General features: G+C 68.0%; 53 protein-coding genes and 6 tRNA genes (2 of these 59 cut by a window edge). 43 read left to right on the plus strand and 16 right to left on the minus strand.

Translation table 11 applies throughout. The annotated features are described in order from the left end of the window. The 13 genes from ligA to ilvD all read left to right on the plus strand — a co-directional run. Positions 1–930, plus strand: the final stretch of a protein-coding gene (gene ligA / locus EVU97_RS01070; RefSeq protein ID WP_129662788.1) for an NAD-dependent DNA ligase LigA. It extends 1290 nt beyond the left edge of the window; only the last 930 of its 2220 coding nucleotides appear in the window; its start codon lies beyond the left edge, outside the window; its stop codon occupies positions 928–930. Next, positions 927–1163, plus strand: a complete 237-nt coding sequence (locus EVU97_RS01075; RefSeq protein WP_129662790.1) for a glutaredoxin domain-containing protein — start codon at positions 927–929, stop codon at positions 1161–1163. Before ligA ends, EVU97_RS01075 begins: the two co-directional genes overlap by 4 nt. Before the next feature lie 102 nt (positions 1164–1265). Next, on the plus strand, positions 1266–1562 hold the full coding sequence (gatC, locus tag EVU97_RS01080) for an Asp-tRNA(Asn)/Glu-tRNA(Gln) amidotransferase subunit GatC (RefSeq protein ID WP_047311323.1): 297 nt from the start codon (positions 1266–1268) through the stop codon (positions 1560–1562). A 22-nt stretch (positions 1563–1584) separates the two neighbouring features. Continuing rightward, a complete protein-coding gene (gene gatA, locus EVU97_RS01085; protein ID WP_129662793.1) occupies positions 1585–3093 on the plus strand; it encodes an Asp-tRNA(Asn)/Glu-tRNA(Gln) amidotransferase subunit GatA in 1509 nt (502 codons plus the stop codon). Next, positions 3093–4604 carry an Asp-tRNA(Asn)/Glu-tRNA(Gln) amidotransferase subunit GatB gene (gene gatB, locus EVU97_RS01090; RefSeq protein WP_129662795.1) on the plus strand — a complete coding sequence of 504 codons (1512 nt, stop codon included), beginning with the start codon at positions 3093–3095 and terminating at the stop codon, positions 4602–4604. The genes gatA and gatB overlap by 1 nt, the downstream gene beginning before the upstream one ends. A 2-nt stretch (positions 4605–4606) precedes the next feature. Then, positions 4607–5212, plus strand: a complete 606-nt coding sequence (locus EVU97_RS01095) for a class F sortase (RefSeq protein WP_129662797.1) — start codon at positions 4607–4609, stop codon at positions 5210–5212. Positions 5213–5366: 154 nt separating this feature from the next. Then, the gene (locus EVU97_RS14895; RefSeq protein WP_165357826.1) at positions 5367–6038 is read left to right on the plus strand and encodes a hypothetical protein; all 672 of its coding nucleotides are present in this window, start codon (positions 5367–5369) and stop codon (positions 6036–6038) included. A gap of 97 nt (positions 6039–6135) precedes the next feature. Then, positions 6136–6870: a class F sortase gene (locus EVU97_RS01105; RefSeq protein WP_129662799.1), complete on the plus strand. Its 735-nt coding sequence runs from the start codon at positions 6136–6138 to the stop codon at positions 6868–6870. An 81-nt stretch (positions 6871–6951) separates the two neighbouring features. Then, a complete protein-coding gene (locus tag EVU97_RS01110) occupies positions 6952–7479 on the plus strand; it encodes a histidine phosphatase family protein (protein ID WP_129662802.1) in 528 nt (175 codons plus the stop codon). Positions 7480–7718: 239 nt separating this feature from the next. Then, positions 7719–9572 carry an acetolactate synthase large subunit gene (locus EVU97_RS01115; protein ID WP_047311328.1) on the plus strand — a complete coding sequence of 618 codons (1854 nt, stop codon included), beginning with the start codon at positions 7719–7721 and terminating at the stop codon, positions 9570–9572. Beyond that, positions 9569–10081 (plus strand): acetolactate synthase small subunit, encoded by a 513-nt coding sequence (gene ilvN, locus EVU97_RS01120; protein WP_047311329.1) that lies wholly within the window; start codon positions 9569–9571, stop codon positions 10079–10081. Before EVU97_RS01115 ends, ilvN begins: the two co-directional genes overlap by 4 nt. A gap of 104 nt (positions 10082–10185) precedes the next feature. Further along, positions 10186–11220 (plus strand): ketol-acid reductoisomerase, encoded by a 1035-nt coding sequence (ilvC, locus tag EVU97_RS01125; protein ID WP_047311330.1) that lies wholly within the window; start codon positions 10186–10188, stop codon positions 11218–11220. A gap of 248 nt (positions 11221–11468) precedes the next feature. After that, positions 11469–13307: a dihydroxy-acid dehydratase gene (gene ilvD, locus EVU97_RS01130; protein ID WP_129662804.1), complete on the plus strand. Its 1839-nt coding sequence runs from the start codon at positions 11469–11471 to the stop codon at positions 13305–13307. 84 nt (positions 13308–13391) lie between these two features. On the opposite strand, the gene EVU97_RS01135 is transcribed toward ilvD, so the two are convergent. Together EVU97_RS01135 and EVU97_RS01140 are read right to left on the minus strand one after the other, a co-directional pair. Next, the gene (locus EVU97_RS01135) at positions 13392–13919 is read right to left on the minus strand and encodes an SGNH hydrolase domain-containing protein (protein ID WP_370448504.1); all 528 of its coding nucleotides are present in this window, start codon (positions 13917–13919) and stop codon (positions 13392–13394) included. After that, entirely contained in the window at positions 13856–15343 is a 1488-nt protein-coding gene (locus EVU97_RS01140; RefSeq protein WP_129662809.1) for an acyltransferase, read from the minus strand. Before EVU97_RS01140 ends, EVU97_RS01135 begins: the two co-directional genes overlap by 64 nt. 158 nt (positions 15344–15501) lie before the next feature. On the opposite strand from EVU97_RS01140, the gene EVU97_RS01145 reads away from it, so the two are divergent. The 3 genes from EVU97_RS01145 to EVU97_RS01155 all read left to right on the plus strand — a co-directional run bounded on the left by EVU97_RS01145 (position 15502) and on the right by EVU97_RS01155 (position 18630). Next, positions 15502–16536 carry a 3-isopropylmalate dehydrogenase gene (locus EVU97_RS01145; protein ID WP_129662811.1) on the plus strand — a complete coding sequence of 345 codons (1035 nt, stop codon included), beginning with the start codon at positions 15502–15504 and terminating at the stop codon, positions 16534–16536. A gap of 148 nt (positions 16537–16684) precedes the next feature. Continuing rightward, a complete protein-coding gene (locus tag EVU97_RS01150) occupies positions 16685–17779 on the plus strand; it encodes a branched-chain amino acid aminotransferase (protein WP_129662813.1) in 1095 nt (364 codons plus the stop codon). Positions 17780–17784: 5 nt separating this feature from the next. Continuing rightward, positions 17785–18630 (plus strand): HAD family hydrolase, encoded by an 846-nt coding sequence (locus tag EVU97_RS01155; RefSeq protein ID WP_129662815.1) that lies wholly within the window; start codon positions 17785–17787, stop codon positions 18628–18630. Positions 18631–18641: 11 nt separating this feature from the next. On the opposite strand, the gene EVU97_RS01160 is transcribed toward EVU97_RS01155, so the two are convergent. Continuing rightward, positions 18642–19532: a 3-methyladenine DNA glycosylase gene (locus EVU97_RS01160; protein ID WP_129662817.1), complete on the minus strand. Its 891-nt coding sequence runs from the start codon at positions 19530–19532 to the stop codon at positions 18642–18644. 126 nt (positions 19533–19658) lie between these two features. Here EVU97_RS01160 and EVU97_RS01165 point away from each other — a divergent pair, with 126 nt between their 5' ends. The 7 genes from EVU97_RS01165 (at position 19659) to rdgB (ending at position 25009) form a co-directional block, all read left to right on the plus strand. Beyond that, positions 19659–20447, plus strand: a complete 789-nt coding sequence (locus tag EVU97_RS01165) for a fumarylacetoacetate hydrolase family protein (RefSeq protein WP_129662819.1) — start codon at positions 19659–19661, stop codon at positions 20445–20447. A 127-nt stretch (positions 20448–20574) separates the two neighbouring features. Continuing rightward, complete coding sequence (murI, locus tag EVU97_RS01170) at positions 20575–21372, plus strand: glutamate racemase (protein ID WP_129662821.1); 798 nt, start codon at positions 20575–20577, stop codon at positions 21370–21372. Then, complete coding sequence (locus tag EVU97_RS01175) at positions 21369–22142, plus strand: MBL fold metallo-hydrolase (RefSeq protein WP_129662823.1); 774 nt, start codon at positions 21369–21371, stop codon at positions 22140–22142. The genes murI and EVU97_RS01175 overlap by 4 nt, the downstream gene beginning before the upstream one ends. Continuing rightward, positions 22139–22540 (plus strand): gamma-glutamylcyclotransferase, encoded by a 402-nt coding sequence (locus EVU97_RS01180; protein WP_205744833.1) that lies wholly within the window; start codon positions 22139–22141, stop codon positions 22538–22540. The genes EVU97_RS01175 and EVU97_RS01180 overlap by 4 nt, the downstream gene beginning before the upstream one ends. A gap of 12 nt (positions 22541–22552) precedes the next feature. After that, positions 22553–23584 (plus strand): S66 peptidase family protein, encoded by a 1032-nt coding sequence (locus EVU97_RS01185; protein WP_129662825.1) that lies wholly within the window; start codon positions 22553–22555, stop codon positions 23582–23584. Between the two features lie 58 nt (positions 23585–23642). Then, entirely contained in the window at positions 23643–24404 is a 762-nt protein-coding gene (rph, locus tag EVU97_RS01190; protein ID WP_047311340.1) for a ribonuclease PH, read from the plus strand. Next, a complete protein-coding gene (gene rdgB, locus EVU97_RS01195; protein WP_129662828.1) occupies positions 24401–25009 on the plus strand; it encodes an RdgB/HAM1 family non-canonical purine NTP pyrophosphatase in 609 nt (202 codons plus the stop codon). Before rph ends, rdgB begins: the two co-directional genes overlap by 4 nt. Before the next feature lie 6 nt (positions 25010–25015). Here the strand turns inward: rdgB and EVU97_RS01200 are convergent, their stop codons facing one another. The 4 genes from EVU97_RS01200 to bcp form a co-directional block, all read right to left on the minus strand. Continuing rightward, positions 25016–25921, minus strand: coding sequence for a hypothetical protein (locus EVU97_RS01200; RefSeq protein WP_129662830.1), 906 nt, complete (start codon positions 25919–25921; stop codon positions 25016–25018). 134 nt (positions 25922–26055) lie between these two features. Next, on the minus strand, positions 26056–26997 hold the full coding sequence (locus EVU97_RS01205; RefSeq protein WP_129662833.1) for a hypothetical protein: 942 nt from the start codon (positions 26995–26997) through the stop codon (positions 26056–26058). A 174-nt stretch (positions 26998–27171) separates the two neighbouring features. Next, positions 27172–27253, minus strand: a tRNA-Leu gene (locus tag EVU97_RS01210). A 64-nt stretch (positions 27254–27317) separates the two neighbouring features. Further along, positions 27318–27788, minus strand: a complete 471-nt coding sequence (bcp, locus tag EVU97_RS01215; RefSeq protein ID WP_129662835.1) for a thioredoxin-dependent thiol peroxidase — start codon at positions 27786–27788, stop codon at positions 27318–27320. Between the two features lie 87 nt (positions 27789–27875). On the opposite strand from bcp, the gene EVU97_RS01220 reads away from it, so the two are divergent. Further along, the gene (locus EVU97_RS01220) at positions 27876–28136 is read left to right on the plus strand and encodes a DUF3618 domain-containing protein (protein WP_047311345.1); all 261 of its coding nucleotides are present in this window, start codon (positions 27876–27878) and stop codon (positions 28134–28136) included. A 123-nt stretch (positions 28137–28259) separates the two neighbouring features. Here EVU97_RS01220 and EVU97_RS01225 read toward each other — a convergent pair. Beyond that, positions 28260–28332, minus strand: a tRNA-Lys gene (locus EVU97_RS01225). A 180-nt stretch (positions 28333–28512) separates the two neighbouring features. Then, positions 28513–28585: transfer RNA gene (locus tag EVU97_RS01230), tRNA-Lys, on the minus strand. A gap of 211 nt (positions 28586–28796) precedes the next feature. On the opposite strand from EVU97_RS01230, the gene EVU97_RS01235 reads away from it, so the two are divergent. From EVU97_RS01235 to EVU97_RS01290, 12 genes are all read left to right on the plus strand, one after another. After that, entirely contained in the window at positions 28797–30392 is a 1596-nt protein-coding gene (locus tag EVU97_RS01235) for a YihY/virulence factor BrkB family protein (protein ID WP_129662837.1), read from the plus strand. A gap of 81 nt (positions 30393–30473) precedes the next feature. Further along, the gene (gene orn / locus EVU97_RS01240; protein WP_129662840.1) at positions 30474–31097 is read left to right on the plus strand and encodes an oligoribonuclease; all 624 of its coding nucleotides are present in this window, start codon (positions 30474–30476) and stop codon (positions 31095–31097) included. A gap of 96 nt (positions 31098–31193) precedes the next feature. Continuing rightward, positions 31194–31269: transfer RNA gene (locus tag EVU97_RS01245), tRNA-His, on the plus strand. A gap of 79 nt (positions 31270–31348) precedes the next feature. Next, positions 31349–31422 (plus strand) — tRNA-Arg (locus EVU97_RS01250). Between the two features lie 285 nt (positions 31423–31707). Next, positions 31708–32577, plus strand: a complete 870-nt coding sequence (gene efeU, locus EVU97_RS01255; protein ID WP_129662842.1) for an iron uptake transporter permease EfeU — start codon at positions 31708–31710, stop codon at positions 32575–32577. Continuing rightward, positions 32574–33761, plus strand: a complete 1188-nt coding sequence (efeO, locus tag EVU97_RS01260) for an iron uptake system protein EfeO (RefSeq protein ID WP_047311347.1) — start codon at positions 32574–32576, stop codon at positions 33759–33761. The genes efeU and efeO overlap by 4 nt, the downstream gene beginning before the upstream one ends. Before the next feature lie 79 nt (positions 33762–33840). Further along, on the plus strand, positions 33841–35103 hold the full coding sequence (efeB, locus tag EVU97_RS01265) for an iron uptake transporter deferrochelatase/peroxidase subunit (RefSeq protein WP_129662845.1): 1263 nt from the start codon (positions 33841–33843) through the stop codon (positions 35101–35103). A 46-nt stretch (positions 35104–35149) separates the two neighbouring features. Continuing rightward, positions 35150–36865 (plus strand): dynamin family protein, encoded by a 1716-nt coding sequence (locus tag EVU97_RS01270; RefSeq protein WP_129662848.1) that lies wholly within the window; start codon positions 35150–35152, stop codon positions 36863–36865. Beyond that, a complete protein-coding gene (locus EVU97_RS01275; RefSeq protein ID WP_129662850.1) occupies positions 36862–38535 on the plus strand; it encodes a GTPase family protein in 1674 nt (557 codons plus the stop codon). Before EVU97_RS01270 ends, EVU97_RS01275 begins: the two co-directional genes overlap by 4 nt. A gap of 163 nt (positions 38536–38698) precedes the next feature. After that, complete coding sequence (gene ssb / locus EVU97_RS01280) at positions 38699–39271, plus strand: single-stranded DNA-binding protein (RefSeq protein WP_129662853.1); 573 nt, start codon at positions 38699–38701, stop codon at positions 39269–39271. A 122-nt stretch (positions 39272–39393) separates the two neighbouring features. Next, a complete protein-coding gene (ettA, locus tag EVU97_RS01285) occupies positions 39394–41076 on the plus strand; it encodes an energy-dependent translational throttle protein EttA (RefSeq protein WP_047311350.1) in 1683 nt (560 codons plus the stop codon). A 376-nt stretch (positions 41077–41452) separates the two neighbouring features. Further along, positions 41453–42175 carry a siderophore-interacting protein gene (locus EVU97_RS01290; RefSeq protein WP_047311351.1) on the plus strand — a complete coding sequence of 241 codons (723 nt, stop codon included), beginning with the start codon at positions 41453–41455 and terminating at the stop codon, positions 42173–42175. Between the two features lies 1 nt (position 42176). Here the strand turns inward: EVU97_RS01290 and EVU97_RS01295 are convergent, their stop codons facing one another. Next, positions 42177–42776, minus strand: coding sequence for a GNAT family N-acetyltransferase (locus tag EVU97_RS01295; protein WP_129662855.1), 600 nt, complete (start codon positions 42774–42776; stop codon positions 42177–42179). 76 nt (positions 42777–42852) lie between these two features. Further along, positions 42853–43827, minus strand: a complete 975-nt coding sequence (locus EVU97_RS01300; RefSeq protein WP_370448505.1) for an acyl-CoA thioesterase — start codon at positions 43825–43827, stop codon at positions 42853–42855. A gap of 91 nt (positions 43828–43918) precedes the next feature. Here EVU97_RS01300 and EVU97_RS01305 point away from each other — a divergent pair, with 91 nt between their 5' ends. The 3 genes from EVU97_RS01305 to EVU97_RS01315 are packed head-to-tail and all read left to right on the plus strand — an operon-like array spanning position 43919 to position 46106. Next, the gene (locus EVU97_RS01305; RefSeq protein WP_129662857.1) at positions 43919–44389 is read left to right on the plus strand and encodes a thioesterase family protein; all 471 of its coding nucleotides are present in this window, start codon (positions 43919–43921) and stop codon (positions 44387–44389) included. Next, positions 44386–45039: a hypothetical protein gene (locus tag EVU97_RS01310; RefSeq protein WP_129662860.1), complete on the plus strand. Its 654-nt coding sequence runs from the start codon at positions 44386–44388 to the stop codon at positions 45037–45039. Before EVU97_RS01305 ends, EVU97_RS01310 begins: the two co-directional genes overlap by 4 nt. Positions 45040–45059: 20 nt before the next feature. Then, a complete protein-coding gene (locus tag EVU97_RS01315; protein ID WP_129662862.1) occupies positions 45060–46106 on the plus strand; it encodes a Gfo/Idh/MocA family protein in 1047 nt (348 codons plus the stop codon). Positions 46107–46206: 100 nt separating this feature from the next. Here EVU97_RS01315 and EVU97_RS01320 read toward each other — a convergent pair whose 3' ends face one another. The 3 genes from EVU97_RS01320 to EVU97_RS01330 form a co-directional block, all read right to left on the minus strand. After that, positions 46207–47940 carry a glycoside hydrolase family 13 protein gene (locus EVU97_RS01320; RefSeq protein ID WP_129662864.1) on the minus strand — a complete coding sequence of 578 codons (1734 nt, stop codon included), beginning with the start codon at positions 47938–47940 and terminating at the stop codon, positions 46207–46209. A 68-nt stretch (positions 47941–48008) separates the two neighbouring features. Next, entirely contained in the window at positions 48009–48413 is a 405-nt protein-coding gene (locus EVU97_RS01325) for a globin (protein ID WP_129662866.1), read from the minus strand. A 26-nt stretch (positions 48414–48439) separates the two neighbouring features. Continuing rightward, positions 48440–49393 carry a mechanosensitive ion channel family protein gene (locus EVU97_RS01330; RefSeq protein WP_129662868.1) on the minus strand — a complete coding sequence of 318 codons (954 nt, stop codon included), beginning with the start codon at positions 49391–49393 and terminating at the stop codon, positions 48440–48442. Positions 49394–49456: 63 nt separating this feature from the next. Between EVU97_RS01330 and malQ the strand changes: the two genes are divergently transcribed. Next, entirely contained in the window at positions 49457–51640 is a 2184-nt protein-coding gene (gene malQ / locus EVU97_RS01335) for a 4-alpha-glucanotransferase (RefSeq protein ID WP_129662871.1), read from the plus strand. A gap of 75 nt (positions 51641–51715) precedes the next feature. On the opposite strand, the gene pepN is transcribed toward malQ, so the two are convergent. After that, positions 51716–54286 (minus strand): aminopeptidase N, encoded by a 2571-nt coding sequence (gene pepN / locus EVU97_RS01340; protein ID WP_129662873.1) that lies wholly within the window; start codon positions 54284–54286, stop codon positions 51716–51718. Between the two features lie 215 nt (positions 54287–54501). On the opposite strand from pepN, the gene EVU97_RS01345 reads away from it, so the two are divergent. Together EVU97_RS01345 and EVU97_RS01350 are read left to right on the plus strand one after the other, a co-directional pair. Beyond that, positions 54502–54966 (plus strand): ribose-5-phosphate isomerase, encoded by a 465-nt coding sequence (locus EVU97_RS01345; protein ID WP_047311655.1) that lies wholly within the window; start codon positions 54502–54504, stop codon positions 54964–54966. Positions 54967–55074: 108 nt separating this feature from the next. Then, the gene (locus tag EVU97_RS01350) at positions 55075–56205 is read left to right on the plus strand and encodes a PP2C family protein-serine/threonine phosphatase (RefSeq protein ID WP_129662875.1); all 1131 of its coding nucleotides are present in this window, start codon (positions 55075–55077) and stop codon (positions 56203–56205) included. A 124-nt stretch (positions 56206–56329) separates the two neighbouring features. On the opposite strand, the gene EVU97_RS01355 is transcribed toward EVU97_RS01350, so the two are convergent. Then, complete coding sequence (locus tag EVU97_RS01355) at positions 56330–56521, minus strand: antitoxin (RefSeq protein ID WP_047311360.1); 192 nt, start codon at positions 56519–56521, stop codon at positions 56330–56332. 186 nt (positions 56522–56707) lie between these two features. On the opposite strand from EVU97_RS01355, the gene EVU97_RS01360 reads away from it, so the two are divergent. After that, positions 56708–56741: transfer RNA gene (locus tag EVU97_RS01360), tRNA-Gly, on the plus strand; it runs 40 nt beyond the window's last position.

Here is a 56741-nt window from a genome sequence, read left to right on the forward strand (position 1 = left end):
GCCTACGAGCGTGAGGGCAACAAGGACATCCGCTGTCCGAACGCGCGCACCTGCCCGTCGCAGTTGCGCGAGCGGCTCTTCTCCCTCGCCGGTCGCGGTGCGTTCGACATCGAGGCGCTCGGGTGGGAGGGCTCCATCGCGCTGCTCGAGTCGGGCGTGCTCACCGACGAGTCCACCCTCTTCGACCTCACCTACGACGACATTGCGCGGGTAGGCATCTACACGCGGGCCGCGAAGAAGAACGACCCCGAGGAGAAGGTGCGCGACGGGCGCGTCGTTTCCGCCACGGGGCTCAAGCTCCTCGACAACCTCGAGAAGGCGAAGGGCCAGCCGCTCTGGCGGGTCATCGTCGCCCTGTCGATCCGGCACGTCGGCCCGACGGCCGCCCGCGCACTGGCTACGCAGTTCGGCTCGATCGACGCCATCCGTGGGGCCGACGAGGAGGCGCTCGCAGCTACCGACGGCGTGGGCTCCGTCATCGCCCGCTCCGTGAAGGAATGGTTCGGCGTCGACTGGCACGAGAACATCGTCGCGTCGTGGGCGACGAGCGGCGTGCGCATGGAGGACGAGACCGACGCGTCGATCACGAAGACGCTCGACGGTCTCACCATCGTCGCCACCGGTTCCCTCGACGACTTCACGCGTGACGGCGTCAAGGAGGCCATCATCGCGCGCGGCGGCAAGGCCTCCGGAAGCGTGAGCAAGAAGACCGACTACGTCGTTCTCGGAGCCAACGCCGGCTCCAAGGCGACGAAGGCGGAGGAGCTGGGCCTGCGCATCCTCGACGAGGAGCAGTTCAAGATTCTGCTCGAGGGCGGTCCCGCAGCTCTGGGTGCTGGCGACGACGACACCGATGACGATGCGGACGCCGCCACCGCGCAGCCCATCGCCGACAACGACAACACGACCGAAGAGAAGGACGACGCATGAGTGACGTGACGATCTACTGGCGACCCGGCTGCGTGTTCTGCATGCGCCTGGAGAACGCCCTCGGCGCGAGCCGGAACAAGGCCACCTGGCGCAACATCTGGGAGGACGACGAGGCCCGCGAGTTCGTCGCCATGGTCAACGACGGCAACGAGATCGTGCCCACCGTCGTCATCGACGGCCGCCCCCACACCAACCCCGACCCCGCGCTCGTGGCGCGTGCTCTCAAGGGCTGACGACCGCCCGGCTCGGCCAGCCTTCGGCGCCTGGCTTCACGAGACGAGCGCCCGGCGGCACCGGGCCGGTTCCACGCACGACAACCACCTAGAATGAGGCCCATGTCTTCTCTCTCCCGTGACGAGGTCGCGCACGTCGCAGGCCTGGCGCGCATCCATCTGTCGGACGAGGAACTCGACACCTTCGCCGGGCAGCTCGACTCCATCGTCGGCTTCGTGGCCAGTGTCAACGAGGCCGCGGCCGACGACATCCCGCCCATGTCGCACCCGCTGCCCCTGACGAACGTGACGCGACCGGACGAGGTGCGCCCGTCGCTCACCGCGGACGAGGCGCTGTCGGGCGCCCCCGCGAGCGAGCAGCAGCGCTTCTTGGTGCCGCGCATCCTCAGCGAAGACTGACACGACGAGCAAAGGTTCGATTTTGAGCGACATCATCCGCCTCAGCGCCGCCGACATGGCGGCCCGGCTCGCCGACGGTTCCGTCAGCGCCGTGGAGCTGACGCAGGCCCACCTCGACCGCATCGCTGCCGTCGACGGTGACGTGCACGCCTTCCTCCACGTCAACACCTCCGGGGCGCTCGCCGCGGCGAAGCAGGTCGACGAAGACCGCAACGCGGGCAAGCCGGTGCACGCACTTGCCGGCGTGCCGGTGGCCGTCAAGGACGTCGTCACGACGAAGGGCCAGCCCACGACGGCCGGTTCGAAGATCCTCGAGGGCTGGGTGCCCCCGTACGACGCCACCCTCGTCACGCGCCTTCGTGCAGCGGGTATGCCGCTGCTCGGAAAGACGAACATGGACGAGTTCGCGATGGGCAGTTCCACCGAGCACAGCGCCTACGGCCCCACGCACAACCCGTGGGATCTCGAGCGCATCCCGGGTGGTTCCGGCGGTGGCTCCGCCGCGGCTGTCGCCGCCTTCGAGGCGCCGCTGGCCGTCGGTACCGACACCGGTGGTTCGATCCGTCAGCCCGCTTCGGTGACGGGCACCGTCGGCTCGAAGCCGACGTACGGCGGCATCAGCCGCTACGGCCTCATCGCGATGGCGAGCTCGCTCGACCAGGCGGGCCCGTGCACGCGCTCCGTCCTCGACGCAGCGCTCTTCCACGAGGTCATGGCCGGTCACGACCCCATGGACTCCACCTCGATCGATGCTCCGGTGCCGCCGGTCGTCGACGCGGCCCGTCGCGGTGACGTCAAGGGCATGAAGATCGGAATCATCTCCCAGCTCGACGGCGAGGGGTACCAGCCTGGCGTCAAGGCCCGCTTCGACGAGGCCGTCGCCGCGCTCACCGACGCCGGCGCCGAGGTCGTCACCGTCTCCTGCCCGAGCTTCGAGCAGGCGCTCGCTGCCTACTACCTCGTCATGCCGTCGGAAGTCAGTTCGAACCTGGCCAAGTTCGACGCCATGCGCTACGGCCTGCGCGTCGCGCCTGAGGGGGTCGACGCGCCGTCGGCCGAGCAGGTCATGGCCGCTTCGCGTGAGGCGGGCTTCGGCAACGAGGTCAAGCGCCGCATCATCCTGGGCACCTACGCCCTCTCGAGCGGCTACTACGACGCGTACTACGGGCAGGCGCAGAAGGTGCGCACGCTCATCGCGCGCGACTTCGCCCGTGCCTTCGAGTCGGCCGACGTGCTCGTCAGCCCGACGAGCCCCACCACCGCGTTCAAGCTGGGCGAGAAGCTCGAGGACCCGATGGCGATGTACCTCAACGACGTCGCCACCATCCCGGCCAACCTCGCCGGTCTGCCCGGTATGTCGCTGCCTGCGGGCCTCTCGGACGACGGCCTTCCGGTCGGCTTCCAGATTCTCGCCCCGGCAACGAAGGACGAGCGCATGTACGGCGTCGGTGCCGCGCTCGAGCGCGCACTCGAAGAGAAGTGGGGCGGACCGCTCCTCGCGCAGGCACCGGCACTGAAGGAGAACAACTGATGGATGCCGTTGTCGACTACGACGAGGCGATTGCCACGTACGACCCCGTCATGGGTCTCGAGGTGCACGTCGAGCTGAACACCGAGACGAAGATGTTCTGCGGCTGTGCCACCGAGTTCGGCGCCGAGCCGAACACTCAGACCTGCCCGGTCTGCCTGGGCCTGCCCGGCGCGCTGCCGGTGGTCAACGCGAAGGGCGTGGAGTCCGCCATCCGCATCGGCCTCGCGCTCAACTGCGAGATCGCCGAGTGGTGCCGCTTCGCCCGGAAGAACTACTTCTACCCGGACATGCCCAAGAACTTCCAGACCTCGCAGTACGACGAGCCCATCGCCTTCGAGGGTTACCTCGACGTCGAACTCGAGGACGGTACGCCGTGGCGTGTCGAGATCGAGCGTGCGCACATGGAGGAGGACACGGGTAAGTCGCTGCACGTCGGCGGTGCCACGGGTCGCATCCACGGCGCCGATCACTCGCTGCTCGACTACAACCGTGCCGGCATCCCGCTCATCGAGATCGTCACCAAGCCGCTCTTGGGTGCGGGGGAGCGCGCGCCCGAGATCGCGAAGGCCTACGTCGGTGCGCTGCGCGAACTGATGCGTGCGCTCGACGTGTCCGACGCCCGCATGGAGCAGGGCTCGATGCGTTGCGACGCGAACGTCTCGCTCATGCCGAAGGGCGCCGAGAAGTTCGGTACCCGCACGGAGACCAAGAACGTCAACTCGCTGCGCTCGGTCGAGCGAGCGGTGCGCTACGAGATCACGCGCCACGCGGCCGTCCTCAACGAGGGCGGATCGATTCTGCAGGAGACGCGCCACTGGCACGAGGACACCGGCGTCACGACCTCCGGTCGCCCGAAGTCGGACGCCGACGACTACCGCTACTTCCCGGAGCCCGATCTCGTGCCGGTCGCTCCGAGCCGTGAGCTCGTCGAGCAGCTGCGCGCCACACTGCCCGAGCCGCCCGCCGAGCGCCGCAAGCGTCTACAGGGCGAGTGGGGCTTCTCCGACCTCGAGATGCGCGACGTCTACAACGCGGGCGCGGTCGAGACGATCGAGGAGACCATCGCGGCGGGTGCGAGTGCCGCGGGCGCGCGCAAGTGGTGGACGGGCGAGATCGCCCGCCTGGCCAACAAGGCCGGTGAACCCTTTGTCGAGTTCGCTGCCCAGCGTCACGTCACGCCGAAGACGATCGCTGAGCTCGACGGGCTCGTGAAGTCCGGTCGTCTCAACGACTCGATGGCGCGTCAGACGCTCGAGGGCGTCCTCGCCGGCGAAGGTACTCCGACCGAGGTTGCGGACGCCCGCGGTCTCGAACTCGTGCAGGACGACGGTGCGCTGGAGGCCGCAGTGACGAAGGTCATCGAGGCCAACCCGGACGTCGCACAGAAGGTCCGCGACGGCAAGGTTCAGGCCGCTGGTGCGCTCATCGGTCAGGTGATGAAGGAGATGAAGGGCCAGGCCGACGCGGCCAAGGCGCGTTCCATCATCCTCGAACAGCTGGGCCAGGCCTGACGATGAACGAGGTGGGCCGCCGCAGCGCGCTGACGTTGGCCGGGGTCGGTCTGCTCGGCGTGGCCGGTTGTTCACGCAAACGTGACTTCGACGACGAAGCGAGCGACGTCGAAACGGCACAGGCGCCGACAACGACACCTGCTCCGACGGCGACTGCACCCAAGGGGGGCGGCAGCGTGCCCGTGTCGCTCGCGATCCCGTCCATCGGCTTCGACCGCAAGGTCACGGGTATGGGCCTGACCAAGAGCGGCGAGATCTCGCCGCCCCCGGGTGTGACGCAGTGGTACAACGCCACGGTCAGCCCAGGGCAGGTCGGCATCTCGGTCATCGCGGGGCACGTGACGTTCAACGGCCCCGACGTCTTCGCCAAACTGCCCGAGGTCAAAGTGGGGCAACGCCTCACCGTCCGCTTTGCCGACACGTCGTCGCAGAAGTTCCAGGTCACCCGAGTCAAGTCGGTCGACAAGGAGGAACTGCGCCACGACCAGAGTGTGTGGGGCTCCTCGAAGACGCCGGTGCTCGCCCTCATCACCTGCGATTCGGCCTCCGAACTCGTCGGAGTGCACCACGTCAACAACTTCGTCGTGTGGACGAAACCTGTTAACTGACCGTTCCTTAAAATTACCCCCGGGTATTGCTGTGTGATCCCTGAATGTGCTCTAGCCTCGATGTGAGGCGGGGAGGGAGTCTCGGTCGTGTGGGTGTGAAGCCCCGACCAGGGCTTTCCGCCGATCGGGAAAATCACACGAGAGGGACGACACGATGAAGAAGTTCGCAGGCCTTGCTCTGGTCGGAGTCGGCGCCATGGTCGCCACGACCGCAGCCCCGTCGCAGGCGGCGTTCCGGACGAGCATCAGCGGCAACTTCCAGTACACGAACATGCAGTACTGGTGCGACAACGGCACCCCCAACTTCTCGTTCAGCTACCGCACGCTGAACAAGACCGAGGCCAAGGTCACGTTCACCGCGTCGGGCTACCGCCCGCTCGAGCGCACGAACGTCAGCCCCTACACCTCGGGTGGCTCGATCAAGTCGCTGACGCGCGTTCCGGGTCGCTCGATCACGGTCCACGCCGCCGGCTCGACCACGGGCTCGTCGTTCAACGTCTCGGGCAAGGTCCCCACGTCCTGCGCCGGTCTGCCGACGACGCAGCCCGTCATGAACTGGGCTTCGGCCGGTACGCCGACGGCTGAGCCCGTTCCGACGTCGACGTCGCCGTCCCCGACGAGCACGACGACGACCCCGGCTCCGACCTCGACGACCACGTCGCCGATGCCGACCTCGTCGGCCCCGACCTCGACGGCCGGCCCGAAGGTCGAGACCGACCGCGTCGCACCGCAGTCGGACAACACGGCCGCTCTGGCCGCGGGTCTCGGTGCGTTCGCGATCGTCGCCGCCGGCGGCACGATCGCCGTTCGCCGCGGCCGTAAGTGACCCGCTGACACCGTCCCGAACCGGACGCTCGTGATGCCCCACCGGAGTTCGCTCCGGTGGGGCATCACGCGTCCCGCTCACCCGTAGGATGATCGCCATGAAGAACTCTCGGGGGAAGTTCCTCGCCTCGCTCGCCCTTGTCTGCGCTGTCGGCCTTTCCGGCTGTGGCGGCAGTAACGACTCGTCGTCCGAGCCCGTGGCGGCGTCCACCTCGTCCAATGCGTCCAGTTCGTCGACGAGGAGCGGGCCGTCTGCGAAAACGTCATCGTCATCGTCGTCCGGATCGCGCTCCGCCTCGAGTCCCGCATCGAAGAAGGCTGCTTCCACCTCGGCCACTGCGCCGAAGGCCTCCGGCACTCAGACGCCGAACGGAAAGTCTGTCGGTGTGCCGCGAGCCGCGGCCGTTCGCATCTCCATTCCGAGCATCGGCCTCAACAACGCGATCACACCCGGAGGCCTCAACAACGGTGTGCTCAATCCGCCCGGGGGCGTCATCCAACAGTTCACGGGATACGGGCGCGTCAAGCCGGGCATGCCGGGCATCGCCGTGCTCGCCGGGCACGTGACGCTCAACGGTCCGGACATCTTCTACTCCCTGCACCGCACCCCCGTGGGCGGCAAGGTGACGATCAGCTACGCCGACGGCACCCACAAGGATTTCGTCGTCACGAACAAGGCGAGCGTCGGCAAGACGGCTCTGCAGAACGACATGCGCGTGTGGGGTGGGAGCTCGATTCCCGTGGTGGCCCTCGTGACCTGCGACGCCGACAGCCAGTGGGTCAACGCGCAACACCGGTCGAACAACTACGTCGTATGGGCGAAGCCCGTCTGATCGACGCGTCGGCCGACATCGGCGGTGTCGCGTTAGGGTTCCGGTTTCCACTCGGGCAGTAGAAGGGGCGATGATGGGCGCATGTCCGAGAATGTGCGCCGACTCGTCCTCCTGCGTCACGCCACCGCCGAACCCGACGGCCGGGAAGGCGACGAATCCCGAGAGCTCACGGCCCACGGCCTCGACGAGGCTGCCCGAGCAGGGGAGTGGCTACGCGAGAACGACCTGCTCGGCGAAGCCGTTCTCTGTTCGCCGGCCGCGCGAACCCGTCAGACTTGGGCCGCCATCCAGGAAGCCACCGGACATGGCGTCCTCATCACCATGGAGCCGGCGATCTACGAGGCGGATGTCGATTCGCTTCTGAGCGTCGTGCGCGACCTCGACGCGACGGCCCCCGAGGCGCAGACTGCGGTCATCGTCGGCCATGCACCCGGGATCCCCGCGCTGGCGTACGAGCTGGTGGCCGGTGCTGGTGACGCCGGTGATCTCGAAACGTTGACGCGTGGGTTCGTCCCGGCGTCGGCTGCCGTTGTCGCGTTCGAGGGCGGCTGGGGGGACGTCGCGCGGGGCGCAGGCGATCTCCTCGATGTGCGAGCCGGTGGCCTGTGACCAGATGTGAGACACCGATCTCACTCAGTGAGATCGGTGTCTCACATCTTTGACTCGCTCTGCTCACCTCGACAAAATGTTCCGCATGGCACAGATTCTCGTACTCACGCAGCGTGCGTCCTGAGCAGTCGAACACGACTCACGACGCACGCTGATCCCTCATCGCTCCCACAGAGCTGAGGGATTTTTTGATGTTCGAGACCGGTGCAGCTACCAACAGCCGAAAGTGGTGACAACAGATGAGCGACGCGGCAACGACCGATCGCACGCCTTCGCCGGGTGATCTGGCGCGGCGAGAGCCCCAGAAGCCCAGCGTGACCGGTGCTCAGTCACTCGTCCTCGCGCTCGAGGCGCAGGGTGTCGAGACGGTCTTCGGCTTGCCGGGCGGGGCCATCCTTCCCGCGTACGACCCGCTGCTCGACTCCGTCAAGGTTCGTCACGTCCTCGTTCGCCACGAGCAGGGCGCCGGCCACGCCGCCCAGGGGTACGCCGCGGCCACCGGCAAGGTGGGCGTGTGCATGGCGACCTCTGGGCCGGGCGCCACGAACCTGGTCACTCCGCTGGCCGATGCCTACATGGACTCGGTGCCGATCGTCGCCATCACGGGACAGGTCAACTCCAAGACCATCGGTACGGACGCCTTCCAGGAAGCGGACATCCGCGGCATCACGATGCCGATCACGAAGCACAACTACCTCGTCACCTGCGCCGATGACATCCCGCGCGCCATCGCCGAGGCGTTCCACATCGCCTCCACCGGCCGACCGGGCCCCGTGCTCGTCGACATCACGAAGGACGCACTGACGGCGAAGACGACGTTCTCCTGGCCTCCGGCGATCGATCTGCCGGGCTACCGCCCGGTGACGAAGCCGCACGCGAAGCAGATCAAGGCTGCGGCCGAGCTCATCCGCGAAGCCGAGCGTCCCGTGTTCTACATCGGCGGCGGTGTCATCCGTGCCGGTGCCCACGAGGAACTGCGCGCCCTCGTCGAGCAGACGCAGATCCCCGTCGTGACGACGCTCATGGCGCGCGGCGCCTTCCCGGACAGCCATGAGCTGCACCTCGGTATGCCTGGAATGCACGGCAGCGTGCCGGCCGTGACGGCGCTGCAGCGCGCGGACCTGCTCATCACGATCGGTGCCCGCTTCGACGACCGCGTCACCGGCGCACTCGACAGCTTCGCCCCGTTCGCCAAGGTCATCCACGCGGATGTCGACCCTGCGGAGATCGGCAAGAACCGTGTCGCCGACGTGCCGATCGTGGGGGACGCCAAGGAGGTCGTCGTCGACCTGGCGAAGGCGCTCGAGAACGTCGAGCTGGGCAGCTACGACGCCTGGCACGCGACGACGGCGGAGTGGAAGGACAAGTTCCCCCTCGGTTACACGCCGCCGGAGGACGAGTCGCTCCTCGCGCCCCAGTACGTCATCGAACGCCTGTCGGCCCTGACCGGTCCCGAGGGTGTTTACGTGGCCGGCGTCGGTCAGCACCAGATGTGGGCCGCGCAGTTCGTGCAGTACGAGCGTCCCAACAGCTGGCTCAACTCCGGTGGCCTCGGCACGATGGGTTACTCGGTGCCGGCGGCCATGGGCGCCAAGGCCGCCGAGCCGGAGCGCACCGTGTGGGCCATCGACGGTGACGGCTGCTTCCAGATGACGAACCAGGAGCTCGCCACCTGCGTCATCAACAACATCCCGATCAAGGTCGCGATCATCAACAACTCGAGCCTCGGCATGGTGCGTCAGTGGCAGACGCTCTTCTACAACGAGCGCTACTCGAACACCGACCTACACACGAGTCACGGCGGCAGCCGGGTGCCCGACTTCGTCAAGCTCGCCGACGCCTACGGCTGCGTGGGGCTGCGCTGCGAGCACCCGGACGATGTCGACGACACGATCAAGAAGGCGCTCGAGATCAACGACCGCCCCGTCGTCATCGACTTCGTCGTCGAGCGTGACGCCATGGTGTGGCCGATGGTGCCCGCCGGCGTGAGCAACGACCTCATCACCATGGCGCGGGACATCACGCCGGTGTGGGACCGCGACGACGACGACGCCGACGACGAGCAGATTCCCAACGAGGAGGAGCAGGCATGAGCCGCCACACACTGTCCGTGCTCGTGGAGAACCGGCCCGGTGTGCTCGCCCGCATCTCCGGCCTCATCTCCCGACGCGGCTTCAACATCTACTCGCTCGCCGTCGGTGAGACGGAGTCCGAGGAGATCTCGCGCATGACGGTCGTCGTCGACGTCGACGACGAGGTGCTCGAGCAGGTGACCAAGCAGCTCAACAAGCTCGTCGAGGTGCTCAAGGTCGTCGAACTCGACCGCAGCTCTGCGGTGGAACGTCAGCTCGTGCTGTTCAAGGTGCGCGCCGATGCGGCCACCCGTTCGCAGATCATCGACCTCGTGACGATGTTCCGCGCGAACATCATCGACGTGACGAACGAATCGGTCGTCATCGAAGCCACCGGCACGCTCGAGAAGCTCGAGGCATTGCTCGCGACGCTGGAGCCGTTCGGCATTCGTGAACTCGTGCAGTCGGGTGTCGTCGCCCTGGGCCGTGGGCCCAAGGCGATCGCCGCCCGTGACAAGAAGAAGGCCTGAGCCTTCCCTCAACCCACTGCCCGGGCCGAAGGCGCGTGCGGGCAGAATCGAACCAACAGACGTCACCCCGCGAGGTGACGACCACGATGAATAGGAGCGATCCCGTGGCTGAAATGTTCTACGACGACAACGCCGACCTTTCGGTGATCCAGGGCAAGAAGGTGGCCGTCATCGGCTACGGCTCGCAGGGTCACGCCCACGCGCTCAACCTGCGCGACTCCGGTGTCGACGTGCGCGTCGGCCTCGCCGAGGGCAGCAAGTCCAAGGAGAAGGCGGAGAACGAGGGCCTCAAGGTTCTCTCGGTCGCCGAGGCCGTCGCCGAGGCCGACGTCGTCGTCATCCTCACGCCGGACCAGGTGCAGCGCACCGTCTACTCCAACGACATCAAGCCGAACCTCAAGCCGGGCACGACCCTGCTGTTCGGTCACGGCTTCAACATCCGCTTCGGCTACATCACGCCCGAGTCGGACGCGGACGTCGTCATGGTCGCCCCGAAGGGCCCGGGTCACCTCGTGCGTCGCGAGTACGTCGACGGCCGTGGAGTGCCGGTCATCGTCGCCGTCGAGCAGGACGCCTCGGGCAACGCCTGGGACCTTGCAGCCTCCTACGCCAAGGCCATCGGTGGTCTGCGCGCGGGCGGCATCAAGACGACGTTCACCGAGGAGACCGAGACCGACCTGTTCGGTGAGCAGGCCGTCCTCTGCGGTGGCGCGTCGCAGCTCGTCATGTACGGCTTCGAGACGCTGACCGAGGCCGGCTACCAGCCGGAGGTCGCCTACTTCGAGTGCCTCCACGAGCTCAAGCTCATCGTCGACCTCATGGTCGAGGGCGGTATCGCCAAGCAGCGCTGGTCGGTCTCCGACACGGCCGAGTTCGGTGACTACGTCTCGGGCCCGCGCGTCATCGACGAGCGTGTCAAGGAGAACATGAAGGGCGTTCTCGCCGACATCCAGAGCGGTGCGTTCGCCAAGCGTTTCATCGAGGATCAGGACGCCGGTGCGCCGGAGTTCAAGCGTCTGCGCGAGAAGGGTGCCTCGCACCCGATCGAGAAGACGGGCAAGGAACTGCGCGGCCTCATGAGCTGGCTCAAGGATGCGGACACGGACAGTGACTACGTCGAGGGCTCTGCCGGCCGCTGAGGATCAAGCGCACGCAGGTAGGGCCGCAACGTAGTGAGGATCCTGCCGAAGTAAGCGTTGACGAAGCGGCCGAGACAACAGTGCCGCTGAGGATCCACCCGATGTTGGTGTAGGAGCGTGATTCTGGGGTCACGCTGGTACACAGACTTCACGTTCGATGCCCGGCTCTCCATGGGGGAGCCGGGCACGTCGCTTTCATCTGACGAACGCCGCTTCGGCGACACGACGAAGACTGGGAGAATAGGGACATGCCCGAACTTCGCTCACGCACAACAACCCACGGACGCAACATGGCCGGCGCTCGCGCGCTCTGGCGCGCCACCGGAATGGGGGAGGGCGACTTCGGCAAGCCGATCGTCGCCATCGCGAACAGCTTCACCCAGTTCGTGCCCGGCCACGTCCACCTCAAGGACATGGGTCAGCTCGTCGCCGGCGCGATCGCCGAGGCTGGCGGTGTCGGCCGCGAGTTCAACACGATTGCGGTTGACGACGGCATCGCCATGGGTCACCACGGCATGCTCTACTCGCTGCCGAGCCGCGAGATCATCGCCGACTCGGTCGAGTACATGGTCAACGCCCATCAGGCCGACGCCCTCGTGTGCATCAGCAACTGCGACAAGATCACGCCCGGCATGCTGCTGGCCGCGTTGCGCCTCAACATCCCGACGGTGTTCGTCTCCGGTGGGCCGATGGAGGCCGGCAAGGCCGTCATCAAGGACGGCGAGGCCGAGTCACGCCTCGACCTCATCGACGCCATGATCAAGTCGGTCGACGACAACGTCTCCGACGAGGAGATCACCAAGATCGAGCAGAGCGCGTGCCCCACGTGTGGTTCGTGCTCGGGCATGTTCACGGCCAACTCGATGAACTGCCTCACGGAGGCGCTCGGCCTTTCGCTGCCCGGCAACGGTTCGACGCTCGCGACGGCGTCGGCTCGCCGCGACCTGTTCCTCAACGCGGGCAAGCTCGTCGTCGAGCTGTGCAAGACGTACTACGAGGGCGACGACGACTCGGTGTTGCCGCGCGCCATCGCCGGCAAGCCGGCCTTCGAGAACGCCATGCGCCTCGACATCGCGATGGGTGGCTCGACGAACACGATCCTGCACTTGCTCGCCGCGGCCCACGAGGCCGGTGTCGACTTCGATCAGCACGACATCGACGCCCTGTCGCGTGAGACGCCGTGCCTCGTCAAGGTGGCGCCGAACAGCGCGCAGTTCTACATGGAGGACGTGCACCGGGCCGGCGGTATCGCCGCCATCCTCGGTGAGCTCGACCGCGGCGGCATGCTCAACCGTGACGTGCGCGCGGTGCACAGCCCGTCGCTCGAGCAGTGGCTCGCCGACTGGGACATCCGCGGTGGCAAGGCCACCGAGGTGGCACGTGAGCTCTTCCTCGCGGCGCCCGGTGGCGTGCGCACCACGGAGGCGTTCAGCTCGACGAACCGGTGGAAGTCGCTCGACGAGGACAGCGAGAACGGCTGCATCCACTCCGTCGAGCACGCGTACACGAGCGAGGGCGGCCTCGCGGTGCTCACCGGCAACCTCGCGCCCGACGGTTGCATCGTCAAGACCGCGGGCGTGCCCGAGCACCAGTGGAACTTCTCCGGCCCGGCCAAGGTGGCCGAGAGTCAGGAGGAGGCCGTCGAGATGATCCTCAAGGGCGAGATCGACGCCGGTGACGTCGTCGTCGTCCGCTACGAGGGCCCCAAGGGCGGCCCGGGCATGCAGGAAATGCTGTACCCGACGAGCTACCTCAAGGGCGTCGGCCTCGGCCCGAAGTGTGCGCTCATCACCGACGGTCGCTTCTCCGGCGGTTCGTCGGGCCTTTCCGTGGGCCACGTGTCGCCCGAGGCGGCCGCGGGCGGCGCGATCGGTCTCGTGCGTACGGGTGACGTCATCGAGTTCGACATCCCGAACCGCCGCGTCAACCTGCTCGTCGACGACGAGGAACTCGTGCGCCGTCGGGCAGAGCAGGACGAAAAGGGCTGGGAGCCGGTGAGCCGTCACCGCCCCGTCTCGGCTGCGCTCAAGATCTTCGCGCGCTTCGCGCAGAGCGCTGACAAGGGCGCCGCACGAGTCGTCGACTGACACCCCGGAGCGCCCTCCGTAAGCTGCTGCCCGCCTCAACCTTTGATCGGTCGGGGCGGGCAGCGGCGTGTGTGGGCGTCAGCGTCACAGATGGCTCTTGAGCTGCGGCATGAGCCACGCCCAGAACTTCTTCGCGCCGTCCGAGGTGTAGTGGACGCCGTCCTCGCGCACGACCTTGCCGTCGATCTTCTCGATCGGCTTGCCGTCCTTGCACAGCCACGACGACGGGTCGACGGCGTGGACGCGATCGGAGTGCGCCTTCGCGAAGTCGTCGATGATGGCGTTGAGGGCCTTGGCGCGCGCCGGGTCGTTGCGGTCGAGGGCCAGGTCCTGGCCTTCGACCTCGAACTTCGGCTGGTCGTAGCAGGCGACCTTCGGGATGAAGACCTGCGTCTTCGGGCCGAACGCCGCGAGGCCCTTCTCGAGGCGCGAACGGTAGTAGCGCGCGTACTCGGGCGACTGCTCCTTGAGCACCTTGCCGTCGACGTAGTGGTCGTAGACGTCCCAGCCGCCCATCGACCAGACGACGACCTTCGCGTTCGAACTCTTCACGGCGTTCTCCCACCCGGAGAACACGTCGCGGCACTCGGGGTTGTCCTGCGATTGACGCACGCCGTTGACGACGAGCCACTGCTCGGCGGTACCGCAGCCGATCTTCGCGCTACCGTGACGGAGACACCCGGGTAGGAACCGGCGGGGAACTGGAAGGCGAGGCCGTAGCCGACCGAGTCACCGACGACCGCGATCTTCTTGTCGCCCGAACCCGTCGTCGTGTCGAGCTGCGAACCCGACTTGGCGTCGGTCACCGGCTTGATGCCCAGTGTGGCGAGGACGACGACGGCGACCGTCACCGGCAGCGCGAGGCTCCACGCCGCGATCGACTTCGTGCGGCCGAGGCGCTTCTGCAGCTTCTGCGTGCGGATCGGCTGCTCGAAGTAGTAGGAGATCGTCGCGAGCCCGACGGTCAGCGCCAGGCGGACGACGAGCAGGACGAGCTCGTTCCAGCCCGTTCGCTCCTCGTTGAGGAAGACGAAGATCGGCCAGTGCCACAGGTAGATGCCGTACGACAGCTCACCGATCCAGACGATGGGCTTCCAGCTGAGGAACTCGGCGAAGACCGACCCGGGCCAGACCTCGATGGCCACGATGATGAGGCAGATGAGGATCGAGAAGAGCACGCTGCCGCCGAGGAAGACCCAGGCGGACGTCTCGTTGGGGCCGAAGAAGAAGGCCAGCATGCCGCCGAACGAGGCGATGCCTATCCACGTCAGCTTCTCGGCGTTCGCGCGCAAGGTGCGCTTGCGCCAGTACGTCATGGCCACGGCGAGCGCTGCGCCGAGCAGCAACTCGTTCGCGCGGGTGTCGGTGCCGTAGTAGATGCGCGACGGGTCGGGCGTCGGCATCGGCTTGATCTGCGAGGTGTAGATCCAGGCTTGGACGATGGCCGACAGCACGATGAGGACGACGAGCCCCTGCGCGATGCGCCGCCTGCGCCCGTTTGCCATCGTCATGAGGCCGAGAAGGAGGATCGGGAACACGAGGTAGAACTGCTCCTCGATGGCCAGCGTCCACATGTGGCGGAAAGGGCTGGGGTCGCCGGTGCTCGCGAAGTAGGACTCGCCCTCGAGGATGAAGCGCCAGTTCGCGACGTAGAAGAGGGTCGCGAGACCGTCGCCGCGGAGGTTCGCTCTAGCGCTTTCGGTGAGGATTCGCGCCCCGATGAGCGTCACGGCGGCCACGACGACGAACAGCGCCGGAAGGAGGCGTCGGGCGCGGTTCTTGTAGAAGCTCACGAGGTCGATCGAGCCCCAGCGCGACGCCTCCTTGAGCAGCAGCCCGGTGATGAGGTAGCCGGAGAGCACGAAGAAGACGTTGACCGAGAGGTAGCCGCCCGGAATCCACTCCGGGTTGGCGTGATAGATCATCACGGCCACGACGGACAGCGCGCGGATACCGTCCAGCGCGGGACGTCGCTTGCTGCGCGCCAGAGCGGGCACCTCGTGGTGCTGTTGCCCGGTGGTGGTCGGCTGGGTCACGCGGTTACCTCGAAGTAAGGGGAAGAGCTACGTCAGCATAGGTGCGCGGGCGGGCTCGGCGGGGCCGTTCGTCGTTTCGCGAGGCGCCACTCCCGCCTTGTCTGCTCATATTGCGAGATTTGTGTTTCACACTGCAAGACGTTCGCTACTCTGCTCGTATGAGCGCGATCGATCTGGCAGTCATTGCAGGTGACGGAATCGGCCCCGAGGTGGTGGCCGAAGGGCTGAAGGTGCTCGACGCCGTGACGAACGGTGACGTCGAGCGAACCGAGTACGACCTCGGAGCCCGTCGGTGGAACGCCACCGGTGAAACGCTCCCGGATTCCGTCCTCGAGGAACTGCGCGGCCACGACGTCATCCTCCTCGGCGCCATCGGCGACCCGAGCGCCCCCAGCGGCCTGCTCGAGCGCGAGCTGTTGCTGCGCATCCGCTTCGAACTCGACCACTACATCAACCTGCGTCCGTCCAAGTTGCTGCCGGGCGTGACGACGCCGCTCGCCGAGAGCGTCACAGCCAAGGGAATCGACTTCGTCGTCGTGCGCGAAGGCACCGAGGGTCCGTACACCGGCAACGGCGGCGCCCTGCGTGTGGGTACCCCGCACGAGATGGCGACGGAGGTGAGCGTCAACAGCCGATTCGGCATCGAGCGCACGGTTCGTGACGCGTTCGAGCGCGCGAACAAGCGTGAGCGCAAGAAGGTCACGCTCCTGCACAAGCACAACGTGCTCTCCTACGCGGGCCACCTGTGGCGCCGTACGGTCGAGGAGGTAGGGCGCGAGTACCCCGACGTCACGCACGACTACGCGCACATCGACGCGGCGATGATCTACATGGTCACCGACCCGTCGCGCTTCGACGTCATCGTCACGGACAATCTGTTCGGCGACATCGTCACGGACCTGGCGGCCGCGGTCACCGGCGGCATCGGCCTTGCGGCCTCGGGAAACATCAACCCCGAGGGCGCGGCGCCGAGCATGTTCGAGCCCGTGCACGGCTCGGCACCCGACATCGCGGGTCAGGGCAAAGCCGACCCGACGGCCACCATCCTGTCCACGTCGTTGCTCCTGGCTCACCTCGGCCGGGAGGACGAGGCCCGACGCATCGAGGAGGCCGTCGTCGCCGACCTGGCAGCCCGCGGCGCGCAGCCGCGCTCGACCACCGAAATCGGCGACGCGATCGCCAGGCGGCTCTGAGCGACATCACCATCCGCGGACGGCGGCGGGCGGGAACCTCGGACGAGGCGCCCCGCCCGCCGTTTCACGCGTTGCCCGTTGTCCGCACACCTCCCGTGCGGCGATATCCTGATCCGCAGTGACCCGGACCACTTTCTCTGGAGGAGCCATGGCCCTGACCTTTTCGATGACGCCCAACCCGAGCCCGCGTGCTGACGCGGAGCGGGCCGAGATCCTGGGCAACCCGGGTTTCGGGCAGTCCTTCACCGACCACATGGTCGTCGCGACGTGGCGTGAGGAGTCGGGCTGGGGGGATGGGAAGGTCAAGGAGTACGGCCCCTTCCAGATCGACCCGGCCGCGGCCGTTCTGCACTACGCGCAGGAGATCTTCGAGGGCATGAAGGCCTACCGCCACGAGGACGGTTCGGTCTGGACCTTCCGCCCCGAGAAGAACGCTCAGCGTTTCAACCGCAGCGCCGACCGTCTCGCGCTGCCGAAGATCGACGAGGCCGACTTCGTCGAGTCGCTCAAGGCCATCGTCGCGGCTGACGAGTCGTGGGTGCCCGCGTTCGAGGACGGCGAAGCGAGCCTCTACCTGCGTCCGTTCATGTTCGCGTCCGAGGCCTTCCTCGGGGTTCGTCCGAGCAAGGAGGTGACCTACTCGGTCATCGCTTCGCCGGCCGGTGCGTACTTCAAGGGCGGCGTGAAGCCCGTGTCGCTGTGGCTCTCGCGTGACTACGCGCGCGCCGGCGTCGGCGGCACCGGTGCTGCCAAGTGCGGTGGCAACTACGCCAGCTCCCTCGCGGCGCAGATCGAGGCGAACGAGCGCGGCTGCGACCAGAGCGTCTTCCTCGACTCGGTCGAGGGCACCTACATCGAAGAGCTCGGCGGCATGAACCTCTTCCTCGTGACGAAGGACGGCGAACTCATCACGCCGGCGCTCACGGGCACCATCCTCGAGGGCGTCACGCGTGACTCCATCCTCGAACTCGCCACCGACCTCGGCCTCAAGCCGGTGGAGCGTCGCATCAAGATCGCCGAGTGGATCGACGGCTGCAACGACGGCACGATCACCGAGATCTTCGCCTGCGGCACCGCGGCCGTCGTCACGCCGGTCGGTCGCCTCGTGTGGGCCGACGGTGAGGTGACGTCCGGCCCCGAGGGCGAAGCCGGCCCGATGGCCACGAAGATCCGTGAGGCGTTGCTCGCCATCCAGAAGGGCAAGGTCGAGGACAAGCGCGGCTGGATGACGCGCCTGGCCTGATCGGCATGGCAAGTTCACACGACGACGAGCGACCGCATCTCGTCGCGAGCGATCTCGACGGAACGTTGCTGCGCAGCGACGGCTCCGTCAGCGCGCGCACCGGCGAGGTGTGGTCGGCGCTCGCGGGTGCGGGCGTGGAGACGGTCGTCGTCACCGCGCGCCCGCCGCGATGGCTCCATCACCTGAGCGACATCGTCGGCGGTACGCGTGACGCGCACAGCGTCGCGATCTGTGGCAACGGCGCCTTCGTCTACGACGTCGCCGATCGCGTCGTGCTCGAGTCGCACGGCTTCGAACCGGGCGTGGCGCGCGGCCTCGTCGGTGATCTGTTGCGGGAGTTCCCGAACGCGGGTGCTGCCGTGGAGACCGACCGGGGCATGTATCGCACGCGCGCCTATCCCGATCAGCACGTCGGTGAGCCCGGCCATGACACAGGCGTTGGTGACGTCACCGACTGCGAGCTCGCGGAACTGCCCGACGACCTCGTCGTCGGCAAGATCCTCATTCGCGACGAGGCCTGGAGCGACGACGCGTTCGTCGTCGACGTCACGCAGTGTCTGGGGGAGCGTGGCGTGCTGGCCTACTCCGGTGCGGGCGGGCTTGCAGAAATCTCGGCGCCCGGGGTGACGAAGGCCGTCCGGTTGGAGGCGTGGTGCCTCGAGCGCGGCATCGGTCGTGAGACGGTCTGGGCGTTCGGCGACATGCCCAACGACCTACCGATGCTCGACTGGGCGGGCCGCGGCGTGGCCGTGGCCAACGCGCACGAGGACGTGCTCGCGGCCGCCGACGACAGGTGCGCTGCGAACGACGAGGACGGCGTGGCCGAGTACCTCGCCCGCCGCCTTCTCTGAGTGACGCGAGATCAGGCTTGGGCGCGGCCGCTGGGAAGGGCTTCGCGCAAGCGACGCCGCAGAGCTTGTGACCTGTCGGCGAACTCCCTCTGGCGACGCACGTATTCGGCTCGACCGCGAGGGGTTTCGATCGGCACGACGCCATAGCCGAGGTCGCGCACGTCGTACGGGCTCGCCTCCATGTCGAGGGCGCGGATCTCCTTGGCCAACTCGAAGGCATCGACGACGAGTTCGCTCGGCACGAGCGGCCACAGCTTGTGCGCCCACTTGTAGACGTCCATGCCGGCGTGCAGACAGGCGGGCTGTTCGAAGTCGACCTGACGTTCGCGGGTGGGGCGCTCGCGGTTGAGGTCCACGGCGTCCGGCGTGAAGAAGCGGTAGGCGTCGAAATGGGTGCAGCGGATGTCGGCGGCGTCGACGACAGCGTCGGTCGCGGCCTGGCTCAGACGCAGGGGGAGCTGTTCGTGACGCTGCTCGCCGGGCTGCAGCTTGTAGACCATCGCCCACTCGTGCATGCCGAAGCAGCCGAGGTGCGCAGGGCGGTCGAGGGTGGCCGTCAACAGTGAGCGGACGAACGCGATGGTGCGGTCGCGCGCCTGCGAGAAAGCACCGACGTCGAGAATCTCGGCGGGGCCGTTCGCCAGGTCGACACGACGGGTGTACTTGTCGTCCGTGATCGGGGTGCGTCCTGCGTCGTCGACGAGGAGCGCAACGCCGGCGCCGGGATGCCAGCGGCGCAGCTTGCCTGGGGAGTGCGAGTAGTAGACGAAGAGGAAGTCCTCGACCGGGTGTTTGCGGTTCTCCTTGCGGCGTCCCAGGTGCGGGGCGATGTGCGGTTCGACGCGCGCGAGGTGGGCCGCTTCGGAGGCGCTCCATTCGTCCGGGGTGAGAACAGCTCTCACGTCCTGGGAGTCCACTTGCGTGGGGCGGGTGGTGGCTGAGTCCTGCACCGGACCATCGTAGGGACGCCGCCGTTGCGCGACTACGGCGGACGTGGGCAACCGGCGCCGCGTCGATAGGATGACCGCATGCGTATCGCGAGGTTCACCACGGGCGACGACCCGATGTTCGGTCTGGTCGACGGGGCCGGCGAGAAGATCGCCGAGATCACCGGAGATCCGCTCTACACGAAGATCGAGCTGACCGGCACGGTGCACCAGGTCGAGGACGTTCGCCTGCTCGCACCGGTCATCCCGCGCAGCAAGATCATCGGCATCGGCCGCAACTACGCCGACCACGCCAAGGAAATGGGCAACGAGGTGCCCGCCGAACCCCTCATGTTCCTCATCCCGAACACCGCCGTCATCGGCCCGGGTGACCCCGTCGTCATGCCGGAGATCAGCGAGCGCGTCGACTACGAGGGCGAACTTGCCGTCGTCATCGGCCGGATGTGCAAGGACGTCCCGCCCGAGGAGGCGAAGAAGGTCGTTTTCGGCTACACGATCAGCAATGACGTCACCGCGCGCGACCTGCAGAAGAGCGACGGTCAGTGGTCACGGGCCAAGGGCTTCGATACCTTCTGCCCGCTCGGCCCGTGGATCGAGACCGACCTCGACCCGGCCGACAGCCGAGTCACCACCCGCCTCGACGGCGAGGTCGTCCAGGACGGCCCCACCTCCGACATGATCTTCGGCGTCGCCGAACTCATCTCGCACGCGAGCCGCGCGTTCACCCTCCTGCCCGGTGACGTCATCCTCACCGGAACGCCGGAGGGTGTCGGTCCGGTCAAGGCCGGTCAGCGCGTCGAGGTCGAGGTGCCGGAGATCGGGGTCCTGGCCAACACCTACGTCGCGCTCGAGGAGTCGGAAGAAGCCTGACGAAACCGCTGGCCGGGCGCGAATCCGCCTGTGACGGAGGAAAGTCCGGCGCTATGGCGGCGAACATGAGTGTTGTCACATGCCTGGGTTTTCGCTGGGCGCTCGTTCTGGACTTACGCTGAAAGATGTGAATGACGCACCGATCGGCATCTTCGACTCCGGCTACGGCGGCCTCACGGTGGCCCGCGCCGTGCTCGACCAGCTGCCGCACGAGAAGATCATCTACCTGGGTGACACCGCCCGGGCGCCCTACGGTCCGCGTCCCATCGCCGAGGTTCGCCAGTTCGCGCTCGAGTGCCTCGACTCGCTCGTCGAGCAGGGCGTCAAGGCCCTCGTCATCGCGTGTAATTCGGCGAGCGCCGCCGTCCTTCACGACGCCCGCGAACGCTACGACGTTCCCGTCGTCGAGGTGATCCGCCCCGCCACCCGCCGCGCCGCCGCTGCGACGCGTAACAACCGCGTCGGGGTCATCTCGACGCAGGCCACTCACCAGAGTGCCGCCTACGTGGACAGTTTCGCCGCGGCACCGCAGGTCAACGTCGCCAGCGTTCCCTGCCCGCGCTTCGTCGAGTTCGTCGAGGCCGGCACGACGTCCGGGCCCGAACTCCTCACCGTGGCGCACAAGTACCTCGACGGTCTCGTCGACCAGGGCGTCGACACCCTCATCCTGGGATGCACCCACTACCCGCTGCTCACCGGTGTCATCAGCTACGTCATGGGCTCGACGGTCACGCTCGTCTCCTCCGCCGAGGAGACGGCGAAGGACGTCTACCGCGTACTGGCCGACATCGGTCAGTTGCGTGAGGACGACACCCCGCCGCAGCACCAGTGGACGACGACGGGCGATCCGCAGGTCTTCGAGAGTCTCGCCCGACGCTTCCTCGGCCCCGAGGTGAGCGCCGTGACGCACGGGGCGGTGCTGTGAAGCTGACCGTCGTCGGCTGCTCGGGATCGTTCCCGGGCCCCGATTCCCCCGCGTCCTGCTACCTCGTCGAGGCCGAGAGCGAGGGCCGTACCTGGTCGGTGTTGCTCGACTTCGGCAACGGTTCGCTCGGCGCCTTGCAGAACTACCGCGAGGTCGATGACATCGATGCCGTCGTCATCTCCCATCTGCACCCCGATCACTGCCTCGACCTGTGTAGTTACTTCGTCGTGCGCAACTACGACCCGCACGGCCGTTTCGACTCGCGTCTGCCCGTGTTCGCACCGCCCGGCGCCGAGGAGCGCATCACGCGCGCCTACATGGTGGACAAGTACGAGGACCTCTCGGGCGCGTACGAGTTCGTCGATCTCGCCGACCGCGCCACGTTCTCGGTCGGACCGCTGAACATCACCCCGTTCCTCGTCAACCATCCCGTCGAGGCCTACGGCCTGCGCGTCGAAGCCGACGGAGCCGTGCTCGCCTACACCGGCGACACCGACGCGTGTGACGCCCTCGTCGACCTCGAGCGCGACGCCGACCTCGTGCTCACGGACTCCGCCTTCGTCGACGGACGCGACGACGACCTCAAGGACGTCCACCTCACCGGGTCACGCGCCGCGAAGGCCGCCCAGGACGCCGGAGCGAAGCGACTCGTGCTCACGCACATTCCGGCCTGGACGCCCGTGGAGGATTGTGTGCGCGACGCCAAGACCGTCTGGGCGGGCGAGGTCGAGGTCGCTCGCGCGGGCCAGCGCTACGAGCTGCGCGCATGACGAGTTCGTCCGCGACGCCAGAGGAACTCGACGTCGAACACCGCCTCGTCGTCTACGGGACGCTCGCGCCCGGCGAGCCGAACGAGCACGTCATGGCGGATATCCCCGGCACATGGACGCCCGCCGTTGTTCGCGGCACGCGCGTCGACTCAGGCCGGGGCGCAGCGTTCGGATACCCGGGGCTGACGCTCGACGACGCCGACGACGTCAACTGTGCCCTGTTCGAGTCGGCCGAGCTGCCGCGCCACTGGCCGCGCCTCGATCCTTCGAGGGGCCGGGGTATCGCCGCGTCGTCGTCGAGGTACGCGCCGAGGGGCGCGTTGTCGAGGCGTACGTCTACGAGTTGTCCGGCCTCTGAGCCGACCGGAAAGTCGGGTGACCGCGCCCGCCCCCTCTGACAGGGTGAAAGCATGAACGGTCCCCCTTCCGGCATCGCCTATCCGCGGCCCCTGCGTCCCGGCGACACGATCGCGGTGACGGCATCGTCCGCGCCCGTGCGCCCCGAACACGAGGGGCGCCTCGACTTCGTCATCGGGTGGCTTCGTGACCGTGGCTACCGTGTCGTCGAAGGGGAGTGTCTGCGCGGCGAGAGCGTCGTGAGTGCGCCCGCGCAGGATCGCGCGGACGAGTTCAACGCCTTCGTGCGCGATCCGTCGGTGCGCGCCGTCGTGCCACCGTGGGGTGGGGAGACAGCCATCGACATCGTCGATCTGCTCGACGCCGACGCGCTCGCAGCCGACCCCACCTGGGTGGTCGGGTGGAGCGACATCTCGACGCTGCTTCTGCCGCTGACGCTCCGTTCGGGCGTGGCGACCCTCCACGGCCAGAACCTCATGGACACGCCGTACGACCTGCCGCGCGGAACGGCGCACTGGCTCGATGTCGTCGCACGCGAGCGCGGCGAGGAGTTCGTGCAGCAGGACCCGGGTGTGCGCCGTCGCGGTGGTTGGGACGACTGGTCGAGGCTGCACGCCGTCACCCGCGTCGACCTGAGCGAACCCGCGAGCTGGCGCTATGACGGCGGAAGCCTCGACGTCACGGGAAGGCTCATCGGCGGGTGCCTCGACGTCGTGTGTCACCTGGCCGGCTCGCCGTTCGGCGACGTGCCACGGTTCGCCGAGCGGTGCCCGGAAGGCACGATCGTCTACCTCGAGAACTGCGAGGCCCCCGCTCTCGACGCGGCACGCATGCTGCACGGCCTGCGGCTGGCGGGCTGGTTCGACGGCGCTCGTGCCGTGCTGCTCGGCCGAACGGGAGCGAAGACGAGTGGCGACTTCACCCAGGACGACGCCGTGGAGGACGCCCTGGGACAGCTGGACGTTCCCGTCGTGCGTGACGTCGACTTCGGCCACGTGCCGCCCGGAAACTTCCTCGTCAACGGAGCACTCGCCCGCGTGACGATGGACGGCCCGCGTCACGAGATCCGGCAGAGCTTCGTCTGACCCCGTCCGCCCGTCGAGGGCGTCGGCAGCTTCGCGTCCTCTCGATAGGGTGGTGCCCATGACTGACGCCAGCTCACCCCGCCACGACGGACGTACCCCCGACCAGCTGCGCGAGGTGCGCATCACCCGCAACTGGCTCGACCACGCCGAAGGCAGCTGCCTCGTCGAGTTCGGTCGCACGCGCGTGCTGTGCGCCGCCTCGTTCACCGAGGGCGTGCCGCGCTGGCTCAAGGGCCAGGGCACCGGCTGGGTGACGAGTGAGTACGAGATGCTGCCGCGCTCGACGAACACGCGCAGCGACCGTGAGGCCCGCAAGGGCAAGGTCGGCGGGCGCACGCACGAGATCTCGCGCCTCATCGGCAGAAGCCTGCGCGCCGTCATCGACACGAAGGCCCTGGGCGAGAACACCATCGTCATCGACTGCGACGTGCTCCAGGCGGACGGCGGTACCCGTACCGCGTCGATCACGGGTGCTTACGTGGCGCTCGCGGACGCCATTCGCGACGCGCAGGAGCGCGGTCTCATCAAGAGCTCCGCGAAGCCGCTCACCGACTCGGTCGCGGCCATCAGCGTCGGCATCGTCGAAGGGCGCCCCGTCCTCGACCTCGACTACCCAGAGGACTCGACGGCCGAGACGGACATGAACGTCGTCATGACGGGTTCGGGCGGCATCGTCGAGGTGCAGGGAACTGCCGAGGGCGCACCGTTCAGCCGTGACGAGCTGAACGCGCTCCTCGACCTCGCGGCGGGTGGCATCACGACGCTCACACAGAAGCAGAGCGAAGCCCTCGAGGCCGACGCGCGGGAGCGCATCCAGTGACGGGGGAGCGCACGCGCATCGTTCTCGCGACGCGCAACGTCGGCAAGATCGCCGAGTTCCAGCACCTGCTCGACGACGCCCGCCTGGCCATCGACGTCGTCGGCGTGAGTGAGTTTCCGGATCTCGTGGACACCGTGGAGAGCGGCGTCACCTTCGAGGAGAACGCTCGTCTCAAGGCCGACGAGGTCAGTCGAGCCACGGGGCTGCCGGCGCTCGCCGATGACTCCGGGCTCTCCGTCGATGTGCTCGGCGGCTCACCCGGGGTGTTCTCGGCGCGCTGGGCCGGACGCCACGGCGACGACGAAGCGAACCTGGAGCTCCTGCTCGCACAGACCGGCGACGTGCCCCTCGAGAGGCTGACCGCGCGCTTCCACTGCGTCGTTGCGCTCGCTGTGCCCGGTCAGGCGACGCAGGTGGCCGACGGCGCCGTCGAGGGACGCCTCACGCGTGATCGTCGCGGTGAGGGCGGTTTCGGGTACGACCCGATCTTCGAATTGCCCAGCGGGCGGACCATGGCCGAGCACAGCCCCGAGGAGAAGGCGGCCATCAGTCACCGCGGCGTGGCGTTCCGTTCCATCCTTCCGGCAGTGGCAGCGCTGGGCTGACGGCCGTCACCGGTTCGGAACGGGCGCGAAGGCGGCGTCGACACGGGGCTCGGCGCCGGGTACGCCGGTGGTCCGTGTGGCCATCACCTGGGCGTTGGCCAGTCCGGTCACCTTCATGCAGTCCATTCGGTACTGCAGGGTGCGGATGTCGGACCCCGGAGCCTTCTGAGCCGGGCCAGAAAGGCGCGTCGTGCAGCGCGTCGCGTAGCTCGAGAGTGTGAGCACCGATCCCTCCGTGGCTCGCACGACGAGTGTGGCGCGGTTGCCTTGGTGCGTGGCCGTGACAACTTCGATCGTCGGGCGGGTGGTCGAATCGGGTCCTGCTGCGGGCGTGGGCTGTCCCTGTGCCTCAGGGCCACCGATTCCGACGACCGCCTGAGTCTGATGCGTGGAGCCTCCACCGCTCCACGTTCCGGTGAGGATGGGCAGGTTCATCGCGCCACCGGCACAGTGCTGGACGTAGAGGGTGTCGGTCGTCGAGGCGGCACCCCGGACAGGAGCCGCGAGAGGACGTTCGCTCATGATCCGGCAGGATGGTCGCCCCGGCGGGTCGAAGGGAGTGGTCGCTGTCGTCGGCCGCCCGTCCGTGAGGGAGAACGATCCGTTCGCAGCGGATGCGACGGTGACCGTGTGGGCACGACCGCGTGACGTGAGGTGCACGCTCCGCACCCACAACTCGGTGCGACGATCGGCGCGAGTCCGCGGTTCGGCGACGGGGCGCTCGAGGAAGCCCTCGTCCAACCGCGGTACCTCGCTCGGGACGACCATGCGAGTGGTGCTGGATGACGAACGGGGGAAGCTCGGTGCAGAGGTGCAGCCCACAAGGGGCACGAGGCCGACGAGCCCGACAAGTGCGGCGAGGAAGACTCCCGTGCGCGGGAACGTGCGCTTCGTGTGCCCTGACCACGTCATACGCGCCCCGTCTGCCGAAGTGTCACCCGAGGGGCCTACGGTTCGAGCGTGACCGTGGTGCCTCGATGCGCTCAGCGTAGGCACGTTCGGAAGGTCCTGTCAGGGACGGCGCCCGTCCACCCGCGAGGACCGGCCTATCGCGTCGACGCCGTCGAGGAAGCGGTCGACTTCCCTTCCTTGGCGGGTGGCAGCGATACCTGGGCGGCTTCGTAGCTCGGAGGCTCACCGACCTTGGCCCTGGTTCTCATCGCCGTCAGGGTGAGGTCGAGGCGTGTGTACCCGGCGGAGCACTCGATCTCGTAGAGGTTCTCCTGAGCCCCGGCGCGCTTTCGGGAAGGTCCGAGGCGTTTCGACGTGCAGGTTCCCTCCTGAGGCGCGCTCGCCTCGGGCTGCGCCGGGTCGACGCTCAGGGTTGCACCGGCAGGAGCCCAGGCACGAACGACGAGTGTCTTCGCGGTCCGCGAGGTGGAGACGACGGTGGGCGGCATCGTCACGTCGGTGATGGTTTGTGCGGTTTCCGTGGTCGGGGGTCGCCCCTGCGCGGAGGGGCCACCCAGAGCGAACACTGCTTCGCTGCCGCCGCCCGACGTTTCGCTCCGCATCCACGACCCTGCGAGGGAGGGGGCTCGAAGTGCGGCGCCGGTGTGACAGGTGACGCTGTATCGGGTGTTCACCCCTGCCATTGCACCGGGCACCTTCGCCGAGAGGGGAACTCGACGTTGCACCGCGCACGGATACGTCACCACGGTATTGCCGTCGTCGGACCAGGTGTCGGCGATGGCGAATTCAGTGCCCGGCATCGACAGGGCGGTCAAGGAATACTCCCCTCCGGAGTAGTCGGCCTCGCGCACCCAGATTTCGCCAGGGATGTCGGTCCACTCGATCGAGTGGTCGGTGTCCTCCACACTCGGCTCTTCGCCGGTGGGATCCATGCCGTCGACGGCGACGTCTTCGGTAGCGGTCGGCTTGACCATGCGGCTCGTCGACGAGGCACTGAAGACCTGGGCGTCCGAGCACCCGGTCACGAGGCCCACACAGGCGAACGTGGTGGCGAAGGCGGTGAGCGAACGGCGCACGTCGTCTCCCTCGACTGCGGGTGACGCCCGCGCGTGCCGGACTCGAGCACGGGCCGGTGATTCACCTTAGGGCCGACATCGCGGAGGTTCCATGGATGTTCGGTCTCGGTGCGATCTCGATTCTGCCGAGCCACGTGTGGGCGCGGCAACGCTGCCCTCGCACGGGCTGGGGAGTGCGCCTGGGGAGACTTGAACTCCCACGTCCTAAGACACCAGAACCTAAATCTGGCGCGTCTGCCAATTCCGCCACAGGCGCAGCGCGCACGAGTGTACGCGAGCGGTGGTGACCGTCGCCGGGGCCGCCACCGCTCGTGGTCATCTCACTCGGAGAGGCCGAGAGCCTTCTTCAACGAGGCGACGTGACCCGTTGCTTTGACGTTGTACCGAGCCACCTCGATGTTGCCCTCCTCGTCGACGACGAACGTCGAGCGGATGACGCCGACGACGGTCTTGCCGTACAGCTTCTTCTCGCCGTAGGCGCCGTACGCCTCGAGTGTCTCCTTCGACTCGTCGGAGAGCAGCGGGTACGTGAGCGATTCCTTCGTCACGAACTGGGCCAGCTTGGCGGGGGAGTCGGGGCTGATCCCGACGATGTCGTAGCCAGCAGCGCGCAGCGGCTCGAGAGAGTCACGGAAGTCGCAGGCTTCCTTCGTGCACCCCGGCGTCATGGCGGCCGGGTAGAAGAAGATGATGAGCTTGCGACCGGAGAAGTCGCCGAGGCTGACGGTTGCACCCTTGTCACTCGTGAGCGTGAACGACGGTGCAGGGGTGCCGGTCTCGAGGCGGGTCATGGGAAGTCCTTCCGGTGAAGATGCCGCGGTGCGTTAACCTGTGGGTCAAGAGCCTAGTTTTCCGCACGTGGCAAGGAGATCCACACCATGGCACCCAAGACCGCCAAGCAGATCGAGGCCGAGCTGGCCGCGTCGCGTTCGCGTCTCGCCGGCACGATCGACGAGCTGGCCTTCCGCGCCCAGCCCAAGGAGATCGCGAAGCGTCAGACGGAGAGCGCTCGTCTCGCTCTGACGGACGCTACGCGCACCGCCGACGGCGACCTGCGTCAGGACCGCGTCGCGATGGGTCTCGGTGGCGTCGGCGCGTTCATGCTTCTCGTCGGCCTCGCGAAGCGTCTGCGTTCCTGATTCGTATCGCATGACGAGGGCCCGGTCTTCCCACGTGGGAAGACCGGGCCTTCGTCATGCGCGCTCAGGGGCCGCCTGAGGGCAAAGCAAAAGGCCCACCGTTGCCGGTGGGCCTTTCTTCGGTGCGCCAACAGGGACTCGAACCCCGAACCCGCTGATTAAGAGTCAGCTGCTCTGCCAATTGAGCTATTGGCGCGCAACGAGGTGAAACATTACCTGAACGCACGATGAAACGTGAAATCCCCGCAATGGCGGCGATCCACGGCGTGCTGACGCCGGGTCTCGACGCACGCCGTGCCCTCCCGGCGGGCGATTCGACGTGGAGGTTCGCCGGGCAAAGCGAAAGGCCCGCCGTTGCCGGTGGGCCTTTCTTCGGTGCGCCAACAGGGACTCGAACCCCGAACCCGCTGATTAAGAGTCAGCTGCTCTGCCAATTGAGCTATTGGCGCGCAACGAGGAGAAACCTTACCTCAGGGTCGTCTGGTGGCCAAATCGGTTGCCGCAGAGGGGGCGTGGGCCGGTTCCACCCCACCTCCCGAGGGGTGGATGGCGCGGGTCATCGGGGGTCTTCACCTCTACGGGCGCACTGCACAGGTGGCGTCGGGACGATAGATTCTGGCGAGAACCTTTTCGATCATCGAGATCTCGGAGACGAACGACATGACCGACCTACCTGACACCGGGGTCGAGCGTCCGTACGGCGAACCGCCCGTGCTCGACGCCAAGCCCGACTACAAGGTGGCCTTCAAGCGCACCCTGGCGAAGTTCTCGCAGGATCAGTGCACCGACCTCGCCGCCGCGCTCACCTACTACTCCATCCAGGCCATGGTGCCCGCGATGATCGCCGGCGTCTCGCTGCTCGGGCTGTTCGGCGACGGCAAGGAGACGACGAACAGCGTCGTCACGTCGATTGCCGCCATCGCCGGCACGGACGAGAGCGAACTCGGCGGCATCCGCAACTTCATCGACGGCCTGCAGACGAGTGGTGGCGCCGGCTTCGCGTTCTTCTTCGGCATCCTGCTCTCGCTCTGGTCGGCCTCCGGATACGTAGGGGCCTTCGCCCGCATGCAGAACCGCATCTACGACGTCGCTGAAGGTCGTCCCGTCTTCAAGCTGCGCCCGTGGCTGTACCTCGTGACGATCATCCAGGTCATCCTGCTCGTCATCGCCGCGATGGCGCTCGTCATGACCGGCCCGGTGGCGAAGGAAGTGGGGTCGCTGATCGGACTCGGCGACACCGCCGTCATGGTCTGGGACATCGCGAAGTGGCCCTTCGTCGTCCTCATCGTCATGTTCATCATCGGCCTCATGTTCTGGGCCACGCCGAACGTGCGGCGCCCCTTCAAGCAGGGCATCTTCAACCCTGGCGCCGTGCTGGCGTTCTTCGTGTGGGTCATCGGCTCCGCGGCGTTCGCCTGGTACGTGTCCAACATGGGCAACTACGGCAAGTACGGCCAGCTCGCCACGGCGATCATGGTGCTGCTGTGGCTGTGGATCACGAACCTCGCGATGCTGTTCGGCGCCGAGTTCGACGCCGAGACGTTGCGTACCCGTCAGCTCAAGACGGGCTACCCGGCCGAGGAACTCGTCCTTCTGCCCGTGCGCGACGAGAGTGGCATCGACAAGAAGGCCGAGAAGTACGACGACCTCGTGGAGGCGGCGCACCAACTGCGCGTCGACTCGGGCGTCCCGGATGAAGCGGTCGAGAACATGATGCCGGTCGTGCCGGCAGAGCGTTCGAACGAGCGCACCACCGCTGCGCAGAGCAGCTCCCCGGAGAAGCAGCCGGTCACGCCGTCGACCCGCACGCTCGAGGGCGCGCCCAAGATCGCTGCCGCGACGAAGGACGAGGCGCCGGACCTCAGCGACGACGCCACCGTCACCAAGGCTCAGCGTCGAGCCGACGCCAAGCCGAGCCGCGACGCCGCGGCGCAGGCCGAGCGCGAACGTGCCGAGGTGGCCGCCGACCGTGAGCAGCGCCGTCGCCGTGCGCTCGCTGAGGGCCAGCACAAGCGGGCCGTGCGGGAGCGTCTCGCCGCGCAGGAGGCGAAGGTCAAGGCCGAGCAGAAGAAGGTCGAGGCCGAGCGCCTCAAGGAGGCCAAGAAGGCGGAGGCAGAGCGTCCGCTGGAGGAGAAGTGGGCTGAGGTCGAGAGCAACCGTGCTCGCTACGACCACTCGAACACGCGTGAGTTCCGTGCCGTGAGCGCCGAGCGTGAAGACCGTCGTCGTCGGTGGTTCGAGGGCAAGCGGGGCTGATCTCCCGACTCGATATGCTTGCACCCCACCCCGCCACGGGGTGGGGTGCACGCATTTGGCCAGCCTGAAGGCTCGCTTAGGATGTGGGGCGTGACTGACTCCGACCGCGCCCACACCGACCGCATCGTCTGGATCGACTGCGAGATGACGGGCCTCGACCTCGAGAACGACGCCCTCATCGAGGTCGCCGCGCTCGTCACCGACTTCGAACTCAACCAACTCGGTGACGGCGTTGACGTCGTCATTCGCCCCGAGCCGGAGGCTCTGGAGCAGATGGGCGACTTCGTGCGGGAGATGCACACCAAGTCCGGTCTGCTCGAGGAACTCGAGCACGGGGTGAGCATGGAGGAAGCCCAAGCCCTCGTCCTGGAGTACGTCATGACTCACGCTCCGGACGCTGGAAAGGCGCCGCTCGGCGGCAACACGGTGAGCACCGACCGTGGCTTCCTGGAGCGCGACATGCCCCAGCTGGCCGGCCACCTGCACTACCGCACGATCGATGTTTCCTCCATCAAGGAGCTCTCGCGCCGCTGGTACCCGCGGGCGTACTTCAACGCCCCCGCCAAGAACGGCGGTCACCGCGCTCTCGCCGACATCCGTGAGTCGATCGCGGAGTTGCGCTACTACCGTGAAGCGGTCTTCGTCGAGCAGCCCGGGCCGTCGTCCAACGAGGCCCAGGTCATCGCGAAGAAGTACCAGGTCTAGGGCTGACCTTCGGCCGCGCGCGATTAGGGGTTCGGCGGCACCGTCGGGTATATTCGTCCGCGCTGCCTGACCCGGGGTTCCCCGGTCGCGCACATGGTGGGTATAGCTCAGCAGGTAGAGCACCTGGTTGTGGTCCAGGATGTCGCGGGTTCAAGTCCCGTTACTCACCCCAGACGCGAAACCCCCTGACATTTCAGGGGGTTTTGTGTTTTCGCAGGGCCTTCGCCTCGTGAGGCGCGGGTGCTGCGTGAGCCCCCGTAGCTCAGTTGGATAGAGCAAGAGCCTTCTAATCTCTAGGTCGCAGGTTCGAATCCTGTCGGGGGTACTCGTTGGTGCGGCGTGGGCCCGAGCGAAGCGAGCGGTCCGCGCCGCACCAACAGATGGCTGGCCAGGATTCGGGAGGAGCCTGCGACGGTTCCTGTCGGGGGTGCGGTTTACTCGGGTGCACCCGAGCGAAGCGAGTGGTCCGCGCGAGCAAACAGATGCATGGTCAGGAGCCGTCGCGCGAACGTGACTTTGGTCCTGAACTGAGGGGCTGGCGGCGAAAAATTTACGGGGATAGGTTAGGTTTACCTCGCTCAGGTATACCTAACCCGCTCTGGGGGTGCTCGTGTTCGGCAACTATCTCGTCGGTCTTCGCGAAGGCCTGGAGGCGTCGCTCGTCGTCGTCATCCTCGTCGCGTATCTCGTGAAGTCGGATCGACGACACCTCCTGCCGAGGATCTGGCTCGGCGTTGCCGCGGCTGTGGGCGTTTCCCTCGCCTTCGGCGCACTCCTCACGTACGGCCCCAACGGCCTGACGTTCGAGGCGCAGGAGGCCATCGGTGGTGGCCTGTCGATCGTCGCCGTCGGCTTCGTCACCTGGATGATCTTCTGGATGGCGCGTTCGGCGCGCACCCTCTCCGGTGACCTCAAGAGCCACGTCGATCGTGCGGCCGAAGCGTCGCGTGCCTCCCTCGTCGTCGTCGCGATGCTCGCCGTCGGCCGCGAAGGGCTCGAGACCGCGCTCTTCCTCTGGGCCGCGACGCAGGCGGCCAGCTCCGGCTCGTCGTCGTCCACCGCGCCGCTCGTGGGTGCCGCGCTCGGTATCGCGACGGCCGTCGTCCTCGCGTTCGCGTTCTACAAGGGCGCGCTCAAGCTCAACCTGTCGAAGTTCTTCACGTGGACGGGTGGCTTCCTCATTCTCGTCGCCGCGGGTGTTCTCGCCTACGGCGTCCACGACCTGCAGGAAGCGCGCATCCTGCCCGGTCTGCACAACCTCGCCTTCGACGTGAGCGACACCATCGAGCCCACCTCGTGGCTCGGCACGCTCCTCAAGGGCACCCTCAACTTCTCGCCGGCCACGACGTGGCTGGAGCTCAGCGTGTGGGTCAGTTACGTCGCCGTCGTCATGACGATCTTCGTCAAGCGCGTGCGTGCCTCCCACAACCCCAAGGCCGCGAGGCCGGCTTCGACCACTCCCCAGAAAGTGACGGCATGACCACCCGACCCACCCTCGCTCGCAGCGGCGCCCTGCTCGCCGTCGCCGGCCTCGCACTCGCAGGCTGCACGAGCAACTCGTCCTCGTCCGACTCGAAGTCCGGCGACGGCAAGCTGACCGTCTCCTCGACCGCCTCCGAGTGCAAGGTCTCCAAGTCCGAGGCGCCGTCGGGCAACGTCGTCTTCAGCGTGAAGAACGAGGGCGACAAGGTCACCGAGTTCTACCTCCTCGGTGAGGACAAGCTACGCATCGTCGGCGAGGTCGAGAACATCGCTCCGGGTCTCACGCGTGAACTCGTCGTCAAGGCGGCGCCGGGCGACTACTACACGGCGTGCAAGCCGGGCATGGTCGGCAAGGGCATCGCCGCCAAGTTCAAGGTCACCGACTCCGGCAAGGACCTCGCGCCCAGCGGAGCCGACAAGCAGCTCGTCGAGACCGCCGACAAGCAGTACCAGTCGTACGTCAAGGACCAGGCCAGCTCGCTCACGACGCAGACGACGAAGTTCGTCAACCTGTACAAGGCCGGTAAGGACGACGAAGCCCGCGCCCTCTACGCCAAGGCGCGTCTGCACTGGGAACGCATCGAGCCCGTGGCCGAATCCTTCGGCGACCTCGACCCGAAGATGGACCTGCGCGAGGCCGACCTCGAGAAGGGCCAGGAGTGGACCGGCTGGCACCGTATCGAGAAGGACCTGTGGCCGCCGAAGACCGGCTACACGGCCATGTCGAAGGCCGATCGCACGAAGATCGCCGACCAGCTGCTCAAGGACACCAAGACCCTCGAGAAGCGCACGAAGACGACGACGTTCTCCGCCGACAAGATCGGCAACGGCGCGAAGGCGCTCATGGACGAGGTTGCCACCGGCAAGGTCACCGGCGAGGAAGAAGCCTGGTCGCACACCGACCTGTGGGACTTCCAGGGCAACGTCGACGGCGCCCGCATCGCCTGGGAGAACCTGCGTCCGCTGCTCAAGAAGAAGGACGCGTCGCTCGATTCGAGCATCGCGACGAAGTTCGCCGCGCTGCAGAAGCTGCTCGACAAGCACAAGGTCTCGGGCTCGGGTGACGACGTCGTCTTCAAGACGTACGACAAACTGAGTGACGCCGAGGTCAAGGAACTGTCGAATGCAGTCAACGCCCTGAGTGAGCCGCTGTCGAAGCTGACGGCAGCCGTCACGTTGTGAGGTGTGCCTTCGCCCCCGTGCTCGGCGTGGGGGCGAAGGTAACCGCGCGGGAAACCGCACGCGAAGGAGGAGAGTGAGCATGGCGAACGTCTCGCGCCGCGGGATGCTCGGCTTCGCCGGTGGTGGAGCGGCACTCGGTGCTGCCGGTTTCGCGGGGGGGTGGGGTGCCTCTCACGCTGCAGCCGATGAAAAGCCGTCGCCGGGGGAGCGCACCTACGACTTCTTCGGGGAACACCAAGCGGGCATCGTGACGCCCGCGCAGGACAGGCTCTACTTCGCGACGTTCGACGTCACTGCCACGACGCGCGACGAACTCGAGTCGCTCCTGCGGGCGTGGAGCCTCGCCGCCGCACGCATGATGCGCGGCGAGACGGCCTCCGACGAGGCCACCGCCTACGACGCGCCACCCGCCGACACGGGTGAGGCCGAAGACCTTCCGCCGTCCGGCCTGACGATCACCTTCGGCTTCGGCCCGACGCTGTTCCGCGACGAGAAGGGCAAGGACCGGTTCGGGCTCGCGGACAAGCAGCCCAAGGAACTGCGCGAACTGCCGCACTTCCCGGCCGACAAACTCGACCCGCGCCGCAGTGGCGGCGACATCGCCGTTCAAGCCTGTGCCGACGACCCCCAGGTGGCCGTGCACGCCATCCGCAACCTGTCTCGCATCGCCTTCGGACTGGCCGCCATCCGGTGGGCGCAGCTCGGTTTCGGGCGTACCAGCTCGACCTCGACGAGCCAGGCCACGCCGCGCAACCTCTTCGGCTTCAAGGACGGTACGGCCAACATCAAGGCCGAGAGCCGTGACGTCGTCGACGACCACGTGTGGGTCGCCCGCGGTGACGACCCGAAGGCCGACTGGATGGCAGGCGGCTCCTACCTCGTGGCACGTCGCATCACGATGCACCTCGAGACCTGGGACCGATCGAGCCTGCGCGAGCAGGAAGCCATCATCGGGCGTGACCGCCCCGAAGGTGCGCCGCTTTCCGGCGGCAAGGAGTTCGACGAGCCGAAGTTCGACGTCAAGGGACGCGGGGGCGAGCCGCTCATCGCGAAGAACTCGCACGTCTTCCTCGCCCACCCGAAGAACAACGGCGGCGCGCAGATGCTGCGACGCGGTTACAACTTCACCGACGGAAACGATGCCTTGGGACGACTCGACGCGGGGCTCTTCTTCCTCGCCTACGTGCGGCGGCCGTCACGCCAGTACATCCCCATGCAGATGCGGATGTCGCGTGAGGATGCGCTCATGGAGTACCTCAAGCACTCAGGTTCCGGCTTGTTCGCCGTGCCGCCGGGAGTGCCCAAGGGCGGCTTCGTGGGTCAGCAACTCTTCACATCCTGACGCGTTCCGAGTTGAGTGCGCGCCAACGGCATACGAGACTGTACGGGTGAACGAAGTTTTCGACGGTGCGCGCCTGCACCGCGCCGTGGGCGAGTTGCGTGCCGCTGTCGCCGCCAACGCCCTCCCTTTCGAGACGGCTGACGTCGCCAAGCAGCGCCGCGAGCAGGGGGAGCTCGTGTCGCAGCTCGACGACTACATCCTGCCGCGCCTCGAATCCCTCGACGCCCCGCTGCTCGCCGTCATCGGTGGCTCGACGGGCGCAGGCAAGTCGACGCTGGTCAACTCCATCGTGCGTGAGCAGGTGACACGCTCCGGCGTCCTGCGCCCGACGACGCGAGCCTCGGTGCTCATCCACCACCCCTCGGACGCTCAATGGTTCACCGGCGAGCGCGTCCTGCCGGGTCTCTCGCGCATCACCGGCGCTGCGACGCAGGGTGACGACCCGTCGTCGCTGCGCCTCGTCGCGTCCGCCTCCGTGCCCCGCGGTCTCGCGCTGCTCGACGCCCCTGACATCGACTCGGTCGTCTCCGCCAACCGCGACCTTGCGCGCCAGCTGCTTTCCGCGGCTGATCTGTGGCTCTTCGTCACGACCGCTGTCCGCTACGCCGACGCCGTGCCGTGGGAGATGCTCGAGCAGGCCATCGACCGCGGGACGTCCGTGGCCGTCGTGCTCGACCGCGTGCCTCGTGACGCGATGGAGGAGGTGCGCGCCGACCTCGCGCGCATGCTCGCGGCGCAGGGCCTCGGCCAGTCGCCGGTGTTCGCCGTCGCAGAATCGCCGCTCGAAGAGAACGGCATGCTGCCGCACATCGAGGTCGAGCGTATCTCCAGCTGGCTGCACTCGCTGGCCAACGACGCCCTGTCGCGTCAGGTCGTCATCCGTCGAACGCTCGACGGGGCACTCGACTCCCTCGACGGGCGCGCCCGCGGTGCTGTCGCCGCCGGACGCGCGCAGCACGAGGCGGCGACGACGTTGGCCGGCGCCGCGTCCGAGGCTTACTCCGAGCAGCTGCGCGCGGTCGAGGAAGGCCTCAAGGACGGCACCCTGCTGCGCGGCGAGGTGCTCGCGCGCTGGCAGGAACTCGTCGGTACCGGCGAGCTGCTCAAGCAGTTCGAGGCCGGCGTGAGCAAGCTCCGCGATCGTGTCACCGGCTTCTTCCGCGCCCGCACCGAGACCGCTGCTCCGGCTCGTGATCTGGGGGAGGCCCTCCAGTCCGGTGTCGCACAGCTCGTCACGTCGCACGGAGAATCGGCTGCCCTCGACGCGGGCCGCGCCTGGCGACTCGACCCTGCGGGCAAGCCGATCATGGCCCGCCACCCCGAACTGAACGCCGCGAGCCCCGAGCTCACGTCCACGGTCGAACGTCTCGTCCGCGACTGGCAGGGCGATGTGCTCGACCTCGTGCGGGAAGAGGCAGGCGACAAGCGCACGACAGCGCGCTTCCTCGCCTTCGGCGTCAACGGCATCGCCGTCATGCTCATGCTCATCACGTTCGCCTCGACGTACGGTCTGAGCGGTGCGGAGGTCGGCATCGCGGGAGGCTCGGCCGTTCTCGCGCAGCGCCTCCTCGAAGCGATTTTCGGCGACCAGGCCGTTCGTACCCTGGCGAACCGGGCCCGCGGCATGCTGCTTGAGCGCATCACCGAGCTGTTCGAGCGTGAGGAGCAGCGCTACGACGCAGCCCTCGCAGAGGTCGCGCTCGCTCCAGGCGCCGCCGAGCGCATCGAGAAGGCCCTCGCGGCCGTGAAGGACGCACGATGAGTTGGAACCCGTTCGCCCGCGGTAAGCGCGAGGAGCGCCCCGTCGTGGCCCCGGTGTCGCGCGAGGAGGTCGACGGCCGCGCCAGCGCTCTCCAGCGCGCGCTGACGCTCGGCGGGGCGGCTCTGCCCGCCGACGACGCCGCAGTGGCTCGCAAGCTCCTGGCGCGCGTCGCCGAACGTTCGCGCCTCGGGGGCGACCACACCGTCGTCGCCCTGGCCGGCGCTACGGGCTCCGGCAAGTCGAGCTTGTTCAACCTCCTCGTCGGGGAGCCCGTCTCCCGCATCGGTGCGCGACGTCCGACGACCTCGCGCGCCTCCGCCGCCATCTGGGGCGAGAGCGTGCCGGGAGAACTGCTCGACTGGCTCGACATCTCCGCACGTCACCAGGTGCACCCGAGCATGCCGCGCTACGCCGAGCTCGACGGCCTCGTGCTCCTCGACCTTCCCGACTTCGATTCCCGCGTGCGCGAGCACCGTGCCGAGGCCGACCGCGTGCTCGAGATGTGTGACCTGTTCGTGTGGGTCACCGACCCGCAGAAGTACGCCGACGCCGTCCTGCACGAGCAGTACGTGCGCCAGCTGGCCGTCGCGAAGGCGACGTCCGTCGTCGTCCTCAACCAGGTCGACCGGCTCACGCCCGAGGCCGCGCAGAGCTGCCTCGCCGACCTCACGCGTCTGCTCGAGGAGGACGGGCTGACCGATGCTGTCGTTCTGCCGACCTCGACGATCGCCACGGGTGGCGGCGAGTTGCTCATCGACGCCCTCGCCGACCTCGTGCAGTCGAAGAACGCCTCCGACCGACGTCTGGCCGGCGATCTGCGGCACCATGCACAGCGCCTCAACTCGCACGTCGGAGCCGTTCGTCCCCAGCGGGTCACCGGATCGAACGACGAACTCGTCTCGGCGCTCGCAGACTCCGCCGGTGTCAACGTGGCGCTCGACGCTGTGGAACGCGACTACCGGGTCGAAGCGGCCCGCCGCACCGGTTGGCCGTTCACGCGCTGGACGCAGAACCTCAAGGCCAAGCCGCTCTCCCGTCTGGGTCTCGATACCCAGGCCGAAGCGAACCTCAGCCGTGCGGACCGCCGCATCGCTCTCGGAAAGTCGTCGCTGCCGCCGGCGAGCCCCGCTGCCCGCGCAGCCGTCGATCTCGCGACGAGGCGCCTCGGCGAGCGGGCCTCCGACGGGATGCCTGCTCCGTGGGCCGACGAGGTGCGCGCCGCCGCCACGCCGCGGGACGGCTCGATGGCTGACGCGCTCGACCAGGCCGTGATGCGTACTCCGTTGCGCGGACGTTTCCCCGCGTGGTGGGGCGTTGCCGCCGTACTCCAGTGGATCTTCGCCGCGGTGGCGCTCGCGGGGGCCGTGTGGCTGCTCGTGCTCTTCGGCTTCAGCATGATGCAGATCCACGTCGGAGTGCCGACGCTCGGTGGCGACTGGTTGCCGATTCCGCTCGTCATGCTCGTGGTCGGGCTGTTGCTCGGCTTCCTGCTCGCCCTGTTGGCGCGATCCCTTGCCCGCGCCGGTGCGGCGCGTGCTCGCGACGACGCTCGTGAGCGCCTGTACGCGGCCATCACGGAGGTTGCCCAGGAGCGCATTGTGGCGCCGGTCGCCGCAGTCGTGACGCGTCACGACGACACGGCGAAGGCGCTTGCACAAGCCTCGGAGTAACTCTCACCTGTGGAAAGGCCTCCCCGGACACGTTCCGGGGAGGCCTTTCCACACCCTCGAAGGCTCTGCCCTGGTCAGGTGACGGGCGACGTTCCTAGCGTCGTCGGCGTGGGTGAGTGCCCGTCGCCGAACCCGGTTCGGTGCACACGAGGAGGAGAGAGTCATGAACGAAGTGAAGGTCGATGTCAGCGGCACCGTGGTGAGCGACCCCGTCCTGCGGGAAACGCGGGCCGGTGATCCCTTCGTCAGTTTCCGCATCGCGGTCAACCCGCGCCGCTGGAACGCCGAGGACGATTCGTGGAGCGACGGCGAAGCGCAGTTCTTCAGCGTCACGGCCTTTCGGGCGCTCGCGGGCAACGCCTACCACTCGCTCACCAAGGGCCAGCACGTCATGGTCACCGGGCGCTTGCGGCTCACGCAGTACGAAGCGCGTGACGGCGAACTGCGCACGAGCGCACAGATCGACGCCCACGACATCGGGCCGTCGTTGCGGTTCGGTCATAGCACGTTCACCAAGAGCGTCCGGCCGGTCATCCCGAGCAATGACCGTCTGGCCGACGACGCCGTCACCCTCGCCATGCGTGAGCTGGAGGGTGACCTCGCGCCGGATGAGGGCGACAGCGATGCGCGGCAGGACGCGGTGACCGAGGGCAAGGAGGTCGGTGCGGCCGACATGAACGGCCAGGCGGACACCGGCGACGCCGCGACAGAACAGGGAGAGCGGCTCGCCTCGTGAGCGAACGCGACGGCGTGCGTGTCAGGAGCCCGGACCCGTGAGCCCGGTCTCCGGCGTCGGAACAGGGCGGGTGCGCAGTGACGAGTCGCGCCGTGCCGCGCGAAACAGATAGCCTCTGAGCCATGGCAGAGTTCATCTACACCATGACCAAGGCGCGCAAGGCCGTTGGCGACAAGGTGATCCTCGACGACGTCTCGATGTCGTTCTACCCGGGAGCGAAGATCGGCGTCGTCGGCCCGAACGGCGCCGGCAAGTCGACCATCCTCAAGATCATGGCCGGCCTCGACCAGCCGAGCAACGGCGAAGCACGCCTGTCGCCCGGCTACTCGGTGGGCATCCTGCTGCAGGAGCCGCCGCTCAACGAGGACAAGACCGTGCGCGGCAACGTCGAAGAGGGTCTCGGGCAGATCAAGCAGGATCTCGACCGCTACAACGAGATCTCCGCCGAGATGGCCGAACCGGACGCCGACTTCGACGCCCTCATGGAGGAGATGGGCAAGCTCCAGGAGAAGATCGACGCGGCTGACGCGTGGGATCTCGACAGCCAGCTCGAGCAGGCCATGGACGCCCTGCGGTGCCCGCCCGGTGACGCAGACGTCAGCGTGCTCTCCGGTGGCGAGAAGCGCCGCGTCGCCCTGTGCAAGCTCCTGCTGCAGAAGCCCGACCTTCTCCTGCTCGACGAGCCCACCAACCACCTCGACGCGGAGTCCGTCCTCTGGCTCGAGCAGCACCTCGCCTCCTACGCCGGCGCTGTGCTCGCCGTGACCCACGACCGGTACTTCCTCGACAACATCGCCGGCTGGATCTGCGAGGTCGACCGCGGCCGCCTCTACCCCTACGAGGGCAACTACTCCACCTACCTGGAGAAGAAGCAGGAGCGCCTCACGGTCCAGGGCAAGAAGGATCAGAAGCTCGCGAAGCGCCTGAAGGACGAGCTCGAGTGGGTCCGCTCCAACGCCAAGGCTCGCCAGACGAAGAGCAAGGCCCGCCTCGCCCGCTACGAGGAGATGGCTGCCGAGGCCGAGCGCACGCGCAAGCTCGACTTCGAGGAAATCCAGATCCCGCCGGGCCCGCGCCTCGGCGCCCAGGTCATCGAGGTCACCGACCTCAAGAAGGGCTTCGGCGACCGCGTCCTCATCGACGGTCTGTCGTTCACGCTTCCGCGTAACGGCATCGTCGGCGTCATCGGCCCGAACGGTGTCGGCAAGACGACACTCTTCAAGACCATCGTCGGCCTCGAAGAGCCCGACGGGGGCACCGTCAAGATCGGTGACACGGTCTCGATCAGCTACGTCGACCAGAACCGCGGCGGCATCGACTCCGAAGCCACCCTGTTCGAGGTCGTCTCCGAAGGAAACGACCACATCCAGGTCGGTCAGGTCGAGATCCCGGCCCGTGCGTATGTTTCGCAGTTCGGCTTCAAGGGGCCGGACCAGCAGAAGAAGGCCGGTGTCCTCTCCGGTGGTGAGCGCAACCGCCTCAACCTCGCGCTCACCCTCAAGCAGGGCGGCAACCTGCTCCTTCTCGACGAGCCGACCAACGACCTCGACGTCGAAACCCTCGGCTCCCTCGAGAACGCGCTGCTCAACTTCCCGGGCTGCGCCGTGGTCATCAGCCACGATCGCTGGTTCCTCGACCGCGTCGCGACGCACATCCTCGCCTACGAAGGCACCGACGAGAACCCCTCGGCGTGGTACTGGTTCGAAGGCAACTTCGACGACTACGAGAAGAACAAGATCGAGCGCCTCGGTGCCGAAGCCGCACGCCCCCACCGCGTGACGCACCGCCGCCTCACGCGCGATTAGCCGATCATTGGCCCGTCTTCCGGGTTGAGTTCCTCGGTGCGACAGGCAGCCTCTCCCTTGCGCCGTCTTCCGGCGAACTGACCTCGCAAGCTCGCTCAGTTCGCTCGGTGCGACAGCGCGTCGGGCGTCGCTTCACGAAAGCCCACGGTGTGACCCTCGCAAGCTCGGGTCACACCGTGGGCTTTCGTGCGCTCCGAGTCCGCTTCCAGCGTGGTTCCGCTTGTGTTGTCGGGGCGGCTCCGAGGGTGTTGGGTTCGTGGCCTCACAGGTTCAGGCGAGGGGGAGCCGCCGAAATTGGGTCAGTGACCCTGCAGACGGCTGTATGAGGGTTACCTAAGTTAGGGTGACTGCGTCCTACCCCGTGCGAAAGGGAACCATGTCACCCTCGTTCGAGCGCCTAGTCGTCAACGCCTTCGGCGCCAAGAACACCGAGCTGGTCGTGCTCGGAAGCGAACCCCTCACGCCTCACTACCACCGCGTGCACGTCGACTGCGGCGACTTCCTGCGCAGCCACGGGGTGCACCCGTCGATGTGGCTTCGCCTGTGGTTCGACGACGACGGCAAGGACCACCAGCGTGCCTTCACCCTCGTCGACGCCGACGAGGCGAGCGGCCGCGCCACCCTCGAATTCGCGCTCCACGACGGCGTGGCCGCTCGTTGGTCGCAGAACGTCACCGCCGGCACCCGCATTCGCGCGTCCTTGCTCGGCTCCAAGTGCCCCTGGCCGTCCGAGAAGCCGGCGCCCGGAACGTCCTGGGAGCGAACGGTCCTCATCGGCGGTACGGCGTGCGTACCTGCCATTCGGTCATTGCTGGATCACTGGTCCGAGGCTCCGGCAACGGTGCTCCTGCACAGCGAGTACGACGACGACCGCGACATTCCACTCGGCCTAGCGGCCGCTACAGACGTCGAGTGGTTCGCCATGGGCGACGAGGCGCTGCTCACTCGCACGCACGACTTCGCGGGCGAAGCCACGACGCGCTTCTGGGTCACGACTGAGGCCTCGGCCACGCGAGCCGTCGTGCGAGCCCTGCGCAAGGATCACGGTGTCGGTAAGGAACGGATCCACGCCCAGGCCTACTGGAGCGCCGCCGGCTGACTCAACCGCAGTGGCGGGCGAGGCGCAACTCCAGGTTGGCCTTCGCGCTCGGCCACTCGTGGGAGAGGATCGAGTAGACGACGGTGTCGCGCAGCGCGCCGTTGCTCTCGAGGCGATCGGCGCGAAGGACACCGTCGAGATGTGCGCCGAGTCGCTCGATGGCGGCGCGTGACTGCTGGTTGGACCAACTGGTCTCGTACCGGACGGCCGCACACCCGGCCGTCTCGAAGGCGTAGGTCATGAGCAGCAGCTTGCTCTCGACGTTCGTTCCGCTGCCGTGCGCCGACACGCGATTCCACGTGTAGCCGATCGACACGCGCGGTACCTCGGGGCGGATGTCGTAGAACGCCGTACTGCCCAGCACGACGCCGTCGGACGTGCGCACCGCAGCGAACGGCACCATCGAACCCTCGTCCTTGAGGCGCAGACGGTCGTCGATCATCTGTCCGACGGCGTCCGGGCGCGGCACGGACGCGTACCACCGGGTCCACATCTGCCCGTCGTTTGTCGCCTCGACGAGCCCGTCGTGGTGATCGTGGGAGAGGGGCTCGAGGCGCACCAGGGAGCCGGAGAGGGTGATGTCGCGATCGATGTCCGTCATGGCCCCACCTCACACCGTTCCTCGGCGAAAGTCACGCGCGGTCCACCGTGTGGGTGCGACGACCGCGTCCAGAAGGTCAATTCAGGACCGAGAGATCCTTGATGCGCATCATGCCCTCCTGCGCGACCGTCGCGATGAGCGTGCCGTCACGGGTGAACATCCGCCCCGTGCCGAGCCCGCGTCCGCCCTGGGCCGACGGCGAATCCTGCGCGTAGAGGATCCAGTCGTCGAGGCGCACCGGGCGGTGGAACCACATCGCGTGGTCGAGGCTCGCGGCCCGGAAGCCCGGCGTCACCCAGGCGACGCCGTTCGCTCGCATCGCCGACTCGAGCATCGTGTAGTCGGAGGCATACGCGAGCACGGCGGCGCCGAGCAGCGGGTCGTCCGGGATGGCGCTCAACGTGCGCATCCACAGGTGCTGCTGCGGCGTGCGTTCGGATGCGGGCTGCAGGTAGAGCGCGCCCTCGACGTGACGGACGTCGACCGCCCGCCCGTGCGCCCAGTGCTGCGCGATCGGGTGGTCGATGTCGCCGACGACGTCCGCTGTCGTCGGGAGGTCGAGCGGGTCGGTGACCTCGGGCATGGGCACCTGGTGGTCGATGCCCTCGGCCTCCTCCTGGAAGCTCATGATGACGCTCATGATGGGCGCGCCCTTCTGGATGGCGTGAACCCGGCGCGCGGAGAAGGAACCGCCGTCACGCAGCCGCTCCACGGCGAAGTGTACGGGCTGCATCGAGTCGCCGGGGCGCAGGAAGTAGCCGTGGAGGGAGTGGATGAAGCGGGGCGGCTTCCCGTCTCCGGGTGTCACCGTGCGTCCTGCTGCGATGACGCACTGGGCGAGAACCTGCCCCCCGAAGATCCGGCCGTGTGGCTGCGGCTGGGACTCACCGACGAAGACGTCGGCGCGGCTCTGACCGAGGTCGGCGAGGCTCGTCTGGGCGCTGAACGTGGCGCTCACGGTTGCATTTCCGACCGGCTGCAGGTCGAGTACGTGCAGCAGCGAAGCCATGGGGTCGACCGATTCCTGCGTTTCATCCTTGTTTTCGCTCACCCGCAGAGGTTACCCACCGGAAACGAGCGTTAGTGAACGTTTGGTGGACGGCGGCTGCACGGTTCGTCACCCGACGCGCCACAATGCAGGTATGAGTTTCGCTCCCGACCGCTGCTCCGTCGTCCCCGTGCCCTTGCGCTGGTCCGACATGGATGCCTACGGGCACGTCAACAACGTGCAGTTCCTGCGGCTCCTCGAGGACGCCCGCATCCTCGCCTTCGCCGAATGGTTCGGGCGTGCTCGATCGGTCGTCGGTGAGGGAATCATCGTGGCGCGCCACGAGATCGAGTACCGCGCGCCTCTCGTGTTCCGCATCGAACCGATCGAGGTCGCCATGTGGGTGACCCGGCTGACCGGCGCGTCGTACGACATCGGCTACGAGGTGCGCGACGCAGGTGCCGGCTCGACGACGTACGCCCTCGCGGAGACGACCCTCGTCGGCTACGACTTCGAGGCCGAGCGCCCGCGTCGGCTCGATCCGATCGACCGTGAGAGCCTGTCCAGCTTCCTCGGCCCGGCGGTGACGTTCCGCCACAGCAGCGCGAAGCGCTCGTCATCATGACGGAGGTGCTGCACCTGGCCGATGGTGAGACGGCGGGTGACCTCGCCACTTTCGTCTCACGCGCCCGCACTCTCGAGGACGACGGCGCCATCCGCCTCCAGGCAGACGGCACGACCCTCGCCACCTGGGTGGGTGTGCGCAAGGGACGCGGGCTCATGGGCGAAGGAACCGTCGTCGGGCTGCGCGTGCTGCGGTTGGCGCAGCCGGTCGCCCGCCCCCTCGACACCGTGGTGCCGCTTCGCGCGATCAGTGACCGGCTGGCGCGTCGGCACAACGCGGACCCCCGCGTCCTCGACGTCCCTCCGACCACCGTGCGCACGACGTGGGCCGCGGTGACGCCGCCGCGCGCCGGGTGGGCGCCACTCGCTCGGTTGCCGCTCGCGGATCTCGTCCAGGTCGCCCGTGACGGTATCGCCGAGGTGGCCGAGGGCACGCCGCAAGGGGCGGGAGCGCCCGCCGTCGAGCAGCTGCGCGAGAAGGTCTGGAACCGGCCCATCGCGGGAGATCTGGGCGGTGCCGACGGGCTTCCGGCGGGCGCGGCGCTCGGCATCTACGCACTCGGCTTCGCCATCGGTTCGGAGGCCCACGTGTTCGGCACCGCGCGCTGGCACCGGGTGTCGACGTCCGTCGGCCACGTGCTCGTGCGCTGACGCCTCGATAGGGTCGTCGCATGACGCGTACATCCGACGACCGCCGCCTTCCAGCTCCGTCCACGCCCGACCCTCAGGAGGCTCCCGGCCTCGCGTGGGGCGTCATCGCACCCGGCGGCATCGCGCGGACATTCGCCTCCGCCATCGGGGCCGAGACGCAGCAGCGCATCGTGGCCGTGGGATCGCGCAGCGTGGAGCGAGCTCAGACCTTCGTCGACGAACTCGCTCCGGGAGCCACTGCGTACGGCTCGTACGACGCGTTGGTCGCGGACTCCTCGGTCGACGTCGTGTACGTCGCTTCCCCTCACAGCGAGCACCGCGATCACGCACTGGCGGCCATCCGCGCCGGCAAGCACGTGCTCGTCGAGAAAGCCTTCACGCGCAACGCGACCGAAGCGCGTGAGGTGTTTGATGCGGCGCGCGAAGCGGGGGTCTTCTGCATGGAGGCCATGTGGTCACGCTTCCTGCCCCACTACGACGTCGTTCGTCGTGCGGTGGACACCGGACTCATCGGCGACCTCAAGTGGATCGCCGCCGACCATGGCCAGGCTCTCCACCCCGACGGCCCGCAGCGGCTGAGCGATCCTGCTCTCGCCGGAGGGGCGCTGCTCGACCTCGGGATCTACCCCCTGTCGTTCGCCGCGATGCTCGTACCCGAGTTCACCACGGTGAGCGCCCGGGGAACGCTCACCGATGAAGGCGTCGACGAGTCCGAGGTCATCGTGCTCACGGCTGCCGACGGCGTCGTCGCCCAGGCTGCGACGACGATGGCCACCCAGACACCGAACACGGCCGTCGTCGCCGGCACGAAGGGACGCCTCGAGATCGACGGCTGGTTCTACTTCCCGACGCGAGTGCGGCTTCTCGCGAACGATGGGCAGCTGCTCGACGAGTACCGCTCCGCCGACACGATCCACGCCCTCCACTACGAGGCCGCCGAGGCGGCGCGCCTCATCGCGGCGGGGGATCGCGAGTCGCCGCTCATGACCCACGCCGAAACGCTGCGTGTCATGGACCTCATGGACGAGGTGCGTCGTCAGCTGGGCGTCGTCTACCCCGGCGAGTGACCTCACGGACTCGTCGCTTCGCCTCTGGACGGAACTGAGTGAGCGTTGCCCCGGTGGAGAACGGTCTCGGCCGGGGCAACGTTCGTGAGGGATGGGTCGGTCAGGCGCGGGTGAACCACACCGTGACGTCGGTCGGCAGCGTGAGGTCGTCACGCTCGTCGCTGCGCACGACCACGACAGCACCATCGGGCAGCGTCGTGTCCGCACCGAAGTTCGTCACGCACCACAGATCCTCGTGACCCTCACGCGAGTTGACGAGAGCGACGGTGTCCTTCGGGCCGTCGACCCACGTCAGTGCGCCTTCGCCGAGACGGCGGGCGCGGCGTTCGCGCAACATGCGGCGGTAGAACTCGAGGGTCGAGCCCGCGACGCCGTCCTGCTGGTCCACGGCCAACTCGCCGTAGACGTCGGGCTGCGGAAGCCACGGGGCGTCACCGGAACCGAAGCCGAACGACGGCGCGTCCTTGGCCCACGGCATCGGCACGCGGCAGCCGTCGCGCCCGGCCTCGGTGTGTTCCGAACGCTCCCACGTCGGGTCCTGACGGGCTTCGTCGGCCATCGTCGTGTGCTCGGGCAGGCCGAGCTCCTCACCCTGGTAGAGGTAGGCGCCGCCGGGCAGCGCCAGCTCCAGAGCCGTGGCGGCCTTGGCGCGACGCAGGCCGAGCGCGGCGTCCGGCTGCGGGTCCTCGGCACGAATGCCGTTGGGGCGCGGCTCGCCGATCGGCAGTGCCAAACGCGTGGCGTGACGCACGACGTCGTGGTTGCTCAGCACCCACGTCGTCGGTGCCCCGACGGCGTCGTTCGAGGCGTACGAGGACGTGATGCTCTCGCGCATGTCGGCGGCGCGCCACGGGGTCTCGAGGAACGCGAAGTTGAAGGCTTGGTGGAACTCGTCCGGGCGTACGTAGCGCGCGAGACGCTCCGGCGGGTTGACCCAGGCCTCCGCGCACATCGCCCGGTCGCCGGCCGAGTCGTAGCCGTCGGCGTCGACGGGGTTGTAGGAGTCGAGCACCTCACGCCACGCGCGGTAGATCTCGTGGACGCCGTCCTGGTCCCACATGGGGCCGCCGTTGTCGTGGCTGGCGTCGGAGAGGCCGGCCATCTTGGCGTGCGCCGAGTGATCGGGCAGACCCTCGGCCTTGACGAGGCTGTGGGCCACGTCGACGCGGAAGCCGTCGACACCGCGATCCAGCCAGAACCTCAGGATGGAGAGGAACTCGGCTCGCACGGCCTCGTTGTTCCAGTTGAAGTCGGGCTGCTTGGGGTCGAACAGGTGCAGGTACCACTGCTCCGGGTTGCCGTCTGCGTCCGTGACGCGCGTCCAGGCGTTGCCGCCGAAGATGGCCTTCCAGTCGTTCGGCGCCTCCTCGCCGTTCTCGCCCTTGCCGTCGCGGAACATGTAGCGCTCACGCTCCGGCGAACCGGGGCCGGCCGCGAGGGCGGCCTTGAACCACTCGTGCTCGTCGGAGGAGTGGTTGGGCACGAGGTCGACGATGACGCGCAGGTCGAGTTCGTGGGCGCGGTTGATGAGGTCATCGGCGTCGCTGAGCGATCCGAAGAGCGGGTCGATGTCGCGGTAGTCGGCGACGTCGTAGCCGGCGTCCGCCATGGGCGAGCGGTAGAAGGGGGAGATCCACAGGGCGTCGACACCGAGGTCGCGCAGGTAGGGCAGCTTCGAGGTGATGCCCGGCAGGTCGCCGACGCCGTCACCGTTCGAGTCGACCCACGAGCGCGGGTAGACCTGGTAGATCGTCGACGAGCGCCACCACTCGGCCTCTGGCGTCTGGTCGTGGGCGGGTGCGGACTGGCTGTTCCAGGTGGTCGTTTGGCTCACCGACCCAGTGTGCCAACCGAGGTCTGCCCACGCGAAACGCGTTTCACCGTTGGGCGGCAGGGCCAGACTCAACGGATCGGGTTCTCCGGTTCAGGGCCGGGGGTGTTGACGAGGCTGTACGCAGCACGCACGAGGTAGTCGCGCAGGAGCGCATCGAGTTCCGGCTCGAGATCGACGGCGTCGCAGGCAGCCATGATGTGCGTGAGCCAGCGATCACGCTGCTCGGGGGTGACCGCGAACGGCATGTGGCGCATGCGCAGACGTGGGTGTCCGCGTTCCTGCGAGTACGTCGTCGGGCCGCCCCAGTACTGCTCGAGGAACATCTCGAAACGGCGCTTCGCCGGTTCGAGATCCTCCTCGGGGTAGAGCGCGCGCAGTTTCTCGTCCGAGGCCACGCCGTCGTAGAACACCTCGACGAGACGGTGGAACGTCGCGTGGCCTCCGAACCTCTCGTACAGGGTTGCCTCACTCATGTGCCCAGTCTTTCACCCGCCGCCGATTACTTGACCGGCGGCAGGTTCGGGTTGACGCCGACGTAGCCCGGCACGAGCGGTGGAGCCTTCACCCCGGCGTTCTCCAGCGCGATGACCGCGCGGCGTCGCAGTTCGCGCGTGACACCGAAGTTCTCGTTCGGTGCCGTCTTGGCGATGATCCGGAAGGTCATCGCGCCTCCTCCGACCGATTCGACACCCGCGACGTCGGGGCGCTCGATGAGCTTGGCGCTCCACGTCTCGTCCTGCCACAGCGCGTCGACGACCTCGTCGAGCACCGAGGTGACCTTGCGAATGTCCGCGTCGTACGACACCGGGACGTCGACGAGCGATGTCGACCACCCCTGGGAGCGGTTCGCGACGCGGATGATCTCGCCGTTGCGCACGTACCAGACGACGCCGTTGGCGTCGCGCAGCCGAGTGATGCGCAGCGTCACCTCCTCGACGGTGCCGACGGCTTCTCCGGTGTCGATGACATCGCCGACGCCGTACTGGTCCTCGAAGATCATGAAGATGCCCGACAGATAGTCCTTGACGAGCGACTGCGCACCGAAACCGACGGCGACACCTGCCACGCCGGCGCTCGCCATGAGCGGGCCGAGCTGGATGCCGAGCTGCGCGGCGACCGTGAGGGTGGCGACGGCGAGAACGACGACCGTCGTCACCGACCGCAGGAGCGAGCCCATCGTTGCCGCGCGCTGTCGGCGCCGTTCGTCGTCGAGGCCAGCGGCGGCCCGCAGACGGACCCTCGCGGGGGAGAGAGCGCCCTCCTCGCCGACGACCTCCGGCGTGGTGCTTCGCGTCTCCATCGCGTGGACCGCGCGGGTGATGGCCCGGTGCAGGATCCAGCGCACGGCCAGGGCGCCCAGGACGACCACGACGATCTGCAGCGGAGTGCCGACCAGCCACTCCCATCCCTCGGGCAGGGAGGCGGCGTGGGGGACGAAGGACGGTGCAGCCATGCCTGCCATCCAACCATCCCGCCGAACGGCTGGAACGGCTGGAACGTCTGCCAGAATTGCCCTATGCCCGGCACTCCTTCCCTCAACGAACTCGCGAACGCCCACGGCGTTGCCACCCATGTCCGGGACGGCTCGGGACGCGCCCGAGCGGTCGCGCCCGAGGTCGTCGAGGCGGTGCTCACCTCGCTGGGCGTCGAATGCAGCGAAGACGCGGCGCCGAGTGCCGATCGCCATGATGGAGGCACGCCTTCCGTGGTGGGCCTTCCTGACGCACTCGTCCTGCGCGAGTCCTGGACCCCGAGTGTCACGCTCACCGTGCCCGCGACCGCTGAGTTCGAGGCGCGCATCGTGCTCGAGGACGGCAGCATCGTCCCCCTCGAGCGTGACGATGAACTCGACGCTCCATCGGACACCGGCAGCGAGTCCGAAGGCGAGGACGAGGACAAGAGCGAAGATGGGGAGGATGAGAGCGACGCAGCCGGCGAGAGCGACAGCACATCTCCTCAGGTCGTCGACCTCGACCTGCCCGGCGATCTTCCTCTGGGCTACCACGAACTTCAGGTGAGCGCAGGGGGCCGTCGTCACGTCCGTCCGGTCGTCGTCACGCCCGCGACGATGACCCTGCCGCCCGATCTGGCCGCCAAGCGCGGCTGGGGAGTGGCCGGCCAGCTCTACGCCGTGCGGTCCGAGCGCTCGTGGGGCATCGGCGATGCAGCAGACCTCGCCGAACTCGGCACATGGGCCGCCCGAAGCGGTGCGGACTACGTCAACGTCGGCCCGGTGAACGCGGCCGATCCCGTGCCCACGATCGACCCCAACCCGTATCGCCCCGCGAGCCGTACGGCGCTCGACCCCCTCGCGATCCGCGTCGAGGAGGTGCCCGAGATCGGTTATCTCTCGGCCGCGGAGCACCAACTCGTCGAGTGGCACGGCGACGACGCCCGCCGTCTCAATCTCACGGACGAGGTCGACCGCGACGCGGTCTGGGAGTCGAAGCGAGCCGCGTTGCGGATGATCTTCAACGTCGAGCGTTCCCACCGCCGTCGTCGCGACTTCGGGCACTTCGTCGAGTCCGAGGCGGGTTGGCTGTTCGACTACGCGACGTGGTGCGTCATTGCGCTGAAACACGGTCTTCCGGCGAGCACATGGCCCGAGGAACTGCAGGATCCGCGCAGCCCCGAGGTAGCCGCCTTCCGCGAGGAGCACGCCGACGACGTCGAGTTCGAGGCGTGGCTGCAGTGGGTCGCCGGCGCACAGTTCGCTGATGCGCAGCGTGAGGTGAAAGCGGCCGGCATGCGCATCGGTGTCATGCACGACATCGCTCCTGGCGTCATCGACGGTGGCTTCGAGGAGTGGGCCTGGCCGGAGGCGTTCGCCGCCGACATCCGTCTCGGAGCGCGCGCCGCGGACGGCGCGGTTGTCGATCTCGGCCTTGCTGCGATGAAGCCCTCGGCGCTCGCCGAGAACGGCTACGCACGGTGGCGTGACGTCGTGCGTCGCACCCTCGCTCGCAGTGGCGCACTGCGGGTGGAGCGCATCGGCACCCTGTTCCGCCAGTGGTGGATACCGCAGCCGTCGGCGGCCGAGAACGCTGCGGACGCGGGTACCTACGTTCAGTTCGACCACGAAGCGCTCATCGGCATTCTGCTGCTCGAGGCGCATCGGGCGGGCGCGCTCGTCGTGGCCGGTGACGAGGACGAAACCGAGCCGTGGATCCGCGACTACCTCGCCGAGCGCGGTGTCGTTTCCTCGGCCGTGCTCCTCGACGACACCGAGGGGAGCGGCTCGCGAGACCCGAAGAAGCTGCCCGAGCTCGCCATGACCTCGCTCGGCGCCAAGGACGCGCCCCCGAGCGCAGCACTGCTCACGGGATCTCACCTCGAGGAGGCACGTCGATACGGTCTGCGCGACGACCACGCTGCCTACGAGGAGCGCGCCGGGAAGCGTCGCAAGGCTCTCGTCGAGGCCCTCGCGGCGCGCGGTCTCACGACGCCGCGTGCGAGTGTGGAAGACCAGGTGGGGGCCCTGCACCGTTATCTGGCATCGGCCCCGAGCCTGCTGCTCACGGTCCGTGTCGCCGATCTCGTGGGCGATCAGCGCATCGTGGGCGAGCACGGCGTCACCCACGTGCATGCCCTGTGGCGTCGCCCCGTCGCGGGCCCTGACGAGTCGGGGGTGAGCTTGGACGATCTCATGACCTCGCGTCGTGCCAAGCGGGTCATCCGGGTGGTGCGGGCGCGCAGCTGAGCTTCGAGCACGGCTCGACGTAGGGGCCCCCGACACGAATCGTGTCGGGGGCCTCCTTCCGGTAATCAGTCCGGATCAGGCGCGAGCGTCGAACTCCTGCGCCGTGACGGCTCGGGCGACGGCGTCACGGTTCTCGGCGACCGTGCGCACGAGACCCGCGGGGGAGTCGCTGTGCGACGAGAGCCACTGCTGCGCGGCGTCGAGCAGCTGCGGTCCGGCCAGCGCCATCGGGAACAGCGACGAGATGCCCAGCTCCGCGATGTGGTGGGTGCGCCCTGCCCAGTAGTCCTCGGCCATCGCGAAGTACTTCTCGACATACGGCTCGAGCAGGCTCACGTCGTGAACGTGTCCGAATCCCGCCGCCGTCTCGGCGATCGTCTGGTTGGCCAGCTCGTCGGAGTCGACGACGGACGACCATGCGGCCGCCTTCGCCTCGGACGTCGGCAGCGACGCGCGAGCTCGTGCCGCGCGTTCGGCACCCGTGGCCGTGTTGTCGCGGGCCAGTTCGGCGTCGATCTCCGCGGCGTCGGCGGCACCTGCAGCGGCGAGCGACGCGAGCAGCGTCCAGCGCATCTCGGTGTCGACGGTGAGACCATCGAGGGTGCGCTCACCCGAGAGCAGCGCACGAACGAACGCAACATCTTCCTCGCTCTGGGCGAAGGATGCGAACGTCTGCACGAGCTGCAGCTGGGCGTCGCTGCCGGCTTCGGCTTCCTCGGCCAGGGAGCGCAGCCCGCCCGTCACGTCGGCGACGAGCTTCTCGCGCTTGGCGGGCGCCGAGTACGTGAGTGCGGCGGTGGACATCTGGCCGAGCAGGGTGCGCAGCAGCGTCGAGTCGTCCTCGCCCGGCAGGGTCGCAAGCGCCATGCGGACGAAGTCGCCCGCCGGCATCTGCGCATCGCGCGTCATGTCCCAGGCCGCACCGAGCACGAGCGCACGCGGCAGCGAGCTGGTGAAGGCGCGCGGGTGAGCAATGGCGGTGGCGAGGCTGCGCTCGTCGAGACGGATCTTGGCGTAGGCGAGGTCGTCGTCGTTGACGAGGAGCAGATCCGGCTGCTCCACCCCGACGAGCTCGGTGACCTCGGTGCTCTCACCCGTGACGTCGAGCTCCACCCGCTGCGTACGCACGAGGGTGTCGCCCTCGAGACGGTAGCACCCCACGGCGAGACGGTGGGGGCGCAGCGTCGGCAGTTCGTTCGTCGCGCTCTGTTCGATGAGCACGCGCGTCATGACACCGGAGCCGTCGACCTCGACGACCGGGCGCAGCGTGTTGACGCCGGCCGTCTCGAGCCACTGCTTCGACCAGGACGACAGGTCGCGGCCACTCGTCGACTCCAGCTCGCCGAGCAGCTGGGGCAACGTCGTGTTCTGCCACGCGTACTTCGCGAAGTACGCGCGCAGGCCGGCGGTGAACGACTCGCGCCCGACGTAGGCGACGAGTTGCTTGAGCACCGAGGCGCCCTTGGCGTACGTGATGCCGTCGAAGTTCACCTCGACGTCGGCGAGGTCACGGATCGGGGCGACGATCGGGTGTGTGGAGCTGAGCTGGTCCTGGCGGTACGCCCACGCCTTCTCCGAGGTGCCGAACGTCGTCCAGGCGCTCTCCCAACGGGTGGCTTCGGCCTGCGCCGTCGTCGAGGCCCACTCGGCGAACGACTCGTTGAGCCACAGGTCGTTCCACCACTTCATCGTGACGAGGTTGCCGAACCACATGTGGGCGAGCTCGTGCAGCACGGTGAGGGCGCGGCGCTCGATGATGGCCTCGCTCACCTTGGCGCGGAAGACGTACATCTCCGTGAAGGTGACGCAGCCCGCGTTCTCCATGGCGCCCATGTTGTACTCGGGCGTGAAGATCTGGTCGTACTTGGTGAACGGGTAAGGCTGGTCGAACTCGTTCTCGAAGAACGCGAAGCCGCGCTTGGTGATGTCGAAGATCTCGTCGGCGTCCATGTGGGGCGCGAGCGACTTGCGGCAGTAGACGCCGAGCGGCACTGTGCCCGCGCGGGACGTCACTTCGTCGGTGTACTTCTCGTACGGGCCGGCCACGAGGGCCGTGATGTAGCAGGAGATGCGCGGCGTCGCCCCGAAGCGCCACGTGGCCGCCGGCTCGGTCTCACCGTTGGGGCCGGTGTAGGTCGTCTCCGCCGGCTGCGGCTCGGGCGTCGGCTCGTTGGAGAGCACCTGCCAGCGGGACGGGGCGGTGACGGTGAAGGTGAAGCTCGCCTTGAGGTCCGGCTGTTCGAACACGGGGTACATGCGCCGCGCGTCGGGAACCTCGAACTGGGAGTAGAGGTAGACCTCGTTGTCAGCCGGGTCGACGAAGCGGTGGAGGCCCTCACCCGTGTTCATGTACCGGCCGACGGCATCGACGCGAACCTCGTTCTCGGCCGCGAGGTTCGGCACGCGCACCCGGGCGCCGTCCCACTCGACGGCGATGTCCTCACCGCCGACCACCACGCGGTCCACGCTCTCGCCGAGGAAGTCGAGCCAGGTCTCACTGCCCGGCGTGGCGCTGAAACGGACCGTCGACGACGTCGTGAACGTCTCGGCTCCCGTCGTGAGGTCGAGCGTGATGTCGTAGGAGTCGACAGCGATGTTGGCGCTGCGCTCCAGGGCTTCCTCGCGTGTGAGGTTCGAGCCGGTCACGGCGTCGGTTCCTTCCTGAAGGCGATGAGGGGAGGCGACGCAGTTCGCTGAGGCGCGCTCGCGCCCGAGTGGTCGCCGTCGACCATCCTTGCACGGGGGTGAAGGTGGCAGGATGGTTTGCACGAGCGTTCTTCGCGGTACCGCCCGCGGGCCGAGGCGTGCCGCGCTCGAACGTGCTCGACCAGCTCCACGACCCGCTCGACCGAGAGAGAGACATGCGCATCCACGTCGGTGGCGACCACGCCGCCTTTGAAACCCAGCAGGCCCTCGTCGACTTCCTCACCGCTGAGGGGCACGACGTCGTCAACCACGGGCCCACCGAGTACGACGCGGAGGACGACTACCCGGTGTTCGTGCTGCGCGCGGCCGAGGCCGTGCGTGACGACGCCGACTCGCTCGGCTTCGTCCTGGGCGGTTCGGGCAACGGCGAGCAGATGGCGGCGAACAAGGTCGAGGGCATTCGTGCGGCCTTGTGTCTGACGCCGGAGTTCGCCTCCTTGGCGCGCGAGCACAACGGTGCGCAGATCGCCTCGATCGGTGGCCGCTTCGTCACGATCGAGCAGGCGAAGGAGATTGCCCGCACCTTCATCACGACGCAGTTCACCGGCGTCGAGCGTCACGCGCGCCGCATCGCCATGGTCGAGGCCTACGAGACGGACGGCACGCTGCCGCCGCTGTGAGTCACTGACACCCGAGCGCCGGGCCCCGCATGCCGTGCGGGCCCGGCGCTTGCGCTTTGTCCGCAGGCGCCTCGTGAGACGTTTGTCACCCCGGATAGAGTGGCAACTGTGGTTCTTGACGTCACGAGCGAGCGGGTGCGCCCCCAGCGGTCGGTGCGCCGCATCGTGACGCCCCGGCGCAACTCCTCGCGCCTGCTCGCGGCGGTCATCACGTTCCTCACCCTCGTCGCGACACTGGCCGGTATCAGCTTCCCCGGCACGGTTTCCCAATCGGTTTTCGTGCCGCTCATCGTGTGCGCCGGGTTCCTCCTGTCGGGGCGCACCCTGGCTCGGGCCATCGCCGTCGTCGTGGCGGGCTACCTCGTGGTCGTCGCGTACGCCTGGGGTGATCGCACCGTCGAGTGGTCGGTGGCGTGCGTCGTCCTCGCCGTCGTCGGCCTCGTGTTCTTCGTGACGCGCAACGTGCAGGCACTCGGTGTGCCACTCAGCGTGGGTTCCGGCATGCTCAAGGACCTTCGCGAGCGGCTCGACCGTCAGGCACTCGCCCCCGAACTTCCCGACGACGTGCGTATGGAGCACTGCGTCCTGCCCGCGAAGGGTGGCGCGTTCAGCGGCGACTTCGTCGTCTGCGCCCGACACGGCGATCAGCTCGACGTGGCTCTCACCGATGTCTCCGGCAGTGGCCACTCCGCAGGGATGCGCGCGCTGCTCCTCTCGGGTGCACTGAGCGGGTTGCTCGGGGAAACGGACCCGGCCGGCTTCCTGCCGGCGGCCAACCGCTACCTCATTCGTCAGGGCTGGCGTGACGGTTTTGCCTCCGCCATCCACATCGCCCTCGACCTGCGGACCGGCTCGTACAGCATCGGGACCGCGGGCCACCCCAGTGCGGCGCACTACCACGCGGACTCGCGCCGCTGGGAGATGGTCACCGGTGCCGAGGGGTTGCTCCTCGGCCTCTTCGAGCAGGGACGGGACGACTTCTCCCGTGCGGCAGGGATCCTCGCGCCGGGTGATGTCGTCGTGCTCTACAGCGATGGCGTCGTCGAGGGTCCCGGCGGCGACATCACCGCCGGGACGCAGCGCCTGCTCGCCATGACGCAGTCGGCAATCAGCGAGGGTCTCACGGGCGGCGCTCATCGCATCTGCACGACCTCCGCCGCCCTGGGCGGCGACGACGACCGCTCCGTCGTCGTCATCTGGCGCGACGGCAACCGCCGCTACCGACGTCCGATGCTCTGAGCCACGCAGGAACGTTCGCCGCAAGGGGGCGTGGTCCGGCGCGCTCGCCCCGGCGCACAGCAAAAGGGCCCCTCGGACGCGTTGTCCGAGGGGCCCTTTTGAAGTTTCAGGCGTCAGCCCGAGATCACTGACCGCCGCCGAGGCCGTCGAGCTTCTCGTTGGCGAAGTCCTGACCCTTGTCGATCTTGTCAGCGTGCTCGCCGCCCGTACGGTCGTCGGCGAAGTCACCCGCCTTCTCGACGCCCTGGTCGAGCTTGTCGGGGTTCTGCTCGGCGAAGTCGCTGGCCTTGTCCTTGGCGCTGTCGAAGATTCCCATGCTGATCCTCCTGTGTAGTCGGAACACTGTGCCGGGGGTTCCCGGACTTGGTTCCACCCCAACACAAATTCAGATCGGAGTCGAGAGTTCGCGTTCACCATGTGGCGCAAACTGCGACCTGACGCGGCGCGGGCAGCTGCGGTGCGCGAGGCGCGCATCGAGTGCGCTAGCATGTGGGCCGAACATGCGGGCGTAGCTCAATGGTAGAGCCTCAGTCTTC

The sequence above is a fragment of the Dermacoccus sp. 147Ba genome (genome assembly GCF_004151355.1).
GTDB classification, from domain to species: domain Bacteria; phylum Actinomycetota; class Actinomycetes; order Actinomycetales; family Dermatophilaceae; genus Dermacoccus; species Dermacoccus abyssi.

Coding starts and splice junctions, on each gene's coding strand:
- EVU97_RS01315 (WP_129662862.1), top strand. CDS start 45,060: ATGACGCGTACATCCGACGACCGCCGCCTTCCAGCTCCGTCCACGCCC.
- rph (WP_047311340.1), top strand. CDS start 23,643: ATGACTGACGCCAGCTCACCCCGCCACGACGGACGTACCCCCGACCAG.
- ilvD (WP_129662804.1), top strand. CDS start 11,469: ATGCCCGAACTTCGCTCACGCACAACAACCCACGGACGCAACATGGCC.
- EVU97_RS01095 (WP_129662797.1), top strand. CDS start 4,607: ATGAACGAGGTGGGCCGCCGCAGCGCGCTGACGTTGGCCGGGGTCGGT.
- gatC (WP_047311323.1), top strand. CDS start 1,266: ATGTCTTCTCTCTCCCGTGACGAGGTCGCGCACGTCGCAGGCCTGGCG.
- EVU97_RS01220 (WP_047311345.1), top strand. CDS start 27,876: ATGGCACCCAAGACCGCCAAGCAGATCGAGGCCGAGCTGGCCGCGTCG.
- EVU97_RS01330 (WP_129662868.1), bottom strand. CDS start 49,393: ATGGCTGCACCGTCCTTCGTCCCCCACGCCGCCTCCCTGCCCGAGGGA.
- efeO (WP_047311347.1), top strand. CDS start 32,574: ATGACCACCCGACCCACCCTCGCTCGCAGCGGCGCCCTGCTCGCCGTC.
- EVU97_RS01295 (WP_129662855.1), bottom strand. CDS start 42,776: ATGACGGACATCGATCGCGACATCACCCTCTCCGGCTCCCTGGTGCGC.
- ettA (WP_047311350.1), top strand. CDS start 39,394: ATGGCAGAGTTCATCTACACCATGACCAAGGCGCGCAAGGCCGTTGGC.
- efeB (WP_129662845.1), top strand. CDS start 33,841: ATGGCGAACGTCTCGCGCCGCGGGATGCTCGGCTTCGCCGGTGGTGGA.
- EVU97_RS01325 (WP_129662866.1), bottom strand. CDS start 48,413: ATGAGTGAGGCAACCCTGTACGAGAGGTTCGGAGGCCACGCGACGTTC.
- EVU97_RS01075 (WP_129662790.1), top strand. CDS start 927: ATGAGTGACGTGACGATCTACTGGCGACCCGGCTGCGTGTTCTGCATG.
- EVU97_RS01180 (WP_205744833.1), top strand. CDS start 22,139: ATGACGAGTTCGTCCGCGACGCCAGAGGAACTCGACGTCGAACACCGC.
- EVU97_RS01355 (WP_047311360.1), bottom strand. CDS start 56,521: ATGGGAATCTTCGACAGCGCCAAGGACAAGGCCAGCGACTTCGCCGAG.
- EVU97_RS01310 (WP_129662860.1), top strand. CDS start 44,386: ATGACGGAGGTGCTGCACCTGGCCGATGGTGAGACGGCGGGTGACCTC.
- EVU97_RS01290 (WP_047311351.1), top strand. CDS start 41,453: ATGTCACCCTCGTTCGAGCGCCTAGTCGTCAACGCCTTCGGCGCCAAG.
- EVU97_RS14895 (WP_165357826.1), top strand. CDS start 5,367: ATGAAGAAGTTCGCAGGCCTTGCTCTGGTCGGAGTCGGCGCCATGGTC.
- EVU97_RS01235 (WP_129662837.1), top strand. CDS start 28,797: ATGACCGACCTACCTGACACCGGGGTCGAGCGTCCGTACGGCGAACCG.
- malQ (WP_129662871.1), top strand. CDS start 49,457: ATGCCCGGCACTCCTTCCCTCAACGAACTCGCGAACGCCCACGGCGTT.
- EVU97_RS01185 (WP_129662825.1), top strand. CDS start 22,553: ATGAACGGTCCCCCTTCCGGCATCGCCTATCCGCGGCCCCTGCGTCCC.
- EVU97_RS01105 (WP_129662799.1), top strand. CDS start 6,136: ATGAAGAACTCTCGGGGGAAGTTCCTCGCCTCGCTCGCCCTTGTCTGC.
- orn (WP_129662840.1), top strand. CDS start 30,474: ATGTGGGGCGTGACTGACTCCGACCGCGCCCACACCGACCGCATCGTC.
- EVU97_RS01150 (WP_129662813.1), top strand. CDS start 16,685: ATGGCCCTGACCTTTTCGATGACGCCCAACCCGAGCCCGCGTGCTGAC.
- EVU97_RS01305 (WP_129662857.1), top strand. CDS start 43,919: ATGAGTTTCGCTCCCGACCGCTGCTCCGTCGTCCCCGTGCCCTTGCGC.
- bcp (WP_129662835.1), bottom strand. CDS start 27,788: ATGACCCGCCTCGAGACCGGCACCCCTGCACCGTCGTTCACGCTCACG.
- EVU97_RS01200 (WP_129662830.1), bottom strand. CDS start 25,921: ATGACGTGGTCAGGGCACACGAAGCGCACGTTCCCGCGCACGGGAGTC.
- EVU97_RS01110 (WP_129662802.1), top strand. CDS start 6,952: ATGTCCGAGAATGTGCGCCGACTCGTCCTCCTGCGTCACGCCACCGCC.
- EVU97_RS01155 (WP_129662815.1), top strand. CDS start 17,785: ATGGCAAGTTCACACGACGACGAGCGACCGCATCTCGTCGCGAGCGAT.
- ilvN (WP_047311329.1), top strand. CDS start 9,569: ATGAGCCGCCACACACTGTCCGTGCTCGTGGAGAACCGGCCCGGTGTG.
- EVU97_RS01165 (WP_129662819.1), top strand. CDS start 19,659: ATGCGTATCGCGAGGTTCACCACGGGCGACGACCCGATGTTCGGTCTG.
- EVU97_RS01115 (WP_047311328.1), top strand. CDS start 7,719: ATGAGCGACGCGGCAACGACCGATCGCACGCCTTCGCCGGGTGATCTG.
- gatB (WP_129662795.1), top strand. CDS start 3,093: ATGGATGCCGTTGTCGACTACGACGAGGCGATTGCCACGTACGACCCC.
- ssb (WP_129662853.1), top strand. CDS start 38,699: ATGAACGAAGTGAAGGTCGATGTCAGCGGCACCGTGGTGAGCGACCCC.
- EVU97_RS01345 (WP_047311655.1), top strand. CDS start 54,502: ATGCGCATCCACGTCGGTGGCGACCACGCCGCCTTTGAAACCCAGCAG.
- EVU97_RS01145 (WP_129662811.1), top strand. CDS start 15,502: ATGAGCGCGATCGATCTGGCAGTCATTGCAGGTGACGGAATCGGCCCC.
- EVU97_RS01275 (WP_129662850.1), top strand. CDS start 36,862: ATGAGTTGGAACCCGTTCGCCCGCGGTAAGCGCGAGGAGCGCCCCGTC.